Below are 54,865 nucleotides of genomic sequence, written 5' to 3'. Positions count from 1 at the left end.
AGCCGGAACCATGAGGTGAAGGCTGATTATTGTGGTTCCGGTGTCCTGAGCTGCCCTCAGCACACCTCACAGCGGCGGCCCGAAGGGGCCGAAGCGTGGATTATCTACCACGGCCTGAGCATGAGACGAAGGCCGGTGTCCTGGACACTTGCCAGTCCACCGGGTTGACAACCTTCATACGCAGAATGTCAATCAGCCAGATTGACCTTCAGCATGAGTTCTACAGGCCGGTGCTCACGCACCTTCATGTAAGTATCCACGATGGTGGAAGTATCTTCCTGGCCTAGGATTCTTCCTATCTCCTTCGGAGTTGCACCGGCTTCAGCGAGCCGGGTAATCAGGTAGTTTCTGCCGTAGTGGGGTGTGATAGTTTTATCCACGCCCGCAAGCTTCCTTGCCCGGTGGAAGATGGAGCGGTACGAGGTATCAAAGACAGCGTTACCGGTTTCGGTGACCGTGGCGAAGTCATCCGGGGCCGTTGGGAACTTGCGCAGGTGCTCAGCAGCGTAGCCGACGAACTCAGGCAAGATTGGCACGGTTCGATAACCGGCCATCGTCTTTGGCGGGTGAAGTTCCATCATCATGCCACCCGCGCCGTTAGGCACGCGGGCTAACGTCCCTTCCACTTTCACGAAGACCTGAGAGCCTTCGACGGTGATGTTTCCGGTCTTGATTGCCAGAGCTTCACCAACGCGCAAGCCATGGAACAAACACAACACGGTAACCAGTTTGTACCGCGCCGGGACGTGCGCCAGGATTGCCTTCAGCTCAGCGGTTGCCGGTAGTTCCTTGCGCTTCGTCTGTGGACGCTTTGACGCTGCCCGGACAATGACAGGGTTCGACTGAATATAGCCGTATTCGACGGCGATACCGATGCAGGTGCGCAGTTTCGTGTACGCCGCATGATTCCGATACGGCGACTCTGGATAGGCCTTCGTGGTTTCTTGCCACCACACACCAACCATTGCCGGGGTGAGCTTATCCACGGGGATAGTACATAGCCTTTCGTTGCCCAGGATTCGACCAGAGACTATTTCAGCGTACTTGCGGTGTGTAGAAGTCCTAACGCTGAGCTTCACGCTGTCTAACCAGTGCTGCACCATTTCACCCACCGTAGGGATTACCTGAGCAGGTTCCACCGTGGGAGGTTCCCAGGTGCCTAGGTCAATGGCCTTGCGAACGCTGGCAAGCCACGCCAGCGCGCTTAGCCCATCTGCGAAGGTGGAAGGAGCTTTGTACCGGTTGCCGTCCGGCCCGGTGTAGCGTGCTTGGATTCTTCCACTGGCAAGCTTGCGTGTGCTGCCAAATTTCGTGCCCAATTCGTGCCCAATACTTCCCGAAAACCAACGCCGGGCTGTGTGTTGGTTGTTCGTTCGTCGTGATAGTCTTTAATAGCCCTACCAGCGAAGACGTTGCAAAACGACAAAAGCCAGAACGTAAAAATACGTCCTGACCTGCCTATTTGTGCGCCCGGAGGGATTCGAACCCCCAACCTTCTGATCCGTAGAGAGAAGGTAATGGACCTTCACCTGGGCTAATGACGACTGTGTTTGCACGATGTTTGCAGTCGATCCTTGCCTATTCAGAGTTTTGAAAAATTGCGAGATTTTGCAGGCTTTCGACACTCGACGGCGTTAGGTCCGCCACTCCCGGTTATGATAACAAACACATCGCAACCGGGTTGACCCCACAACCCGGTGGTGTATAGTTATAGGTGTAAGGCAGAGAGTCACAGTGAAAAGGAAAAGAAAAATGACCACCTACACCACCAAGAACGAAGCAGTCCTCCGCGAAATCATCGAACCGCTCGGCGAATACGCCAACGAGCATGACGTGGACACCATCGCAGACAAACTCATCATCGCCGGCGACAATGGCTTCCGCCTCAACCAGGACGCCGACTTCTGGGGAGTAGTCGCCAACAACCCCCTCTAAGAAGCAGCCCGGAAGGTCGTAGCAGGGGTTCGACTCCCCCGCCGGGCACCAAGACCACTACCAGAAAGGACACCCACCATGACCACCATCGATAACCTCACCGAAACCCTGCACTACATGCTCGACATGGACGAGGACGCCGCCGAAGATGCACTCCGCACCTACATCACCCAAATCGAGGAGCTGGAAGGCCGCGACATCGACGAGGACGAAATCAGCGAGGACGATGCCGACTTTCTTATCGGCGCCGTGAAATCAGCCCGCGCCGCCGGAGACCTAGGAGCACGCCAACTCGCCGCCGTCGAGGAAGCCGCCACCGCATACCAAGACGCCGCCGACACAGCCGACGCGCTCCGCCAGGAGCGTGACAAAGCTATCCGCGCCGCCCTCGCCGCCGGTGCCAGCAAGGCCAGCGTGGCCCGCGCCGCCGGCGTCTCCCCGCAAGCGATTAGCAAGATGAGCCGCTAATGCAGGTAGGCGATAAAGATGGGCATGGCCGGTACGGCATCATCGACGAATCCCCCGACGGCCTCCTATGCCATGAGTGCGGTAAGCGATTCAAGCACCTCTCTACCCATGTCAGCCTGGGTCATAGAATCAAGGTTGCCGACTATCGCGAGCGTCACGGGCTGCATGCCCAAAAGCCCCTTGTATCCCAGCAGGTGCGTGGAAATATGCGCCGCTCATGGGAAAAGCACTCCAGTGAGCACCTTGCGGACTTGGATGCCCACCGCAACCCGATTAAAGCGGTGGAGGCGTCGCGTGAGATTAGTCGAAATCGGTCTGCGGGGGCGAAAGCGGGACGTGTGGCTGCTCTTAAATCGCGGAGGGGTAGGCCTCTCACGCAGCAGGAAATCGACGTACTGAATGCTGCCCCTGGGATACCTGAGTGGTCCGAACTTGCGCACAAAATCCTCGAGGATTCATCAGTGTCTGTGCGCTCACTAGCGGAGTCATTGGGAATGAAGCATGTGACTGCCCATCAGCGTCTTAAGCGGTATAGGCCTCCTGGGTGGGAATCGCGTGGTTCGGGGAATTTCTTCTCTGCGACAGAAGCCCCCTAAAACGCAGAAAGAGGCCCCCACCCACTAGGGGTGAGGGTCAAACTTCAAGGGCTTTCAAAAGTCGTTTTCTAGCTCGTCCGGGATAGGTAGCTCGTCAACGCTCTCCGGGTGGCGCAGCCGCCACTGGCGGATGTGATGCACGGCAACGAAGTAGCGGCTTTTCCACACCTCCAATTTGTCGCGCAGCTCCGCAATCTCAGCCCGCATCTCATTAATGGATTTGTCGCGGGCCTCGAGCTGCTCGTTCGTCCACTCGCGGATGCTTTTGGTGAATGATTCCCACTCCGGGCCACGCGTCTCCAGCTCCGCTTTCCTCTTCTGGTTCTTCTCGGTCAGGACGCTACCCATCACTGTGCCAGCGACGCCGATGACGGCGACGATGATAGTAGCCAGTGGCCCATCTACGGGCATGGCGTCACCTCCCGTCTACGATTTTCAGCTCACCGGTCTGGCCGCGTCCGTATGCGTAGAGGGTCATGGTTGCGATGCCGATGTAGCCTAGCGATGACACCCAAGCCCGTGACAGGTCATCCAATATCGTGGCGAAGATAAAGCTGAGTGCCCACATGGAATGCAGCCCAACAACGGCACCCACGGCGGCGGGCACCAGCTTGTGCCACCTGGCGCCACAGATACAGAGCACGCCCATGAGGAGCCACACCACAGCCCACGACGGAGGATTAAGCACACTCTCCATGAAATGCGTGGGCTTGCGTTCAGGATTCACCAGCAGCGGCGTGTAAGACAAGCCCCGGGCAATAGAGATACTGCCCAGAATCATCAGGCCTGCCGCATCCGACACCAACCACCGAGAGGCGCGGCGTTTAATACTCTCCCACCTCACGGTCTACTCCCCCGCACGGTGCCGGCCAACATAAACCAAGCTAGCCGTCTCAGGAGTCGACACCTTGAGCGAAGCAACAGACGTGAGTACGGAGGCCACTGTCGCGGTAGCCGCGAGGCCCAGCCCTTGCCTCCAATCCATCTCCCAGACCGCCTGGTCCACGACCAGCCAAGCTAGTAAGGTTTGAGCGAATGTTTTCGCGGCGCGCTCAAACAAGTCGAGCCAAAACTGCTTACTTCTCATTGTCCTCCCCCGGCATCTTGCAGACCTCATGTGACTCATCATGGGATTCAACGGCTTCAGCAAGCTCGTCAAGAGCCTCCTGCGTCTGAGAGGCCTTCCCTCGATACTCCACATGCAGCTCCTCGACCTTGCGGTCGGTCTGCATGATGAACTCGGTCAACGGTGCCTTGAACTTGGAGCCCGTGACGCGGGACGGCTCCGGGGCGAAGAGCACGTTGTGAATAGCGCGGGTCTTGACGAGCAGCTCCTTCTGCTCCTCGGCGGAAAGTGACATGAGAAAATCCTCCTCTTTCTTAGGCGCCTGCACAGCAGGCTTAGTCATTTCGTCGTACCAACACTGGGCACGCTCGATGTAGTGGTCGTGATATTTATGCCCCGGCCGTAGGTGGTAGGGGCAGGCGGTACGCCCGCCTGATTCGATGCTGTGGAAACGTACATTCGCGCCGGAAACTGGGCGGCCGAGGCCGTAGAAGCGGCAGAGCGCAGCGACTAACCGTGCACCGGTCTCCAGCGTTGTTTTTCCAATGGGCCAGTCGGCAGCGGCTCCGGCCTCGTTTGAGTGCTCGATGATGAGCGATTCTTGATTAGAGACAAGGTTTGCGTTTCCCCAGGCCGTGTCTCGATCCCAGACGAGCTGGCCTACCTCGCCACTCGGGTCGATGGCGTAGTGGCCAGACGCTGGTCTACTGAGCCAGACGTTGTAGCACTCATCAGTGCCGCCGACCATGGCCATGTGGTGAATAGTGACATGCCGGATCTTTCTCCCGGCGCGCCCCGGCGTGAAATGTCGGGGTATTAATCGGACACGGTCAGGAAGGACATTTAGCCAATCTTTCACGTGTACCTCCTTCTTTATGAGCAACGCCCTCTAGCGCGGGCTAGAGGGCGTCTGGTTTAAGCCTTGGAAAAAAGGCTGTGTGCTGCATTCGGTGGCCAGTGGTTGGCTAGCTTGTGGCCAGAAATCACTTCGTAGAGTTCGCCGTTGAATTCAACGAAATTTCCCTTCTCGACCTGGATTCCGGCGATAAACGGGAATGGGTTATCCCGTCGTCCTTGAGGGATTACCTCTCCGGATTCATCGGTGACTGGAGACGGTGGTTGCACTTCGTGGGTGACGTCGCGCCAGATGTTGGTATGGACGCCTTCGGCTCCTGGTTCCCAGGTGTTGAGGTTTTCGGTTTCCGAAAGCCAGTACTTTTCGGCGTGCTTCACGACTGCGCCCTGGCGGAAGGCCTTGAGGAAGTCCGAGCCGGGGTTCTTCCACGTGGGAACCTTGCTGGGGTCTTCCTTCGCCTCTTCGAGGGTGACGTGGGCGGAGACCAAATCGGGCGCGTTTTCGGCGAGACCAGCCACGATTTCAGCACGCGCTTTCTCTTCGGCGGCGCGGGCGGGCCGTTCGCGGCGCTCGGCGGATAGCTTCGCCGATGCCTCCATGAGCCGGTCCTCGGGGATGGCCTTGAGGCCCTCCACCCAGGCGTCGAAATCAAAATCTTCCATGATTCATTTCCTTTCAGATATAAGTAAAGCCACCCCGGAGGGTGGCTAAGATTCAGGCGGGAAGTTTATAACCTGTATCGACACCGAGCCGTTGTTCATGGTCTTGGTGGTGACGCGCTCCGCGTAGATACGCAGGTACACGCCACCGTCTGCCATGCCGGTTCTGGGGTTGGAGATATGGCCCGTCCAAATCCTTTTTGTGGCCTCATAATCAGCCGGCGGCGCGGCGAGTGTCTTTGAGTAGTCAGTCCCCTGGTTCAGGGTCAGCTCCATGCTGGCGCCGTCCATGCTGGTAGCAATCACAGTGACCAGAGACAAGCCTTTCGGCAGAAACACGAAATTTCTTCCGTCATCGACACGCACCATCGGGGCCCGCGTTGCATACGCCTCCGAGCCACGTTTAAAGACGTACGTCTTCGGCAGATACAGATCCATGCTTGGGGCAGTCATCTAGACCACCCCCGCGGTGGTTAGTACTTCAGGATTGTTACGGAGTAGTCCGCGCCGTCGGTGTTGGAGAAGAACGACAGGAAGCGGGTTGTTCCTTCGGGCCGGGCCACGTTCGGCAGAACTACTGTTTGCCCATCCGCCATATTCACGCTTTGATACCGCGTTTTGTACCCAGCGGTGGTCGATAGATGCACAGAGCCGGTTCCACCACGCACCGAAACCGTGATGGATTGCACGCCGGTATACAGCGGTAAATAGTTTCCGAAGCCCGGAAACGCCACTGCGGTCCCTTTGGACACTATCGAGTAGGTGATGATTTCCGGAACGTTCACAGGGGAGGTCACCTACACCACCGCCCCGGCGGTTAGAGCTGTGGGAGTGGGTACACCTCGATAGTGCCGCGAGCCCCCGCGGATAATGGCGCGTTGTTGGTCGATTCCAGATAGACATAGTCGCCACTCTTCGAGCCGACGACCGCCGTCCCAGAACGGAACCCCCCCCCCCCGCTGGAATGTTCACAGGATAGCCCACACCAGCCAGGGTTAAGCGCACAGCTTCCGAGCCTGACCACGAGGCGGACACCCTCACCGGCCCACCAGGCAAGGATAAACGCTCGTTTGTAGCCTGCTTCGCTGGTGTAGCAACCTTCGCCATCCGGCTAGTGCCATCACCAACGACAGTCACCCCGTACGGCATGATTCCATCCAAATCTACACTAGGACTAGTCATAAATTTTTCCCTCCTATTCAGGGTTCGGGCCGTATAGCCTCACGGCAATCGGCGAAACTAGATTTGCTCAGTCAGCTTGACAGGGCGGGTATCCCCCCGGACAGGCCGAATACCTGTCACTTGATAACCGCCAATGCTGGCTGACGCGGGCAGCAGTGCACCCGCTGAATACGTTTTCCACGTCTTTCCATCATCAGGGGTTACCTGCACCGCACGGCTGGTGCGATACCCCTTCCCCCGAGGCCAATACACAATCATCGTGCCCTCATGCATGAGACCGAGGTTTACGCCGCCTTGAATTGAATCCTCATACGGCGGGACCTCCCATCCACGACCATCCTTCGGGACAAACACAAACTCCAAAGCCCGATTTGGCCACCACATATCCACAACGATGTGCACTTTATCAACGCCGTAATTCACCACCTCAGGCTCCACAATCAGCCGTCGATAGCCAGGACCGGCACCATACGCGAAGAAATCAACACGTGAATTCTTTCCCCACGCGTCTACCATGCGCCCAATAACCTGCACGCGGCCAGCCCAAATGCCCTTGAAATCTAATCGGAGTTTCCGCTGTGATTCAATCGGAGTCATCGTCATCAGCTCGTTATCAGTGACGGTGGTCATGCTGGATTTGTCAAAAAGTCGGGTGCGGTGCACCTCTCCCCAAAAGATCGCATTCTGCTGAATGAGTAGCGTGTCCTCAAAAGCGGCCTGAGCCTTTTCCAAGCTAGCCGCCGCCGACGCCGCTGCGTCCACCGACTTCTGCATGTTGCCCATGGTCTCGTCACGCGCCGCGCTCGTCTTTTTCAGGGCTTCCACGGAATCGGTGGCAGCATCGACCGCGATATTCGTCTGTTCGATGGCGTTGGCGTTTTCTTCCGAGGCTTGCGCGGCGGACATAGCGGCTTGCGCGGCCTGCGCGGCAGCCGCCGCGACGTAGCGGAGGGCCTGGGCTAGGAGGCGCTGTGATTCTTCGAGCACATCGATTTGTTCTTGAAGCTTCCGGTCGGCTTCCGCGAGTTTTTCATCGGCTTCCGCGAGCGCGGCGATGGCTTGCGCGTTCAAATCAGCGGCGCGTAGTGCTTCCGCTGCCGCCTGGGAGGCTTGCATTGCCGCCGCACCCGCCTGAGCCGCCGCCATAGCCGCATAGCGGATAGCCTCACCATGGATTTCCAGCACTTCGCCATGGGTGGCCAGGATGTCATCATGCGCGGACAGCACAGCCTGGTGTTTCGCGGCGACCTCCTTCAGCACATCCGCGAGACTCCTACCCGTACCACCCGCGTTATCCAACAAGGACTGGGCATCAGCCAGGGACTTCCGCGCCGCATCCTGCAGCGGAGACAGCTCTTCCAGAAGCGCGTTAGCCTCATTCACAAGCGACTGCGACACCATTGCGTCCTGAGCCGCCGCATTAGCCGCCCGCTGGGCCGCGACCACATGCTTCTCACCCGCAGCCACCGCCGCCGCAGCAGCCTGAGCAGCCTTAGCCGCCTCACCAGACAACCGCGCCACCTCAGCGTGCGCCGCCACCACATCATCCCGAAGCGGATCCAGCTGGTCCAAAATCTCTTCGGCCTGACGCGCAAGCTCAATCGCGAGAGAGGCGGAAGCCTGCGCCTGCGCACCCTGAGCCGCAGCCGCACCAGTGAGTTGACGCACCAGTTGCAAAATCGCGTTAGATGCATCGACAGCATCACGAGCCTCTTGGATACTGCCCTCGATGTCGAGATTCTCCACGAGCGCGGCTGTTTCATCGGCCTTTGTCTTGGCCTCGTCGGCCGTGGCTTTAGCCGAGGTCGCGGTAGATTTCGCAGTGTCTATCTCCCGCTTGTTCTTCTTCCTGTCGGCAGCAATCTGTGACTCAATCTGAGCGTTTTGCGAGCGCAGCTGCTCAGCATCAGCGGCGAGCTGGCCGCCGAGATGGACACGCGTATCGCCTGAAATATCAGCGATGCTGGTGACAAGGGAAGGGATGTCGACGCCCCAGATGCGGGCGTCGACAGTCGAGCCCGCGGCATAGTCCACTCTCGGGATGGCCTTTCCCAGGCCCGCGCCCGAGACATCAGCTTGGAAAAAGATATCGCCGTCTGAGCGCTTGATACCGGTCCGAATCTGCTGCTCGACATCGGATGCCCCTGTGTTCATGTCCATAGAGGCATCGGCACGGACGAAGCCGAAGTCGAAGCGGCCAAGGTCCCCGGAGTCGGTGCGCGCGATGTAAGCATCGGTCAGCCGGTCATCCCAGGAATCTCGCTCCAACTCGCGCTTGAGGTCCAGGGCGCGCTTCTCCTCTTCGGTAGCCCCAGGAGGATATTTAATCGGCTCGTCCAGATAGTCCGGCCGCTCCTTCTCGATACCCTCCGGAGTTGTTACCGACCACCGTCCATAGACGTAGTACGAAACCCGGCGCGTGGCAGTAAGGCTGCCTCCATCGGGTCTTAGTTTCACGTGGGACATTTATCCCTCCTTGGGTTGGTCGACGTCGATGACGATGGTGGGTTTGGTGAGGGTGTGTCCGGGGACGGCTGGGTCGCCTGGCCACCACATGCGGGCTTTGATGGTGGTGCCTGCCATGGCTGCGATGGGGGCGAGTGTTTGCCAAAGAAAGCCGTCGTCGGGTCGGATCATGACTTTGGGGCTAGGGTTGCCTGACGTCTTTGTAGACACGACGACGGGCGGGTCGTCGGTGCGGCCGATGGCTTTCCAGGTGGCGTCGAGTGATTCGACGATGGCGCGGCGGATGGTTGGCTCGGCGTCTCCGGAGAGTACGAATCCGTCTGCTTGGGCGGCGAAGTGGACGTTTTGGAGTTGGCGTTTTTCTTTCCAGCCGGCGGCGTAGTCGCGGTCTAGCTCGGCCCATTGACCTCTGAGAGAGCGGGGATAGGACCAGAGGGGGATGCCGTCGACGAGCGTGAGCATGTCGGCAGCCTGAATCTCTAGTGTGTTGGGCGCTGAGTAGGGGCCGGTGAGGGTGGCCGCGGCGATGAGGTAGGTCAGACGGACGCCGTGTTTTTCGTAGACGAGGAAGTGGACTCCGCGGAGGGCCGGCTGTAGGCGGGCTTCGCTGTCGGTGGGGCCGATGTTCTCGTCGATAAGCGCGCCGACGGCAGGGTGGATTTGGCCACGCCGCCCGAGGATGTTGAACTTCACGCGGGCTGCAGAGGTTGAGTTGTGCGTTTCAGGTATCTCGTAATCTGGTAGCGGGGCTGGTAGGTCCATGAGTGGTTCCCCGTCGGGCCCGGCTAGCCCCCACCAAGCTTTTTGGGTTTGTGAGACGTAGCGGCGGTGCTTGGTGTGGTTTTCCCAGTCGGTCAGGTTCATGTGTCACCCCCAGGGATGTGCGTAGCCGAGCCTCCACTCCAGGGTGGCTCCGGCTGGGACGGTGATTGCTCGGGTGTCTCCGACTGCGATGGGTTCCGGTAGGACTTTGCCGGCCATGGCTTTCCAGAGTTCGCGGTCTGGGGTGCCGTCGGGTCGTGTGACCATGCAAGATTCGTCATCGGAGACGTAAAGGATGCGCTCGGTTGAGGTGGATGGCAGGGTGAAATGGGCCGCGGAGGGGAGGATTACGCGGCCGCCGTTTCCTTTCCATCTCACTCGGTAGGTGAGCGGGATTTGCCCGGTGTTTTCGACGAATGCTGCGCCGGTAGATTTTTGCCAAGGTCCGAACCATGCGCCGCGCTCGGCGACGAGCTGGGCCTCAACCTCTATCTCGCTGGTGTTTTCCGGGATGATGTCGGGGTTTGGCAGCTGCTGTGCGAGTTTGACCTCGGCGGTGCGGTCGAACTGTGGGAGTCTGTCACGGCCGGCGATTAATGTGCCCTCGCGGGTGAGGCTATGGGCAGCGAGCCAGCCGAGGTAGACCTGCTCAAGGCTTGCCGAGGAGGTGCGGGCAGCATCGATAGTTGCTATCAGCGAGCCGGTCATTTCCCCGAAGCTGAGGTCGGCAGCGAAGCTGCCCGGCCGGCCGAGTGCTTCTTGAGTGGTGCGCGTGACGTTAGCTGAAAGCTTGAGTCCTCCCTGCGGGACGCCGATGGCGGCGTCCGGGGCGAAGAGGTCGTAGAGCTTTCCGGTGTGAGCGCGGAACTTCAATGTCAGCACAGTGTGTCCTCCTATCGTCCGGCCATGATGATGTCGAGGCCGCTGGGCTTGTTGTCTTGGCGTATCTGCTCGACGTCTGCCTTGACGCCGTTGAACTCTGCGAAGAGCTTGGTCAGGTAGCTCTCAAGCTGGTCGGAAGTCCACGCCTGCCCGGCAGGGATCTGGACGGTGACGTTTTGCTTGAGGAGCTGATTCGTTTCCCGCGCGGCAGCTACAAGGTCTTCCCGGCGCGCAGCGGCTACCTCAGAGGCCTTGACGAGCGCTTCGGTCTCGGCCTTACTGGAGGATTCGGCGATGCGCTTTTGGAGCTCTTGGTAGGCCTCTTCGGCGGCGAGGGCTTCGCGCTTCATTTGGAAGTCGGCTTCGGCGGCGGCTTGTTGGGCTTCGAGGCCTGCGAGTTGGGAGCCGTGCTTTCCTTCGATTGAGGCCATGGCGTCGGCGTACTCGGCGTCAATCTTGTCGAAGGCTGCCTTTTGGCGTTCGGCCATTCCGGTGATGGTGGCGTCCCAGATTTTGTTTCCGGCGTCGAGCCCTGCGGTGGCCCATTCGGCGTTTCCTGTGTGGACGGCAGCTCCGATGCCGGCGGCTCCTGCTAGTGCTGATGCTCCGGCGCCGACGCCGATGCTGACCTTGTCTCCGGTGGGCAAAGCCTTCCATGCTTCGTCGGCAGCCTTCTTGTCGTGGTTCTTCAAGATTGATGCGCCAGTCGCGGTGTCCGCGATGCCCTTGGCTCCGAGCCCGATGCCGGTAGCGATGAGCGCAGGATTCATGGTGGCCACACCGAGGGCTCCGACGGCGAGGCCGCCGAGCACGCCGAGGATTCCGCCAGCGGTCTTTTGTCCGCCTTGGACTCGTTGTTGAAGCGCGGTTTGTTGGCGATTGTTCATGCCGTTGAGCTGCGCTGATTGTTTGGCGAGCATTTCGGTGTGGGCGGTGAGGACAGCCGCGTTTTGGGCTTGGAGCACTGAAGCTTTGGCGGCGGCGATGGAGGCGACTCGAACGCGGTTTTGTGCTTCCAGCTCTCCGATAGCAGCGGTCGCACGTGCCTTTGCCAGTGCAGCTTCGGCAGCGCGGATTTCCTTGGCGTTGGTCACAACAGAGCTACCAAGAGCATCGGCAGCGTCCATGCCGAGGACGCGGAAGCGGTCAACGGCGTCTCCCAGCGCGGATACAGATGTTGCTCCCATGACGATGTGGCCCTCGCGGGCCTTGGCGAGATCAGCCTCGGCGGAGGCAACGTCGATAGCTCCATCCATGCGGGCGCGCGCGACGTCCCACTCAGCGATGCGGAGATCGCCGAGGGATTTAATCGTGGCGAGGTTGAGTGAGACTCGCTCCTGGGCGAGCTTGGAGATGGATTGCTTCGTTTCCTCGATAATTCCGCCGAAGCGTACCGCTTGGTCGACGTACTGACTCAGCGATTCAAAGGCGGAATCGAAGGCGTCTGAGAGTGAGGTGACAAGGTCGGAGACGACTGTGAGGCGTGCACCGGCGAGTGTGCGCTCTGCTGCCTCTAGGCGCTTCGCTGCTCCTTGAGCGTTTTCACGCGCGTTGGAGAGCTGCTCTTCTGCGGTCTCGACGTCCTCCATGGCGGAGACGACAGCATCGGTGTTCTCGTTGCCGGACTTCTTAAGCTCCTCGGCGGCGTCTTCGCGGGCACGCGCGAGCTTCCGCTCGGCGTCGGTAAGCTTCTTAGCCTTCGCTTCCTGCTGCTTTTGAGTGGCCTTAGCGTCCTGAGAGGTAGCTATAGATTCCTTGCGCGCCTCCTCCACAGCACGCTCGGCGTCGGCCAGCTTGCGCTGGGTCTTGGTAGACAGCGCGGCATCCTCAGACTGGGCTTTAGCCAGATTGTCGCGAGCTTCGGCGAGCTGCTTCTCGGCAATGGTGATATTGTCGAGGTCTTGAGCGTTTTGCTCGCGTGTGGCCTGCAGTCCAGCCTCCGCGTCCATGACAATTTCCGTGTTGTCGAAGAAGCGGACATTCGTGTTAGTCCAGGCAGTGAGTTGTCGTCCGGCGTCAATATATCCCTGCTCCAGCTTCTTAGCTTGAGCCTCAAGGTCTTTACCTACGGCATAGACCTTCTTTGCGGCGACGACAAACGTCGAGTTCTCTGGAAGGTCGAGGCCATGATTTCCGGTGTACTTGCCAGTACGTGCGATGTCAGCGAGGACCGGGACGAGCCGGTCAATCGAGCCGACGAGGCGAGGAATAGCAATCATCGTGCCGTGGACATCTCCCCACTGCCCGTTAGTGAGGACCGGTTCAGGCTTGCCCGACATGTTGCGAGCGAGCTTGCCGTGCTCCAGCCATCCGCCCGAGTCATACAGGGACGTGTTCTTTACGGCCTCCAAGGCCGCGCCCATGACCTTGGCGTAGCGGTCAGGAAACGCGGAGACCTGAACACCCTGAGCTACAGCCCCAGGAGCCATGCTCGGCCAGTCAGGGAACTTGCTCAGCATCGCATCGAAGAACAGCCCTGCAGACTGATACGGGTTCATGCGCTGCGCAAGCGTTCCCCATCCAGCTTGGCGCTGCTGGAAAAGTCCTACCGAATCATGATCACTTCCGACGGCATCGTGGCGGTACTGAAGCGAATCAGGAACGGCACGGTTGGCGTACATCTTGAGCGGATTGCCGGACTCCACGAAAGCGGTGCCGACACCAATCATGGCGCCGCGCTCTGGGAGGCCGTGGGCCTTGGCGCTGCGGGCAATTTCCTCGACAAAGAAGCCGTGGCCCCAACCAGAGCCGGAGCCACCATCAGAGACCTTAGATCCCTTAAGAGGATCCGTATCCGACGGAGTGACAGACGTGCGGTTTTCCGTGGTCTTACCGACCTTAAACTCGCGGCGCTTACTGACTCGGAGCGCTTTGGCGACTCCTTTATAAATGGAGTCAGCGGAACCAAAGCTGACGTCGACGTCATCGTCGTTGCTCCACTGCATGCTTCGCGACGTCTTTGTCGATGACGAGCCAGAAGACCCGCCATCTGCAACGTCGACGGAGACCTTCATGTCCGGCTTAGCCGAGGTCGCCGACAGCGGCGCGTCTGCAGCAACGTGGACGTGATTCCGGTGCTGATTCATCGTGCCCGCGCCATAGAAGCCGAAACCATCGCCTACGGACTTGCCGTTTTTGATGTTGTTTCCGAACGGGGAATGGATCAGCTCCAGGAGCTGGCTGCCATAGTTATCTGCGAAGAACTTCGCTGCAGCCTGCATCTCCGGAGTCGTGTCATACCCGTTGGAGAAGTCCACAGCTTTGCCCATACCGTGATAATCATTCGAGTTGCGCAGCGTCGAGGTGATCGTCATCATCGGGAAGTTTTTCTTCACGATGTCCGTGATGGAGCCGATAACACCGCCGCCTGCAAGCGCCTGGAGCTGCCCCGGCGCGGCCTGGTTTCGCTGTTGTTGGAGGGCGGCGCCGCCTGTAAGGCGTGGAAGCTCGCGGTAGAGGTTGGAAACGATGTCGTGGGCTGTGCCGGAGTTGAGGGCGTCTAGGGTTCGGCTAAAAAGGGCGGAGCGTCGGCCGTTGACGACCCATTCGCCGCGGTTGACGCGGACAGTGGGCATGCCGCCTTCATCAACGCCGAGGAATCCGTCGACGATGTGGGTTCCTGGTCCATAGACGGGGAGGCGTCCGCCTGCTGCGAGCTTGGGTACTCGGCCGCCATGGGCGTGCCCGGCGGTGCCTGAGACGGTGACACTTCGGCCACGAAGGGAATCCAGCAAGCTGTTTGCCCAATTGATTGCCTTCTTAAGTGGGCCTACGTCGGCATCAATGACCGGCTTTGGCTTGCGTCCGGCGAGGTTGGTCAACTTTCCGTCGGCGTCTTTGACCTTGTTGTCGAGCAGATGCTTAGCCAGGTCTGCGGTGGGGGTTGGGCTTTGTGCATCGAGGACGGCGAGGTCCCCCATGGCGATAGAGTGATTCTGCTCCAGCTCGTCGATGATCATCTGGGCCTGAGGCGTCGGCTCTTGGATATCCAAGTATTCGATGAGGTCTTGCGCTTGCTGCGCGTTCATCTCGAATACGGTGTTATCGAGAGCGAGGGAAACATCTACGTCGGTGCCGTCGATTTCCGCCATGCGGTTGACGACCTGCTCAAGATTTACGGATGCCTCTTCGGTGCTTCCTGTGACCTCGAAGGTGCCGTCAGGGAGTTCTTGGATGTCGTACCCGAGTTGGTCCAGATACTTCGCGGCGCTCTCATCGAGTATGCCAACGTTGATGGTCTTGCCCTCTTCGAGGCCGTCTAGTGAGGCCCAGACTGAGGCGAGCTGTTTGGTGGTGTCTCCGGCCCCCTCAAGGTTGAGGGCGGTGTTGATAGTGTCCGGCACCAGGCCGTAGGAGTTAATTAGCTCCTGCAGCTGGTCGTCGGTGAGCCCAAACTGTTCCTTGAGTGATTGCAGGGCTGGCTGCATGAGGTCGAATGCCTCTTGCGTGTCTGCTCCAGAGACTGCAGCCTGCTGTAGCTCATGCCGCAGGTCTGTCAGGTTATCGTGCAGCAGACGGGACGAGGCGTTAGTCGGCTCCAGCTTGCCGTCGAGTCCGAAGAGCGCATCTCCCAGAGTCTCTACGGGCAGCTGCGAGTTCACAGCGGACTCGACCATCTTGTCGACGGCGTCGGCGGTATCCATGAGGGCTTCTTCGGCCATCTTTGGCACGAGCCCCATGGACTCCATGAGCTTCTCAAGTGCTGAAAGCTTGTCTTCTCCGGAGGCCGCCGAATCAGCGAGCACATCTACAGCGGAGGCGGCTTGTGCAAAGGACGGCTCCATATTTCGGGCGGCGTCGATAGTCGCCTGCATTTTCTCGCGGGCAGCTTCGAGCTCGTCAGCTGCGGCGTTTCCGGCTTCCCCTGAACCTCGGAGGTTTGACTGGAGTTCGTTGTACTGACGCCCACCCTCGGCAACTACAGTGCCGAGGTCTTCCATTGAGATGCCGAGGTCCTCGGCGGTGTCCTTAAGTTCCTTGTAGGCCTTCTTGGTTTCCCGGGCTTCCCTGTTGGCTTCGCGTTGCTCCTTACCGGTCTGGGCTTGGCGCATGGCGGCAGTATCCACCTTTGAGATAAAGCCGTCGAGCATTTCGCCGGTGGCGATGAACTCGGTCATTGAGTTATCGACAGCCTTAGCTGCAGCCTCTAGAGCCTGGGCATTGAGCTCGCCGGTGGTTCCGGCGACTGCTGCTGCCAGCTCGCGCTGTACCTCTGCTGATTCGGCAGCGGCCTGAGCCATCTGCCGCTGGGCATCCTCGGCACGTCGATTGGCGTCAACGACGGCAAGGACGACGCCTGTTGCTGCCGCGATACCGACAGCCCATGGACCGCCGAAGTAGTCTATGACTCCACCCGCTGCGGACTTAAGCCCTGTGAATGCTCCAGCGCCAAGGCCCTTGACTGTACCCGCCATGTTGGTCACGGAGCCGACCACGCTATGGCCGGCTTGGGCGATCATGCGATCCGCGGCGTCCCAGCTATTGCCAGCGAGTAGTGCACCGGCCTTTGCTTCGGCTGCAGCCGTCTTGTGGGTTGCAGCGAGGTCCTTGAGCGGCACCGATGCTTGGGTATATGCCCGGGCCATCTGAGACATCGTCTTGTTGCCCGACGTCGCGGCCATCTGCATTGCAGCGTCAAAAGTGCCGATTTCCCTACCGGTCTCTGAGTAGTAGGTCTTGAGATCACGGATTCCCGGCCCGAGATTGACGAGCTCGTCTTTGACCTTCCCGATTCGGGACACATGCGGGCCCAGGACACCAGTGGCCTTCTCAACGATGCCCGGCAGCGTTTTGAAGCCGGCGTAGGCCCCAACGGCAGCTGTCACAAGAGCCGGGTGATCGGCCATGAAGCCCGAGAGCTTCTCGATGCCCGGAGTCAAAGCTCCGATGACACCATTAGCGCCTTCTAGCGTGGTCAAAAGCAGTTGCCAGCCACTGATACCGAGAGATGCGGAAGCCTTAGCTAGCTCGCCGCCGATCTTCCCGATTGTGGGAGCCAGTCGCGCACCAGTTGAAACAAGCTCAGAGAACACTTCTTTGGTTCCCGTTGCCAAGGATTGGATTTCCTTGGAATTAATGAATCCGGAGGTTGCCTCCTTAACACCGGATCCGAGCTCCTTTAGCTTCGGAATGGCGCTACCGCCGAGCCAGGAGTCGAACTGGTCGATGTATGGCCCGGCCTTTGTGGCCATTCCATCGATGGAGTCGGTGATTCCGGTAAATACGCCGGCGGCCTGGTTATAGAACGGACCTGCAAGTTGAGCACCAAAGCGCGAAGCCGCAGCCCACATGTTGGAGAACGAACCGCTAGTGGTCTTACCTGCTTCTTGGGCTGCACCACCAATGTGATTTCGAAGCGCAGACTCAAAGGTTTGGAAGTCGATTTCTCCGGCAGAGACCATGTCGGAGATTTCCTCCGAGGTCTTGCCCAGCTCGTCGCCCAGCATTTGAAGCACAGGAATACCGCGAGACGTCAGCTGCATCAGGTCATCGCCCTGGAGCTTTCCACGCGCCGCGACGGAGCCGAAGATCGCACCCATCTCATCCATGCTTGCCCCGGCGATGCCCGCGGTATCAGCCACAGTCGTGAGAACCTGCTCAAGCTCTTTGCCCGGCGCGATTCCGGAGGCGACGACCATAGCCGCGGTAGTGGCCGCAGCGTCGAGTCCGTAGGCCGTTCCCTTCACGGATGTGAGGGCGTTTCCCATAATGGCGGAGACGTCGTTGGCGGAGTTTCCGAGGCCGGTTAGCTTGGCTTCCGCGTTTTCAATGGCTGTCAGGCGGCCAACACCCTTGGTGATGGATGCTCCGAGGCTGGCTCCAGCGGCGGTGCCGACGGAGATCATTCCGGTTTTCATGATGCCGCGGAGTCCGCCTACGATTTTCGCGCCCATTCCTTTTCCGGAAGCGTCGGCCGTCTTTTGTGTGGCGTCGAGGGCTTTGGCGACTTCTGGGGTGATTTTGGAGACGTCGGGGGCGATTCGGATCCAGCCGGTGCCGAGCTCTGTAGCCATTGTGTTCCGCCTTTCAGTCAGCGCCCTGGTGGGCTATTCGGTGCGTTGAGCGACCCGTGCGCGTACTTCGCTCGCGGATAGTTGCGGGCGATGCGGGGTGCGCGGGGGTGGTTGAGCCGGGGGTTTTGCGGTCGGTGAGGAGTCGCGCGCGGTGGGCTTTTCTTGCCTGACTCCCCATGCAGCGACTTGGCTGCCTGCAGGTGGATTGGTCAGCCATATCCAGATATCTGCCCATGACAGGCCGCGGCCAATCATGCTGAGGCTGAGACCGCGCTGCATGAGGTCTATGGTGAGTGCAGCCGCTAGTTCTTTTTCTTCTTTGAGGAGGCGGAGGACTTGGAAGAGTCGGCTTCCCCCGTATCACCACCGCTAAGCAGTCCGGACTTATCGGACTTGACCCAGTCGTTGCCGATTTCCATGAGCTGGCGGGTAACGAGCTGGTTAATCGCGTCTTCCTCGTTTGGGTTGTAGTGCTTGAGGACTAGGCGGATTCCCTCGGTGTGGAAGATCTGCACGTTCTGCTTCTTGGTTTTGTCTTCGAGCGCCTGCAGGTCGACCTGTGGCTGGCAGTCGAAGTCGGGGATGGTTACTTCGACGAAGGTGTCGTCAGATCCTGCTGCCGGGATGGTGTAGGTCTGTACGTTGTCGGTGATGTGCTGAATTTTCAGAGACACGGTGAGCCGGTCCTTTCGGTTTGGTGTGTGGCGAGCCGGGCCGAAGTCTTAAGGCCCGCCCCGATGACGTGGGCAGGCCCGGCTCAATGGGATGGAGATTTCCCACGAACATCGGGACGAGAAGTGGTGGCAGTGATTTTTATCCCCCGCTGCCATGCCCCGGGGTCGATGGGTTTACTCGTCAGCCAGTCGTTTAGGAGGTTGCTTCAGCGTCCGTTGGGCCCTCGTTCTCGGTGGTCCCGTCCGCTTCGTCTTCGGTCGCGTTGGGGTCGTAACGGCGCTCGACGACGTTGGCGCCCTTGAGCTCCGGGTCGGTGGACTTGTAAGCGCGGATGGTCACCTCGGTGCGAGTGACGTCGGAGTGAGCGACGCGGCGCTCGCCGACAGAGACGACTTGGCCGCGCTCAATGATGTAGAGGTTGGTCTTGTCGCCATCTACGGCCTTGAGGACGTGGGAGGAAATCGGCAGCGGGTCAGAGGAGTAGTAAACCGTGCGCTCGATTCCTCCCTCGTCGATCTTCTTCTTGGTGGTCTTGGAGTCGCCGAATGTGGTCTTAACGACTGCCTCGGTGTCATCCTCCAGGAGCGTGAGCACGACTTCGACGCCGTACTCGGACTGGATGGTGCGGAAGACGTCGCCGCCCATCATGCGGATGTCGTTGTTGTTGCGGGTCGGCGTGACAGAGAAGCCGTCTTCGCCGACTGCGCCGTGGTCCTCGAAAGCCTTGTCCAGGGATTCGAGAACGGTCTTCGGCAGAGCCGTGCCCAGGGGCGCGCGGAAGTAGACGCCGCCGTCAAGTGCCGGGGTGCCTACAAAGGAGTTATTGACATTGATCATGAGGCATGTCCTTTCAGATTGTGTGAGCCGGGCCTGAAAGGAATGGCGCCCTACAGACGAAGCTTTAGAGCGCCGGTGAATTGAAATCGGGTGTGCTCAACATCCGGGGACGGATAGGGAGCCAGATTATGGTCGGTGTAGCCGCGAACGATGCCGTTTCCCCGAAGGTGTACCCAGGCGTGCTGGGCTTTTTCCGCGAGAGCTTCGGCCTCTAGTGCATCGCGGGCGTAGCACTCGATGAGGAATCGAGGGTCATTGGTCGCGATGGATCTAGGTGCTCCGCCGATTCGGCTAAGCACGATGTGCTCGGAAGGCCGAGGCTGCGGCATTTCCGTCGACACGGGGACCTCGACGGCGGCTTCTAGTGCTGCGACTGCTAGGTCTTGTGTGGTGTACGGGACGGGGATCATCCGAGCACCCGGACAAGGACGTTGTCCCGTGCCTCTCTGCGCATCGCTGAGAAGGTGTCTGCATAGACGATTCCGACGAAGCGGTGACGTCCCTGCTTATAGGAGGCGACGAATCCATCTCCTGCGGCCGAGGCTTTCTGCTCAGCGTAGGTTTGGACGATGCCTTGTGCCATGGAGCTGCGCGCGAGTTCTTCTAGACCAGCTTTATTGGACTCATATCTGGCTCTAGCCATCTTCGTCCTCCTCTTCCTTGGTCTCCCAGTGGGCTGTTATCCACCCTGCTGGTGAGTAGGCAGCGACGAGATGAGTACGGGTCCTATCTCGCCAGACGAGCAGGGAGCCGCCATCGAAGTCCAGCGTGCCGTCCGTCTGAAGCCGGTCGTAGCCCTCGGCGTGGTAGACGCGAAACAGTGGTTTTCTCATCGGTCCTTCCTTCGTGTGTTGACGACGACGAGGCCGGGGTCCCAGCCGAAAGGGGAATGCGAGTAGTTCTCTGGGTGGCCAATGACTTCGAGAGTCCCGTATCCGGGGATGTCGACGGCGTCTCCTTCGTTAAAGGTTTCTGGAGGCGCGTAAATCTCAAGGTCTACGGTCAAGCGCTCATGTCCGGCCTGCTTGGGCTCGTCTGAGCTTGGCTGAGCCCATCCTGCAACACGCACCTCAGAGGTGGTCTCCTCGGTGACAGCGTTGCCCAGCTTGTTGCGGCCGGTGATTGTGCGGCTGATTTTTCGCACTGTGTGGCGCAGCGGGAACGGTGTGGTCATGCTCTCCCCCTAGGCTCCGTGCCCCGTGGACCGTTGACCCAGGCTGTGTCCAGCGAGTGCTGCGAGTGTTCTGGGGTCATGTCGATGCCGACGTGTTTGTTTCCACCTCCGGAGAGGATGGAGCGGTGGGCAGGGGTCAGAGTCATTGCCTGGGCGATGGTCTCCGTGCCGTAGGTGACAGAGTCGGTGAATGTGCCGGCTGTCTGCGCTCGCTGGCGGACACCGTCCGGGTTGCGCATGACCTGAGAGACTAGCTGAGCTTCGACGTAGACGAGTCGGCGGCGCCAGATTCCCTCTGGGTCTTCGGTAAGACGGGACATGACCGATGGCACTTCGGCGAAGATGAGCGTTTCAGCGTCCTCAAGCCAGGCTTCGAGCACACTGTCATCTGGCAGTGCGTCATTGCCTACCCAGCGGTCACGGACATCCTGCGGAGTTGCGTAAGCCATGGCCTATCCCCTCCCTGCTAGGCAGCAACCGGTGAGCTAGCTGCCGGGGTGATTACGCCGCCCGGATAGATCTTCTTCTTGCCCTTGCCAGCGCGAGTGACCGGGATAGCGGTCTGCCAGCCGACGCGCATGACGACGCGCAGGGCCTTGGTGTCCTGCTGCATGAGGTTGAGGACGACCTTGCCCTCAGCATCAGAGATAACGCCTTCGGAGAAGAGGTCATAGGTGATGTCTTGACGGATACCGACGACCTGCTTGTCCCAGTCAAGGCCGAGCATGGTGGCCTTGTCAGGCTCCCAGGCTCCGGAGTAGACCTCGCCGAGGCCGTAGCCGTACAGGGTGGCCGGTTGGCTCTGGGACATTGCCGGTGCATAGATGGGCTGGCCAGTTTCGGTGCGAAGGCCGATCAGCTGCCAGTTAAGGCCGGGCTTGGAGGCGAAGCCGTTGATTGCAAAGCCCTGGTCTGCGACGAGTGCGCCCAGGGCAGCGACGTCGGCGCCGAGGTCGGCGTTTGTTCCGGCCTCAATGGCATTGCCTGCGGCCTTGGCGGCGGTGAAGATATCGGTTGGCCAGGAATTGGGCTTGTCTTGGCCAAAGAGCGCGGCGCCGTCAATCTTGTGGCCGATTGCCTCAGCCAGAAGCGGGCGGATCTGGGCCCAGAGAGGGACGTCAGAGTCATCGATAAGCGCGTCAGGCACTGGGACGATGACTGCGAGCTCCTCGGCGGTAATCGTCTGGTTCTTCCAGGTCGCCTTAGAGGTCTGCTTCATGCCGGTGTCACCATCGACCCAGTAGGCATCCGGCAGCTCGGCCAGTACAGGTTGCTTGGCCTTGCCCTTGGACATGGGAGTACGGCGGGCGTTAGTGAGCATGACGGAGGACTTCGGGGCCTCCTCGATGATTTCGTTGATGATCTGGTCGGGGATCATCGCGTCGGCTACGTCTGCGCGGCCGACGATGTTGTTGAAGTTAGGCATTGCCTAGTTCCTTTCTACTTGCTGAGGAAGGCCTTGCGGAGCCAGTCCTCGTCGGATTGCGGTTGGCCGCCGGCTGCTTCGCCGCGGACAACGGGCATAGGTGGGTTGGCCCCGAGCTTCTCGGTGACTGCTGCCTCAACGAGCTTGTTGATGTGCTCTTGGATGGATGAAGCGTGCTCGGCCATCTCTTCGGCATTGTCTCCGGTGATGAGGTTCTCGGGGAGTCCGGTTTCCTTAGCCACCTGCGCGCGGGCAGCTTGGATCCTCGACTCGGCTAGCTCCTTTTCAAGAGCAGCGAGCCGGTCGGAGTCTGAAGAATTAGCCTTTAGCTTCTCTTCGAGCTCAGCGCGAGCCTTGTTGCGCTCGATGCGATGAGCGGCCGACTCCTTACGTGCCTTTGCCAATGCTGCTTCAAGGTCCTCACGGGACATCTGCGGCTTGGAGTCCTGCTCCTGGCTAGTGCCCTGTTGGTCTTGTTGCGACGTATCAGGCTGGCTCGTGGTTGCCTCTGGCTCCTGGCCGTCGACGTTGGTGGCTGGGATGGATTTCGACATTATTCCTCCTGGGAAATGTGCTTTACATGAAAAATCCCCGCCACCGTCTAGGTGTGGGGAGAGCTTGCTCACCAGGACTCGAACCTGGATTACCGGGACCAAAACCCGGCGTCTTGCCATTAGACGATGAGCAAATTGCCCGGCGCGCGATGCGCTTCTGGGGCTTAGTCGGGGCGGAGTGTTTCCCCGTTGGGTCGTGTTTCGCGGATGTGTTTCTTCCAGAGTTCTGCTTGTCCTGGAGCGGGTCCGCGGTCGGTCCAGGTGACGTCGTACCACTCTTCTTGGAGTGTGCGGACGACGTCGGGGAGGTCGTCGGGGCTGTGGCTTTCGACGGCGATGCAGGTGCAGTTGTCGTGGTAGGCAGCGTCACGGGGACGGCCTAGTTGGTAGGAGTGCCCGGCATCTGCTGACGGATTCCGCCAATGCGAGGTGGGGCGGGTGGCGCTGCGACTAGAGACCGAGAGGGCGGATTCTTTGGAGGTGTAGACGCCGCCGCGGCTGGCGAGCATGAGGCAGAACCAGCAGGCTTTTGGGCCGGGGACTCTGGCGTATCGTGTGCCGGCGGCGCGGGTCGAGTTCCAGATAGTGTCGCGGGCGGGTTGCTGGATGAGACGGCCGAGGGGGCCGACTAAGGCGATCGCTATGGCGGTGAGGTCTTTTCCTCCGGCCTTGTTGACTGCCCACGCTAGTGTGCCTTTGACCTGTCCGGTTGCTGGAAGATCGGCTCTTACGGGGGCGGCGAGTTTGTTCCATAGGTCCACGGTTCGGCGCGAGTTTTCCAGGGCTAGGAGCGCGGATTCGGCGGCGGCTTGCCCGTATTGGTCTATGAGGGCCTGGTAGTAGAAGAGCAGATCTTCCTGACTCATGCGTGGGTTGGCGCGGACGATGTCGAGGAGCTGGCGGGTGGCTTTGCGGACTGCTGCAGAGAGCTGCCGTTTGTGGGCGGTCCATGCTGCATCCATGTGCTACCTCCTCCCCTACTGTGTGGCCTCGGCGGTGAGCGCGTCTACCTCGGGGTCGGGTGTTTGCGCTAGGGCTGCAAGTGCTTGTCGTCCGGCAGCACTTCGGGCGTCTGCGACGAGCTGTTGCACGGTGGCTTCGTCGTATCCGAGGAGTCGGTACGTCACTGCCGAGTTTGGCGGGAGTGCACCGACGGAGATGAGGGACATGACGGACTGCGCGGCGGCGGAGGCTGTTGGCGTCGAAGGGTCTCGCCATTGGGTTATCAGGCCCTTCATGCGGGGGTCTGGCTTATAGTCCCGGCTGTAGATTTGATGCGCGTATCCCGCGGCACGGGCCCATGCTGGCCCGTATCCCTCAGTTGCGCGGCTTGCCACGGCAATGAGGTCGGCCTCAGCGGCGTGGATAGCGTCGGCCGAGCTCGGGTTGTCGTGGACGATGCCGAGGTAGTTGAGTGGGATTGAGGTTGCGCCGGAAAATTGCCCGGCGATTGCGCGCAGTTGGTCGATATGCGGCTGCGGGCTCGATGGATTGAACTGGCCAATCTGAGGCAGCGTTCCGGAATCTTCATCTGGGCCCAGGGCGAGGAAGCGGTTCAGGTAGGTCTTGAAAGTATCCGCAAAGTCATCTGAATCCACTCCCAGGGCGTAGCGCTGGGGGAACGAGAAGAACTCGGCGGTGCCCTCCATTCGGAGCATGGTACGCACAGCCGCATCGTTAAGACCCATGACCTCGTCGGTAATCCTTGGCATGCCGAAGGTCTGCTCTAGATGTGGCCGGAAAGCCAAGCGCTCCATGGGCACGGCTCCCAGCCAATGCGGGTGCCGTTCAACGTGCCAGCTATTTCCCGCGCGAGTGATCTCCACGATGGTATCCGGCAGCCACAGCACAACCTGCTGGGTATTGCCTACCTCGTCGTTGTTAAGGGTCATCCCTGCAACAATGCGGCGGGTGCGCTTGTTGTAAAGAGCACTGGCTTCACGTGCAGAGCGCGCAGCGATAATGGCCGGCGGCTCTCCCTGGGACTCGTCGCCAGCGGAGACGGTGACAAACGCGGTGCCGTGAATCAGGGAGGCAGTGTGGGCCATGGATTGGAGCTCGGAGAGCTGGTTATCCCAAGCAATCTCCTCCAGAACACTATCGGGTTCTGACTCCCCACGGACGACGAAGCCAGTGGGATTGAGTCGGTGCTCCAGCGTGGTTACTGCCTTCGCAGGCCAGCCGAGAATCGTCTCCAACCGCCCCAGCTGTGGAGGCATGGCCATGCCGAGCTTTCCGGCAGCGCGCAGAGAGCGCTTCCCCAGGTAATACAGCGAGCGCAGATCATTAGACCGTTGGTGCGCCTTGAGCTGCTTGGCCATCAATGCCAGAGCGCGCTGCTCCTGGGCGTCCAGGCCCGGCGCGACTGCGGCGGACTTGACGAGGTCGCTCATGGTGGCCTCCTTAGTTGAGTAGTCGGGCTCCGCGGCGTTTGCCTGCGGTGGTCTTGCCCGAGTTGAGGACGGTGGTGCGCCCCATTCGGGCGCCGATCATGGTGACGGCGTAGTCGACGAGTTTGTTCGAGGAGCGGTTGATCTTGCCGAGGGAAACGCCCCATTGGTTGGGGCGGCGGCGGGCGTTGTGGACGTGCTGGCGAAGCATGGGATCGCCGTCGTGGGTAAAGCGTCCTTCTTCGATGTCGAGGGCTGTCTGCATGGCGGTTTCGGTGAAGAGCTGGTTTCGGCGTGCTGCGCCGGGTTGGCTCATTCGCATGTCGAATTTGACGCTGTGGCCTCCGGCTCCAGGTGTTGCCCAGACCTTGAGGTGTTTAGCGAAGTCCCTGTGCCACTCGTCGATAAGTGGCCCCCAGTAGAGGGCTTCGGTCTCGTCGTCGGTGGCCGGTGAGGGGTCAACGCCGAACCAGGTCACGTTGTAGTAGTCGAAGGCCTCGCGGACGACGGCATCGACGACTTCGCGAGGGGCTAGCCAGTCGTCTCCGCGTGCGCCTTTCGGGCGTTTCCACCCGCCGAGGCTGATGATGTGGCCGTCGGTGAGCCTGCAGGCCGATAGCGTTGTAGCGTCTGTGCTCTTTGAGCAGTCGAGGAACATGGCGATTTTGTCGCCTTCGTCGACGATGGTGTCGGGGGCGGCCAGGGCGTCGAACTTGCCGGGGTCGGTCCATGCTTCCTCGGCAGCGGCTAGGCCGTTGAGGTAGTAGCGGATGGTCTGAGCAGTCGAGGTGCGCGAGTCGAGTGCGGCTTCGAAAATGGATACTTGGTCAGCCCACGGGGCGTCTTTGTAGGCTTGGGCAATTCCTTGGCGGAGGTCGTCCTCATAGGCGATGTTGAGCCGCGGGTCATATTCGACGCTATCGTAAAGCATTTTTACGCGGCCACGCGCGACTTGCTCCTGCCACTCGATGAAGCTTCGCTCTGCCCAGGAGTCCATTCCTTGGCGGTGAGCGTTGGTGAACTCGCTGACGCGCGCTTGGACATCTTTCGGGGACTTGGAGACGTTTCGGTATCCAACCTCAGCGATTTTTGTACCACCTGAGGATTCCGTCATGTGGTGAGTCTCGTTCAGGATGACTGCGGTCTGGGGCTTGCCCTCGCCGGTTCGTTCTGATGCGGTGAGCAGCTCTATCTTTGAGCCGTTCGACGGGATAAGCGTTCGGGTCATGCCTGCATCAATTCGCAGTTTGCGTTTGAGCTTGTCGGAGATCATCCCGTTGGCGACCTCAAGCATTTCGCCGGCCTGCTCTAGGGAGTTCGCTCCGAGTCCGACTTTCGCGAAGCGTCGGGGTGCTCCTACAGGGTGGCCGTCCTTCCAACCGACGAGTTTTACCGGACCGCACATTTCAACGAGTGCTTCACATGCTCCTAGTGGGTCTTTGCCGGTGCCCTTTGCTCCTCGCACTACCGAGGTGGTGTAGAGCCAGCGACCACTATCGGGGTGGATGGCGTATTTCATGTGGAAGTAGCGCTTTTGTCGAAGCGTCATCCGAAAAGGCATTCCGCTCTTGTGGTCAATGAGCCAGTATTCAACCCACCGAATAATCTGCGGACCGAGGGAAGGCGGAAGCTGCGCAAGGCGGGACGGGTCTGTCTTCGGCAGCGTGGGGTCTCCTGGCCATGGAAGTGTTTCCCACGCCCCGGTCTCGGGGTCGATGGTGTAGCCGGGAAGCAGAAGCCCGGTCTCTGGGGTCAGAAGCGCTGTATCAGCCATAGAGCGCCTCCGGGTTCAGGTCGACGACGTTATCAGTGTCTGCGCCTTGGCCTTGCTCGGCTCGAATGAGCTCGATGCGGACGCGGCGGCGCGCGCCTTCAGAGGTGAGCAAGTTATCCATCATGGAGAGGATTTGCGACATCATCACTGCGCGAGGCTTCTCGCGGTGCATCTCAGCACTCATGAGGTCCGCGCATAACTGCGCGTATGCCCAGTCAGACGGCTCGTAAAAGACGTGCTGGCCGGACTTCTTCAGAGAGCGATACCAGCGTTTTGCCGCGATATGCCACTTCTTGTCCTCGGCAGGAGCCTTGACGGCGGACGCGCCTGCAATCTTTGCGACGGCGGGGCCTTCGGGCTTGTTGCGACGACGGCGCTGGTCTGAGCGTTTGGGGACGGGGCCTGGCATTGGCATCACCCCCTTTCATGCGAGTGGTCTATAGCGTCTGCGCTGCAGTCATCGCAGCGTCGAGGTCCAAGACGATAAGCTCGCCTGGCCGGAAAGTCTTTCCTGTCATTCGAATAAATCGGGCGCGGGAGTAGATCTCCACGCCTGTTCCGTCGGCAGCAACGAAGCGGCGACCTGCGCGCTCGAAGCCTGCACCGAAGATGTGAATCCCGGTGCCTGACGTCGACACCTCAGCCCATGCGCCCTCTGTGGCAGCAAGGACGGCCCGAGCGGTCGGGGTTAGTTCTCCATCTCGGAGCGCGTTGTCTAAGTCGATGCAGACCACGCCATCGCCGAGCATGAACCCGTACCCATCGCCTGCTGTCGAGCTTTGAGCTTCGGCGTACGTCGTCCACGTCGTCGGGTCTGTCGAGGATGCAGCTTTGCCATTGACCTGGATAGGTCGCTTGCCCGCTGCTCGTGTCCACCGTGAAAGCGCGGTCAGACGCTGGGGCGTGTGCGCGCCGCGCTTGCGGCGACGATATGCGCGCTGGCGGCAGGCATTAGAGCAATACCGCGGACGACGCCCGCGGGCACCGCCCAAGCCAGTTTTGGCGCCACACTCCACACATTCCATAGCTCCAATCTTAGCACTATGCGTTACGAATTACACCGCTCACCTGCACGTTCATCTTTCGCGAATCCTCAAAGCCCGTACAGCTGTCGAGCCCGGCGCGCCTTCGTTGAACGAGGCTGAGCGGCTCCCAGCCTTCGAGCGGGCACCCTGGGGGCGTTTTACGGCTTTACCTGCAAAAAGTTCGAAACCCGTACACAATCGGAGGCCCTATGAGTTCCGTGCGCGCCGACGGCCGGGGAGGGGATCCCCAGGGGGTCGGCGCTGCGCGAAGGAGGACGAGCCAGGCAGGAGTCCGGCGCGAGGGGCCGGGGGCCGCTTGCGCGAGTACCGGGCCCGGGCGCGCTGTGCCTCCTGCTGGGTCTTTGGCGCGTGGCAGGCTGCGCACGTGCCTTCGAGGTTGGCGAGCTCATCGGTGCCGCCTTCGGCGACGGGGATGATGTGGTCTATCTGGGTTGCGGTGCCAGTGCAGTTGGGTCCGCGCTTCTCGCATTGGCCACGGCATCGGCGCATGACGGCTGTCCTGAGCTTGCGAGGTACTCCGCGCAGGCGGGTGCGTTGGTTGCTCTGGAAGTTAGCCATGGAAGTGTCCTTTCCGTGGGTATGCGAAAGGCCCGGACATCAGGTTGATGTTCGGGCCCAGCGCTTTCGCGTTCATCCTATAACACCGGGTGGGCACCCTGGTATATCCCCTGGTCACTATTCTTTTTCGCGATTCTTAAAGCGTCGTCTAATCGCACGATGCGGTGGCCGTTGTCGCCGATGGTGTAGGCCAGGTGCCCGGACTCCATGTAGTGGCGTAGCGATGTCCTGGAGAGGGGGTGGCCTAATTTTTGGAGCCAGCTGGCGACAACTCGCGTCGTGCCTTCAGCGGGTGGTTCGATGGGCGTGTCCTCGGCTGGTGCAACCGTCTGCTCAACAAGCCATGCTTTGTCGATGATTTCGATTGCAGCCTGCTCAGCCCAAGGCATCGCTTCGAGGTCCGTGAGCTTGCTGCGCGTCCACGCTGCTAGCGCCTCGATACTCTTCGAGCTTGGATGTCCAACGTCCGAGGAGGCAGCTAGTTCTGTCGCCCAGAAGTGCAGGCACGCCTCAGTGTCCACCTTGAGGTCGACGATGGGAATAACGATTGGTGGCTTCGGTCCAGGGCGACCACCTGGCCCGGCGGTATCTGGTGGTGCCTGGCGCGGGAAGAGTAGGTCATCGAGCTTTGCCCCAAGGTTCTCGAGCTTTACCAGTGACCTAGATAGTCGATCTAAGAGCGCATCATCCATGTCCAGTGTTTCCTTTCAAAGTAAATCGAGGGGTGGTTAGAAGGCTTGCCCGGCCCGACCCGTCCCGGCCCGACCCGTCCCGTCCCGGGTTCCCGGGAACGTCTACCCCCCTTTCCCGGGAAAGATTCTTGGGGGCCGTGGGGTATCTGGGCATGCGAAAAGAACACGACACCGGGGGTGTTTTTCGGCGCGTAGGGGGGTAAGTTCGCGTTACGAATTATGGGGGCGGATCTATCTACCTACGGCGTCGTCGTCCTCGGCGGCGCTTGCGCACGGGTTGGGCGGGCTCTTTGGCGGAACGGTCGCCGGGTGCCGCCGGCGGCGTGGAGTCGTTCTGCGGCACACGCGACGGCTGGTTGCCGCCCGGTGCCGGAGGCCTCGGGGTGGATGTGGTCTTGTTTCTGCCCTTGCTGGTTGCAGGGCCTGTGTTTTCCTCTTTGGCAGCTCGACCAGCGAAGCCACCTTTAGGTGGTGCCGGGAGCCGCGGCGCGCTTGACGGCTGGTTGCCGCCCGGTGCCGGAGGCTGGGTTGAAGGTACAGATGCAGCCGTAGGCCCGCTGGCTTGTGCGGGGTCCGGGTGGGCCTCTACCGAGTCCGTGCTCAACGGATTCGGGATTCCCATTTGGCGGCACGTGCGTGCAGTGATGCGCCACCATTTAGACAACTTGGCCATGATGTGTTTGCCGTACACTGCCTGCTCTGGCGCGTCCAGGAGCGGGAGCTCGTCATCGGCTTCTTCGCCGAGCTCAAACCGCAGCTGATTGCATCCGCGGCAGCACACAACATAGTTGTCTGGGGTTGTATCCTCCTCGGGGTTTCGGTGGTCGAAGGTGCCACCTTCATCATTCTTGTGGTCCGCCCAGTTGACCTCGACGCCGCAGTAGCGGCACTGGTCGCCATCGCGCAGAAGCACGGGAACCTGGAGCGTTCCTTTGTTCTGGTCTCTCTTTCGCTTCGCCGCCATCTTCTTGTCGGTGGACTTGATGATGTGGACAAAGGAGTCGCGCTCAACGAGCTTGTATTTACGCTCGGAGTCAGTGGACACATCGCGGAGGACACCAATTTTTATCAGGTCCTGCAACGCTTGCTGTGCCCTCGACAGACCGACAATGTCTGCGAGCGCTCCATATCCGATCTCATAGTCCGTCCATTGCTGGGCAGAGAAGACGAACAGGGCCATCGTCAATCCTTTTAGCTCAGCTACTAAGCGGGGGTCATCACGCTCTACGGCTAGCTCGAAGGCTTTCATGAACTCTGGCGCGCCATTGAAGGTATCGCCTACGCGAATCCAACTCACTGGCTATCACTTCCCCGGACCGGGGTCGCCTGCCGTGGCAGGAGTGCTTTCATCTCGGCGTCCTTCTTTAATCGTTTCGGTCATTTCGTCGGCGGCGGCCGTACAGGCGGGATCATCTTCAACGTCGTGTCTTCCTCGCCTTCCGTGAGAATTTCGGATAACAGTCAAAGCACAGTTGTTCTCCTTGGTGCCGCTTGAATTCGGCATGGCGTGAGGTGCCGATATCGTACTGGGGCGCCAGGAGCTGACCGCAGGCTTTACAAGCGGCGATGTGCTTTTCTCCTGCCCTGCGTCGAATCACAGTCGAGTAGCGTCCAGCGACTATCCCGTCGACGGGCTGGTTCCTCTCCTCGAAGAAGCAGACCATCTCCTCACAGTCCTCTAGTAGTGGACACCGATAGCATTCAAGCTTTGCTTTTATGTGGCGGATGCTCATCTCGTTGTCGGTCTCCAGCGGGCGTCGAGATTCCCATAGGTTATGCCCATCCTCCCCGGGGCGGTGCTCCAGGGACTGACAGACTCCCATGCCGAATTCCAACCGCTGTTTCACGCGAGCCCCTTAGGCGGATTAGCCGCGACTGTCTTGGGCCCTTCGTCATCCTCGTCGCTATCGTCTCCACCGTCGTCGATAGAGTCGAGAGAGTTTTCCAGCGAGGGAGTAGTCGCCTCTGGCGCGTCCTGCTCGGTGGCCTCGATATCGGCGCAGAGCACCATCATGGCCACTCCGTCGCCTTGAATTACCGTTCGCACATTCTGGCTATCCGGCTGTGAGTTGGCCCAAAGAACCAGATGGCAGTCGAGCGCTCTGGCGACTCTTCCCAGCAAAGTCCACTGGCGCCCGTCCATCTTTGGCCGGTCTTCTGTCACGGGCTTGTTCAAAGCTTCTGCCAAGGAGTGCGGGACATCACCGAGTGCTGACTCGTATGGTGACCCGCATCGGCGCACCTTTACGGCCCGAATTCCCAAGCCCAGCCCGGATTCATCAGTGCGATGGATCCATTGTTCATGGACGAGGAGGCCGAGCCGAAGTTCATCCTCGGGGTCGTCCTTCTTCATCTTCATCGCGGCCAGGGCGCGGGCCTCAGCTCGGGTGATTTCGAAGTACTCGTCGCGCTCATAGTCGACGTCAAGGTAATACGTCGGGACCTCCACCGCGACCGCTTCCGTGTGTGAACGGGCTGCTACTACGAGCGTGTCGCCGACGACGCGGAACTGGATGACGTCGAGCGGCTCTTTGCCTGGGGCGACTGCGATAGCAGCAGCCAGCGCGCGGGCAAAAGGCTGCGCATCAACGATGATCTTTGAGGTTTCCATCATTCCTCCCTTCCATTCTGATTAGTGGCAATTGCCCTGGTGTTGGCCGGTCGATATCCGCGTTTTTAGCGAGCCATCGACGTATTTGCGCTTTTCTTGCCTCCGGAAGCTGCGCCCACCAGGCATCATGATCGTCGTCCGAGGCCATTACTGTTCACCTAGGCGTGTGCAGATGACTACGCCGTCTTCAGCCGTTCCAGTCAGCATTTCCCACGCCTCTGCATCATCAACCTGGTCGGCGCCCATCCCATCAACTCGCCACCGGTTCTTTCGCACTCGACGGGCGAATATCTCGTCTTCCAAACCGTTAGCGTGGACGATTGAGCGCGCGGGAAGCTTGATGAATTCCTCGAAGCTCACGGGGTACCCAGCAGGCTCCGAGGATGATCCCGCCGCCTGGTCCTCTTCGGCATCCGAGGCCATGTCGGGGAGCCCCTCAACTGGCCAAGCATTATCCTCAGAAAACACGGGAAACACTAGGTCCACATCCGAGACGTACACGTATGGCTGCGGAGAGATATTCAGGATTTCAGCTACATGTGCCTCATCGTCAATTCTTAGAATGATTCCCAGATAGCTTTCTCCGGTTACCCTGCAGTACATTCCCGGCATCTGCGAGTAGTACTTTTCCCCTAGCTCTTCTAGGTTTCTCGCTGGCAAAAGCGCTTCCAGCTTTCGGGAAAGATGGCGAGCATGAGTTATAGCTCGGTCTTTGTCGCTGTCGCGGATAATGCTGACGAGCTCCTGGAGCGACTTGGCCAGGACGCTAATATCCTTCGGCTCAATTAAATTAGCCATGTTTTCTCCTTGAGGATTACAGGCGTTCGTTTCCTGTAGTTCTGATTTCCTCGACTTCCTTGGATGTCCATGAAAGTAAGGAAGCGAGTCCTTGAGCTGATTCCTTATGCCCAGCTCTTTCCAGTAATTGGCTCCATTTGGCAGCGGAAGCCAGGTCAACGTATCTTTCGTGCGAGATCATCTTTTGAGGTGTTGCTGCCATTCCGTCCAGCCATGGGCTTCGCGGTATGGTGGCCATCACATCGCCGATTGCTAAATAGGTCTTGCGCCGAGATAAGGCGATGGTCATGAGGTAGCCCCGCGGCGGGTATCGGCGGCGAACGATCTTCATCAGGATTCGTCTTCGTCCGGACTAATCTCGTCGATGAGGCGATACATGTGCTCACATTCCGAGCAAAGGCGTTCTGTCGCTCCTGCAATGAGGTCCAGGAGCGGTGCCTGCAGTAGGGCAGCCATATGTTCCGCTAGATACAGCTCGTCTTTCTCCCAAGTTTCAACCATCTTGGCGAGCAAGTCCTCAACGGCATCTTCTGCAGTTTGCTGGTGTCGGGCGGCTGCTTCTGCTCCGGTGTAGGAGGCAAAGGACTGGCTACGTCTAGCTTGGCCAAACATCTTCTGCACCCTTCAGCCGGTTGCGGAGTCGTGCCTCTGCGAGCTGGATCTCGACGTTCCTGAGGTCGCGGTCAAGGTCGGCTGCCACCTCCTCCAGGATTCCCACGCGGTTCAGAGTGGGAATGATGACGAGCAGGCCGATGGCGATTCCGATCAGGCAGACAAGCGTCAAAATGAATTCCATGTTTTCGGTTCCTTAGAGTTTTTCGCGGTCACCGTTCTCGGTGCTCTGGTTCGAATAGCCGGCGTATTCGCTTAGTTGGTCGGCTCTGTTTTGTAACTCTCCGGCCATTTTTCGCAGCGTGGCCGGGGAGACGCTTACGTTTCCTCCGACGTATAGGTCTCCGTTGTCCTCTATCAACGCGACACAAATCTTTGCTTTGTGCTTCACCTTCCACAGAAGAGCGAACTTGGAGAGGAATTCAGTGAAGGTGCTCCACCTGGCGTTGTATTCTTCTCGATCCCGCTTCACTAGAAGACCATTCCCAGCAGCACGAGTAGACCGATAAGTACAGCGGGGGCGGCAATGTACCACCACAGTGGGGGCTCGTTGATGTCTTCGACGGGCTTGCGATGCTTAGCCATTACTCGTCCTCCTTCTTTGCGGCGCGCTTTGTGCGACGGTTCGTAATCTTCTTGCCTGCAGGAATTACCTGCACTCGGGCCGCGGGGATCCGCACAGACACAATTCCGGTGCCGTCTGGCTCGACGTCCACATGGACACACGCCTGCGCCGGCAGCGGCAGACTATGGCGGTCGACGAGGAGCCGACGTCCATCGGCATCGTGGGAGGTCTCATAGATGATGGACTTGACCTCTCGGTTTCGGCGCTCTAGCTTCACTTTCTTCGTGGCCTTGACGAACTTGGAGTCCTTATCTCCAGCTTCGTTAGCGGTTGACTCCTGGGCTTCGCGGCCTGCTGACAGGTCATTTGGGGTAATGGTCATTTCTTTCTCCTTAAAGTTCCGTTTTTCCGCGACCCTCTTGTAGGACGCGAGTAGCGATTGCGGCGTCGAGGATTGCTGGTTCGTCGATGCAGCTCTGGTAGTTCTCCCGGATCATCCGGATAACGTCTTCGACGGCTTCAGCTCCGAGGACAGCCATAAGACGAGCTTTAGGCGTCTCGGCGTTAACGATGTCCGGGACGCGAGCTAGCTTGAACGCCTCTAGGTCGCTGAGCAATGAAGATAAGAATGCTCGGGTGGGAAGGTCGAACGGATTGCTATCAGTACCAGTTACTGAGCGCACCTGAACCGGGTTACGGTATGGGTTTTCCCAGCTACTGATGATGCGCTCGTATTCGTGATTCACGCGCTCGCGAATCGTAAAGAAGAGCTCACTATCTGGATCGAGCAACGCGCCTAACTGCTTCGAGGCAACGTCGAAGCTCTTCCACTCTTCGTGCCCGTACTTTTTTGTAGCTTTAATGACCCATGTCTTACCGTTCACTGTGGTGACGGCATCGACCATTATTTCGTCATGGCCATCGAAGCACGTGACTTTCATTTCAACACGGGGCCTAATCACGCTGCGACCTCCTCCACATACCGGGTGAGCTCACTGGCCGGGATTAGCCACGGCGAGTTTCGGGCACTCGGATTCATCTTTTCGGCCTTGAGCTGACCGCGAAGGATCAGCTTGATCACTTGCTTTCGGGCTAGCCCCGATTGGTCAGAAAACTCCTTGACCTTTATCAGCTTCGGCAACCCAGTGGTAGCCTTTTCATTAAGAGTGCGAGGCAACGCGCTCTCCTTTCCATATGAGATTGGATTAATTAGTCCCCGGGTGTCCCTGCATCCGGGGACTCTTCTTCTTGGGCTTCGATGCACGACGCGAGATAGCCGTTAACTATGTCCGCGACTTCGTCAGCATCAGCCGCTGATTCGATTGCTCCTGAGATGTGGATTCCCTCTCCGTGGCCAAGGTCCCCGTCGAGGATGCTTTTGGCTAGCAGCAGCTGCGCCTCTTGCTTCACGCTCTGAAGGTGTTGCTCCTGGTCCTCTACGTCATAGACCGGGAATTCCACCGACCATTCCGACTCGCTCATTGATTTCCTTTCCGCTGTTCCTGCGGTATCCCCTTCCACAGGAACGGCTCTAGCTTTGGCCTCTATATCTCTTCAGGCACTAGTAAGAACTGCTCTAAAGCAGACTTCTGCGCCGCGGTGAGGTTCATGCAGTTGGACATGACCAGCGATGCGAAGGCCTCGGAAGGCACTTCACGCGCTGTCCGATATCCCTGTCCGTAAATGCCGTCAATAATCATTTCGGTGTAGCACTCGGCCTGCTCCTGCCAGCCAGGCTGGAATCCGAATTCCTTACGACAGCGCACATCGATTCCGCTGCGCATCATGTCGCGAATAGAGCGAGATTGCTTCTCCGCCCAGCTCAACTCGTCCATCTCTGTATTCCCTTCTGATATGTCTGGTCCCCGGCGCGCCTAGGCCGCGTTTATTTGGCCTGGCCCGGTTGGTTCAGCGATTCCTGTCGCATCAAATTTCTTTCCAGCTAGAACTGCGACGCGCATGATGGTGTCCCAACTAGCTGGCGCTCCCTCTCGAAGCCCCTGAACTTCGGGAATGGTCACGTTTAGCACCACTGCCATTTGCGAATCTTCGGTAAAGGCCATCTGCTCCATCAATCGGTCGATTAGCCCGTTCCGAATACGAAGTTGTTGCTTCATTTCCCTCCTCTCTTTCTGAGTGACACACTTACATATTGTCAGACCTTCTAACGAATTGCAAGCATGTTGTTTCAAATTGTCATTCGCACAGGTTGAAACACTCTTTATTGTCTGGCAAAATGCAAGATATGGATCTTAAGAAGTGGATAGAGTCGTCCTTCGGTACAACCGTCAATGGAGCTGCCGTTGCTGCTAATATCCAGCCAGCTACGCTGTTTCGTCAGGTAAAGAGCGGCAAGCTCTCAGCAGATAACGTGATTGCCCTTTGCCAAGCTCACGACAAGTCGGTGGCCAACGGGCTCGTTGAAGTGGGAATCTGCACGTGGTCTGATTTCGAGACCGTCGGAGTGGAAGATGCTTTGACTAGGGCTACTAATGCCCAGTTCGTTCAAGAAATGGAGCGTCGCCTTGAGCAGGGTCATGGCGACGAGTTCACCACGCCCGCCGAGATCGATACTTCAAAGGTTCATAATCTCAATCAGCACCGTTCGATTGGTTCCGATAGCTCGCCCGCCTTCACGGACAATCATGATGACCTAATTGAACGGATTAACTCCGGAGCTGAACCAGTTGCGGCCCAAAAGGCCACCGAGCCCCTGGAAGAGAATCAGCCCTAGCGAAAGGACTATCTCCTATGAGCCCGATCGAAGAACGTTTGAGTTCACTCCTCATTGAATCGGGCGTCGAGCTACTAGAAACAGGCAAGCTCGACGCGCGTTTCAATGCCTGTTACCACGCTGCTAGTCGCACAATCATCGTGCGCACAGGCCTAGACCCAGTAACCCGTGTGTGCGCTATCGCGCATGAACTTGGACACGTCGTAAATAGCGATAGCTGCTCATCCCCTCGTGCGGAACGGCTGGCTGATGAATGGGCAGCACGTAATCTAATTGATGGTGATCTAGTCGAAGAAGCAGCAAACTACTGTGGCGGCGCCCCAAGTGCAATTGCTGCTGAAGTTGGCGTCACTCCCCATCTCCTCGGAATCTGGATGCAGCTCTGGGAATCCGGACGGATCCCTTCCTATAGCTGCATGATTCTCTAAAGAAAGGTCTAAGTATGAGCTCTCCAAACCCTTACAACGCCCAGCAGCCTCCTATGCAACCACAACAGCAACAACCGCAAGCACCAGCGAAGGACGCACCTTCTTACCGCGGCATGAAAATTCTTTTGAGTGTGTTTGGTGCCGTAATCATCCTGACAGCTCTTATCGGCTTGGGCATGGTCTTCTTCGGTGCTGACTATGAGACTGCAGATGGCATGCTATTTTTCGTGTCTTCCCTCGTCATGACCTCGCTTTGGGGCATTTGGTCTGTCCTGATCGACATCTCGAAGGAACTAAAGAAGCGCCACTAAAACCAAAAGTCCCCTTCCCCGGAAAGTTTGGCGACCAACGGAGAAAGGGACCCGACGACAGGTGAACCACCAATCCCTTGATGATTCGCCCTGACAAGGAAGAAGTCTACCAATGGCTGTACGCGATCTCTGGTACAAGCACATCACCGAGGTTGATAGCGCTACCGGGAAGAAAAAGACGAAAAAGGTCCCGACGAAGCGGTGCGGCGTCGGCAAGCGCTGGATAGTCCAGTACCTCGACCTCGAAGGAAACCGCACCTCCGAAACCTTCGATACCTACGAGGCCGCCGAGGTCTTCGACGCCAAAGTGCGCGTCAACAAGTCCGATGGCACTCTCATATCGGCAGACAAGAAGGATGTCACCCTGGCCGAGCTCTGGGAGCCGTGGCTCGATTCGAAGGCGAACATCTCCGAGAAGTCCCGCAAGGACTACATCTCCTACTGGAATACCCACATTCAACACGCATGGGGAAACAAGAAGGTCTCTCAGATTCAAGAGCATCAAGTCGTGGCCTGGATAGCGGCACTTACGTCAACGAAGGGCGTTAAAGAGGGCCAGGAGCCGAAGCCCCTCGGAGGCTCTGCCAAACGCAAGATTGCCGGCATGTTTAAATCCATGCTCACGCGCGCAGTGAAGATGAAGATCATCCACGCCAACCCGCTCGACGGCTCCCCCTCCCCCGCCATCCCCAAGGCAGAGCGCCGATACCTCAAAATCGAGGAAGTCGATGCCCTCCTCTTCGCCGCCAAGCACCCCGCGGTGAAGATGATGCTCGAAGTCCTCCTCAAGACCGGACTGCGCCCCGGAGAGGCCAAAGGCCTCAAAGTTAAAGACCTCGACGTGACGCGGCGCCGACTGATGATCCGCCGCGACGTCGACGACCTCGGCCGCGTCGACGAAACCAAGACCCGCCAGCACCGAGACGTACCCGTATCCCGGCTCATGCTTCTCACGCTCGCCGAGGCAGCCGAAGGCCGCGACCCTGAGTCATGGCTACTGCCCGACGAGTACGGCCACGTATGGACGACCGCGCGCTGGCGAGTGATTTGGGAGAACCTCCTCATCGATGCTGGCGTCGACACCACACTTAAGACCTACGAGCTCCGGCACACCGCTGTATCCATGGCCATCGCGGCTGGTGCCGACGTCTACGTCGTCCAGCGCATGTGTGGCCACGCTTCCGCATCGACCACGCTCAAGCACTACGGGCATCTCTGGGACGAGGGCCTGGACGAAGCAGCCGAAGCCATCGAGCGGCACCTCGAAGCCGAGCGCAAGCGCGTCGAATCCGCCCAAGCCCGGCGCGCCCAGCGGGAAAGGGACGCGGGTGTGCGGCATTTGCGGGTTGTTCGGTAGGCCTTGGGCTAGATGGGGAAGGTGTCGGCGATTGGTGCGCCGCTGTATTTGATGCCGGGCTTGAGTTCGATAGCGATTGGCATTTGCGCCTGCTCGATCTGCGCTTTGACGTGGTGGATTACGGAGAACAGGTTGGCTGCTTGGACGAATGGGCGCGCCTTGCCCTTGACGTAGCTCTGGGGAACGCCCACCCAGTGGATGTTGCTCTTCCGGTATTGGTCGCGCTCAAGGGTTCGGTCGGGAGACCTCATTTGCTTGATGTCGCTAGTAATCATGACGTCGACGTCGAGCTGTTCGAGTCGCTTGATGAGCGAGACGTCATCGAGGCCGAAAGGGATGTTCGGCCCGGAACGGAGGAACTCGTCCTTCTTGAGCCAGGCCCTGAGCGTGTCGTCCATTTTGTGGTTGAGGCATTCGTCGAGAAAGAATCTCACACTGCCTCCTGGACCTGATTGTGGAACGAAAGCGCATCGCGGGCAGCCTCATCGGTAATGTTCGGGTAGAAGTCGCTAATCTCTCCTGGTTCCAACTCGCCGAGCATATAGAGCTCCGCGACGTCGCTGTAGGGTACGCGGGAGTCCTTGATGGTTGGATAGCCACCCATTCGACGGGGGTCGACCGAGAGATTAGGCATCGGGTTCCTAAAGTCTGGCACCTGCTTGTTGTACCTGTTCATGAACGGTGCGTAAATGTCCTCGAGCGAGTAGAACTCGAACTGCCCCTTGTAGCGTTCGCTCAAGTCCATGAAGCCATCCTCTGTCCAGACCTTCACCGTCTTGCCGTCGGTGGCGAAACGGTACTCAGACGGGTGATCAACCATATCGAACTCGGAGAGTGACTCGAATGCCTTTCGGATCTGCTGTAGCGATGTGTGAGCCCGCAGACGGGCGATGGTGCGAAGCGCTACCAGGTCACGGAACGAGTACTCAATGGGCCTCTCCGCACTGACCTCGGGAATGAGAAGCTCACTCCTACGCCAACCTGCCAATTGCGCAGCCGTTGCGCCCGTGAGCGTAACCGTGAGTGGGATGCTGTACCCCAAGTTGATCACCTCCTTTTATGAGCAGTGTACCGCGCGGGGCTGACATTGTTGGGTTGATTCTGTCGCGCGAAATGTGTTTGCAATCTGTTTGCAGGGTGTTTGCACCGCGTTTGCACCCACTTCGGTTTACCTGGGATTACTCGGGTCTACTTTTAGGCGACTAAAACGCGAAGAAACCCCCAGGCTATCCGGCGTTTATACCGTTTAACCTGGGGGTTTAGATGGTGCGCCCGGAGGGATTCGAACCCCCAACCTTCTGATCCGTAGTCAGATGCTCTATCCGTTGAGCTACGGGCGCAGTCCGTTGGTTCGCAGTACTTAACGCCGGAGCGTGTGTGCTCTGCTGTGCAACGAGGAATAACTATACCCACACTCCAGAGAACTAACAAATCCCGATGTCAATGCATGTTTTCAACCCAAGAAATGGGCATAGCAATTCACCCCGTGTTCACCTTAAGGAGCGGCTAGACGAGGGCGGCCACTTCGGCGTCGGAAAGCACGGCGTCGCGGAAGGACTGAAGCGTGGACTCGTGGTCGAAGTCGATGCCAATGAGCACGAGCTCGGTGCCGGGCGTGACGCCGTTGGCAGCCCACAAGGAGGCCGGCACGATCTGCAGGTTGGGACCGGCCTGCTGCCAGGCGTGGGCCACGCGCAGATCAGCATCAATCCAGCAATAACCCTTCGAACGCACTAAGCCAGTGCTAGCACGCAAGGCCTTGAGCAGACGCTCGCGGTTGAAAGGACGGTCAGCGCGGAAGACCACCGAAGAGATGCCATACTCTTCGGTTTCGGGGGTGTGCAGGTTCGTCAGCTCCTCGGCGTAGCCGTGGTAGGCCGCAGCGGTGGCGGCGTCGTAAAGGTGGGCATCGAGAACCAGCGCGGGATCGATGACCCCGTTGGTCACCGGCACGACGCGGGCGCGGGGGTTCATGGCACGCACGGTGGCGATGACGCGCTCGGTTTCGGCGGCCTCCACCAGGTCCGTCTTGGTGATGAGGATGAGATCGGCGAACTCAACTTGATCCACGAGGAGATCGGCGATGGTGCGGTCGTCGTCAGGCGTGGCCTCAATGTTCTCGGAGACCAAGCTGCGGCCGCGGCGAAGATTAGTCAGGAATGTAGAGGCATCCACGAGGGAGACCATGGTGTCGATAGGGGCGACGTCGGCAAGCGTGGTGCCGTCCCCGAACTCCCACTCGAAAGTGGCGGCAACGGGCATGGGCTCAGAGATGCCGGTGGACTCGATGACAATCTGATCGAAGCGGCCGGAACGAGCCAGCTTGCTGACGGACTCAATCAAGTCCTCGCGCAACGTGCAGCAAATGCAGCCGTTGGAGAGTTCGACGAAACGGTCCTCGCCGCGCTCAAGATGGCCCTCGCCGGCGACGAGGGCGGCGTCGATGTTGACTTCGGAAAAGTCATTGACAACAACCGCCAGCTTGCGCCCCTCACGGTTAGCAAGCAGGTGGTTGAGAAGGGTGGTCTTTCCGCTGCCTAAAAATCCGGACAGCACGGTAACGGGTGTAGCCATCCCGTAATGATAACGTTTTTCATTAATTGAGGGCTACAGGACCAACCCAAAGACCGGAACGGCAAGCAGGTAGACAGTGATGGTAATGAGCACGCAGCCAATCAGGTTGAGGCCAATACCGCCCTTGATCATGTCGCCAATCTTGACGTAACCAGAACCGTAGGCAATCGCGTTCGGTGGGGTCGCCACCGGCAGCATGAAGGCACAGGTTGCGGCCAGCGCCACTGGGATGGTGAGCAGCAGGACGTTGATGTCGCCATTCTCGGTCAGGCCGATACCCACGGCCACACCGCCCATAATCGGCAGGAAGGTCGCCGCAGTTGCGGTGTTGGAGGTGATCTCCGTCAGGAAGAGCACGAGCAGGGCCACCGAAGCGATGAGCAGGATGATGGGCAGGCTGCCCAACCCCTTGGCCATCTCACCAATCCACAGAGACAAACCGGACTTGTTGAACATCGAAGACAGGGACAGGCCACCACCGAAGAGCAGGAGCACATCCCACGGCATTTCGCTCGCAGTCTTCCAATCCAGCAGGCGCACGCCAGTCTTCGTGTCGGCCGGGATGGTAAACAGCAGCAAACCAGCGGCAATGCCCACGATTGCGTCATCGTAGTTGGATTCCTTGCTCACAAAGAAGGGAATGATCACCCAGGCCAAGGCGGCACCGAGGAAGATGATGCCCGTCATGACCTGCGGGCCGGTCCATGGGCCAAGCTTTTCAATCTCGGAATCAATGAGCTCGCGGCCGCCTGGAATCTTGTCCATCTCCGGCTTGAACACGGTAACCAGCATGAACCAGGCAATAAACAGGAAGATGAATGCCAGCGGCATGCCCACCATCATCCACTTGCCAAAGCCGAGGACGATGCCGTGAGTTTCCTTCATGTAGCCCATCAGCAGGGTGTTCGGCGGGGTGCCGATGAGCGTGCCCAGCGAGCCAATCGACGCCGAATACGCGATACCGAGCATGAGCGCAGTGGCAAACTTCTTCTGGTTAGCCATGCCACCGACGGCGTCGGCAGTCAGCGAAAGCACCGAAATACCAATCGGCAGCATGACCACTGCGGTAGCGGTGTTGGACACCCACATAGACAAGAAGCCGGTGGCCAGCATGAAGCCGAGGATCAGCTGCTTAGGCGAGGTACCTACAACCTTGACCACGAACAGCGCCATGCGGCGGTGCAAGTTCCAGCGCTGCAGCGCCAACGCGATGAGGAAGCCACCCATGAACAAGAAAATCGTAGACGAGGCATAGGGCGCACCCACATCCTTGATGCTGCCCACACCGGCCAGCGGGAAGATAACCAGCGGCAAAAGCGCGGTGGCGGCCAGTGGGATAGCCTCCGTCATCCACCACACGCCCATGAGAATGGTCACGGCCGCTACGGCGCGCAGCGCGCTCTGGGTGTATTCGGTGTCTTCCTTAGCGCCGGGTGATTCCAGCACCGTTTCTACGGCGTTGCTGGGAAAGAGAAACCACACAAGAGCGGCCAAAACGAGACCGAGGATGAGGCCAATGGCCATGCGGCGCCATTCGCGCGTATCGACGCCGCGGTCGTCCTCGCCCTCCGTGTGCGAAGTTGAGACGTGAGTTTGCGGGGTAGTCATCTGCCCCCTCCTTTTCCTGGTTAACCAGCCCCCATTCAGCTGAGAGAGTTATTGAAATCACTGAATGGGCCTACACGTTCAGGCTATCGAGACCACAGACAGCCAACAAACACTTTCGCCCCATTACCCCCACTCAAGCCGAAGATTCACCCCTGTTAGCAAAATCTTTTGCAGATTAGCTGCAAAGAATGCTCACCAATGTGTGGGCATTCCTTACTCAATTCCCCGCCTCCGTAGATCCCCAGACCTCGATCCCGCAACCTGCAGGTGGGCGTCGCCAAGCGCTTGCCGACGCCCCACCACCCACCAGGGAGTTGCGGGATCGAGGTCTGGGGGTTTGCGGTTGTGGAAGTCTAAGCCGAGCTACCACAGCGCGAGGAAAGCAACCGCGCCGAGAAGCATCGTCCCCAGCGCAACGGCGGCAAGCGCCGGGGCCCCGGGCAGGGCGGGTGATTCGGCCCGGGCGAGGATCTCATCGGCGTCGCGAAGCTTGGCGGTAGCCAACCACAACACCACAGCCACCACTACTCCAACAATCACGGCGGCCCATGGCGCAACGGAACGAACGACGAGCAAACCCGCGATGAGGCCGGCGAGACCCGTGCGCTGCCAGGCTAAGCGGGTGCGCTCGGGTTGGAGGCCGGGATCAAAAAGCTCGCTCACGCTAGCAGCTCGCCCACCAGAATCATCAGACCGATGATGATCACCACGCCAACAATCAGCGCCAACGCCGGGCTAGCCGGGAGCGGGCGCCCCTGGCGCATCGCGCGCTCGGAGGCACCCCAGTGAAACCACGCCACCGCCGGCAGCACGATGGCCACGATCAACATGATGACGGAGACGACACGAGTCAGCGTGGAATTCAGAGGCAGCTCGAAAGTCTCCAGCGCCACACCACCGGCAATAAAGGCCAATGACGTGCGGATCCACGCCAGAAAGGTGCGCTCATTAGCCATGCTGAAGCGCGGGTCGGGTTCCTCCCCTGTTCCATACACCGAGCGCGGGAAACGTGCCTTCCTCATAGGCGCTACTGTAGCGCCCCGCTCCTCACTCCACAGCGCGAGGCGCCGCCTAGGACTGCGAGAAGGCCTCCAGATCCGCGGGGCTACCGGCGACGACGATGAGGTCGCGGTGGGTGAGCTCGGTGCCGTCGACAAGCGGGCGCCATTGGCCGGGCCCCTCACAGCGTGAGATGAGCTGAACGTTGTGCTCTTCCCACACCTGGTGCAGGTTGAGCGGGCCCTTGCTTATCGACGCCGGCGGGGTCATCGCCGTCACGCCATAGTCGGTGGCGATCTCCGCAAAATCCTCGAAGCGCCCGCCCAACAGGTGCGCCACGCGGCGGCCCGTATCGCGCTCCGGGCGGATCACGTGGTGCACTCCCAGTTGGCGCAGGATACGGGCGTGCGCATCCGAATCGGCCTTGGCCCAGATATCGCTCACCCCGAGTTCCACGAGGTTGGAGGCCGTAAGGATGGAATCCTCCAGATCCGAACCGATGGCCACGACCACGCGCTCTACTTCATCAACGCCCAGCTGGCGGAGGGCCTCGGCGTCGGTCGTATCCGCGGTCACGGCCTCGGTGAGGTACGCAGCGTGTTCGCGCACGTGCTTCTCCTCGGCATCGATTCCGAGGACCTCCACTCCATGCTCCATCAGCTCGCGGGCCAGGGAAGAACCGAACCGCCCCATGCCAATGACAACAACCGGCGGAATATTGATGGAAGACTTTTCACGCCGCAGGGCGCTGAACATGTTAGCCAATGAACGGCCTTTCTTCGGGGAAGCGGTAGCGCAGGCTGATGGTCCGGGCGGCCAGTGCCGCCACGAAAGTGGTGGGGCCTACGCGGCCAACGTACATGATGAGGCACAGCATGAGCTGTGATGGTGCGGACAAACTTGCGGTAATACCCGTGGACAAACCCACGGTGGCGAAGGCGGACATGACTTCGAAAGTGACCTGGTCCGCGGTGAACTCAGGGTCCCAGATGCGCAGCGTCGCCACACCTACGGCAACGACGATCATTCCGGCGGCAGTCAGCGCGAGGGCCTGACGGAAGGTGGACAGCGGCAGGCGACGGTGCCCGATGGAGGTGTCTTCCCTGCCCAAGAATTCAGAAATCATCGCCGCGCCCAGAACGCATGCGGTAGTCACCTTGATGCCACCCGCCGTACCGGCGGAGCCGCCGCCGATGAACATCAAGATGTCCGTAACCATCAGCGTCAACGGGTGCGCTTCCCCGTAGTCGATGGCGTTGAAACCGGCCGTTCGGGGCGAAGCGCTCATGAAGAAGGCGTTGATCAGCTTCTGGTCCAACGGCATCCCATGCAGCACACCGGAACCCTCGGAGAGGAAGAAGACCACGGTGCCACCCAGCAACAAGAACGCGGTGGCGCCCAGCGTCATCCGGGCGGTCATGGACATGCGGTGAATGCGGGGCGTGCCGCCGCGCCAGCGCGTTAGCCGTGCACGGGCCCGTCGCACGAACTCCGCCAACATGGGATAGCCCAGACCACCGACAATCAGGGCGAAGGCGAGAGGAATCAGAATCCAGCCATCGGCGGCGAAGGAAATGACGCTGTCTGAATAGGTACTAAACCCAGCGTTATTGAAGGCCGAAATGGCGTGGAAGATACCTTCCCACACCGCGCGCCCTGGTGCCACGCCGTGTTCGGTGGCTAGGCGCACACCGATGAACACGGCAACTGTGGCCTCACAGATCAGAGTCATCATCAGGGTGAGCAGCAGGGCATGTCGAATGCCTCCGGAAGCCACAGCACGACCTTCCGCCGCCATGGTCCGGCGGGCTTTGAAGCTGATGCGACCGGTCAACAACATGCCTGATAGCGATGCCAGGCTCATAATGCCGAGGCCGCCCAGCTGGATGAGCGCGATGATGACCGCTTGGCCGAAGGGCGTCCAATAGGTGCCGGTGTCCTCCACCACGAGACCCGTCAAAGAGACCGCCGAGGTAGCCGTAAACAGCGCCGGCAGGAACGGTGTCCACTGCGGAACGTTGGCGGAAATCGGCAGCATCAGCAGCAGCGTTCCCACGAGGATGAGCAGGATAAAGCCCACGGCGGTGAGCCGAGCCGGGCCCAGGAAATGACCGCGTTTCACAGCGCTTCAGCTTACTGCCATTTACCTCCGATGGACACTCCCCTCAGCCTTGAATATTGCGATTTTATTATGTGAATCATCACAATCGATAACCCCGAAGGCACCGCGAAGTAACCGCTACATCAGCTTGGTCTTGTCCAAGGTCTCCACCCAGCCGTTGGTGAACTTCTCCAGCGGCTTGTGGAAGACCACGCCCAGAATGAGCATCGGTACGGCAAAGAGCAAGAGGGCGAACAGGGAGAGCCAGTAATCACCGTGGTAAGTTCCGGCGATGGCCGCGCGGAAGGCGCGAATGGTGTAGGTTGCCGGCAGCCACGGGCTAATGTTCTGGAACCAGTCCGGGAGCACCTGCAAGGGGTAGGCACCGCCCGACGAGGACACCTGAATCACCAGCATCAGCACCGCCAAGGCTTTGCCTGCGTTAGCGAAGGAGACCACGAAGGTGTAGCAAATCAGCATAAAGATGAGCGAGCTAACCCAGCCCGCTAACAGCATGAGAATCGGGTGCGTAGGCTCGATGCCCACGAAGAAGATGAGGCCCAAGATGAGCATAGTCGACTGCATGAGACCAACCGCGGCAAACATTCCAAAGCGGCCGAAGAAGCGCTGCATCGGCGAGTACTTGTCCTTGTCCACCACGTCGGTGCGCACGCTCACCGCAGTCAGCAGCGCGCCGACCCACAGGGCCAGCGCCGTGTACATGGGTGTCATGCCGGCGCCGAAGCTCTTAACCGGGTAGACCGCTTGCCTGTCGACGTCCACCGGCGCCGCAATCGCACGCGCCAAGGCATCCGGATCGGAACCGATGAGGTCCGCCAACTTCTTCAGGTCACCAGATGCCGCAGCGGAGTCGATATCCTTCCGCAGGTCGCCGAACTTGTTGGCCTTATCCTGCAGGCCAGAGGCGAGCTTCTGTACCGCATCCCGAGCATCCGTCAGGGAAGAGGAATCAATGGTGACGGGAGTCTTCGCGGTATCCAGATCCGCGCTCACCTGGCCCAGGGAGTCCTGCAGCGCACGCAGGGATTCGCGCAGACCAGAGGTGGAGATTCCCTCCACTGCCTTCTTGGCATTGTCGATGCTGGAGAGATCCGGCTTCGTGGGTTCGGGAGCATTCGCGGCCGCAGTGAGGCGCGCGTGGAGAGTGCGCTGCGCGTCGATGGCCTCCTCGATACGGCTGAGCGACTTCTCTTTATCCCCGGCAGGAATTGGCAGGGCCTCAATGTGGCCGTGCAGGTTCTGATACTGGGCAATGGTGCCTTCTACCTGGCCGGCCAAGGTGTTGAGCGCGGCGACGCGGTCGGCGCGGGAGGCGGAGGCGTCGTCGTAAAGCGCATCAATGCGTTGGCGCACCACATCATAACTAGCGCTGGTGGCATCGAGCGATTGCTGCAGCGCATCCGTGGAAACGTTGAGCGAGGAGGACTGAATCTCCGGCAGCTCCAGGTCCGCCGAGTCCGCAATGCGCTGGGCGCTTTCCATGAGCGGAACCGCGGTATCCACGAGGCCAGCGAGGGAACGCGCGGTACGGGCGGCCATATCGAGCTGGGTCTGCACGCCATCCGCGCGCGCCTGCATCCGGTCCAACACAGCCTTGGTATCACCCTGGCTCAAGAAGTCCGAGAGTGAGGTGACCAGATCGAAGGAGACGTCACCGACCGTCGTGGTGAAAGCTTCGGCAACCTGGGCCGACACACCCTCCGCGCCTTGACCGGTGATCTTCGGCGCCAGCGCGTTCTTCTTCTCATTCATATAGAAGGACAAATCCGCGGGCTGGGAACCATCCGTGTAGAAGTTCATCATGTCGGTACTGAAGTCTTCCGGGAGCACGATGGCTGCGTAATACTCACCGGACTTGGTACCTTCAATCGCCTCATCGGAGGTGGTCACAACCCAATCCAGCTGCTCGTTCGCTCGCAGCTCATTGAGCACCTGGTTGCCCACGTTGATGGGTACCGGCAGCAGATCGCTCTCATAGCCGGTGTCCTTGCTGGCCACCGCCACTTTGAGCTGGCTGGTGTTGTCGAAGGGATCCCAGCTGGCCAGCACGTTAAACCACGTGAACAGCATCGGAATGACGACGAGACCCACGAGCATCACCGCGCTCATCACGTTGCGGCATGCGGTGCGGATATCGTTGAGGAAAAGATCGAGTGTTCCACGCATTAGTTATCCCCCTCCGTGGACTCCGCGCCGGCGCGAGCCGGATGCTTGATGTCATCTTCATCCAACGTCACGAGCTCCGCGGACTGTTTCAAGCTGATGCGCAGGTATTCCAGGGTGACCGCGGCGACAATGATGAGGAAGCACCACGCCGTCCAAATACCCAGGAGCAGCGGCTTCTGGTCGGGCAAGAGGCCGGAGACGACGATGAGGATGACCACGCCGATAACGCCCGCGATGGCCACCATCTTGAGCCAATAGCCCCAGTTATGAGCGCGGCGGTCCAAATCCTTCTTCAGGCCGCTGCGGCTATCCAGCGCCTGGATGACGTCCGCGATGCGGTAGCCCGAGCCGACAACCTGCACATTTTCATAGTCGAAGAGCTCAGTGTCCCGCAGCTCACGGTTGAAGATGACGTTGAAGTGCGCCAGCGCCTTGCGCAACAGCAGGCCGAAGACAAAGAACAGAATGAACATAAAGGCGAGCACGCCCATGTTCTTGAAATAGTGGTTGCCGTAGAAGCCACCGATGGTTTCGCGCATGGCGTCGATACCGTACGTGAATGGAAGCAGCGGGTAGATGCTGTGGAAGAAGCTGGGCAGCAGCTCAATCGGGTACAGACCCGACGCACCTGGAATCTGGATGATGGCAAAAACCACGCAGAGGCCGCGGCCGAGGTGACCCAGAGACGTCGACAACCCATAGATAATGCTCAAGTAGGCCAATCCCACGAGCACGCCCGTCAGGACGAAGGCCGGTGCATTCACGGTCTGCACGCCGATGAGCAGATCACCCACGGTCACCGTGACGGCCTGGATGATGACCATCAGGGCCATGAGGAGGAAGCGGCCCAAGTAGGCCTGGCCCACCGTGATGCGGTCGAAGCCCTCCTTATCGACCTCAACCCGGAAGATCACCATGAGGACGAAGGCACCAATCCACAGAGAGAGGTTAGTAAACAGCGCCGCCATGGCGGAGCCGTAGCTGTCCACCGGGTACACGGTTTCGGTCTTCAGCTCGATGGGCTCCGCAAAGAATTTACCGATTTCTTCCGCGTCCAGCCCGGTGACATTTTGAACGACTTTGGAGTTCATCGCGGCACGCAGCGAGCCTACATCGCCCTGCATAGCGCGCAGGCTGTCCTGCAGGGCCAGGAGGTTGGTATCGAAATCGGACAAGGTGTCCTTCGTGGCGCGCAGCTGCTGGGCCACGCCGTCCAGGAGACCATTGGCCTCCTGCATGGTTCCCTTCTGTGCTTCCAGGGTGGAGCTCAAAGCGCTCGCCGTGGAGCTCAGATTGCTCATGGCACGGTTGATTTCGGGCACAGCGGTGGTCACGGTATCGCGCAGCGTCTGCGACGTGGCCTTGGTATCTGCCGCTGCTTGGTTGATGGCCTCCGCGCTAGCCTGCACGTTGTCCGCCGCGGCCTGGGTATCCTTGCTCAGCGCATTGAGGTTCCCCACCAATTGGCGGTTGGATTCATTGCCCTCATCGAGGCGCTGGATGGCGTCATCGATTTCCTTGGCCACCTGCGGTGAAAGCGTTGCGGAATCGCGCAGGGCTTTAAGCTGCGCAATCGATTCTGCGCTCGCATCAATGGCGGTGTTGGCCCGCTGCGTGGCGTAATCGAAGCGGTCACCGGCCTGGTTAAGGCCAGCGGTGACATCCGCGATGGATTCCTGCGCCTGGGCAGTACCGTCCGCCACCGCGCTTGCACCACTGACGAAGGCACCGGTGGTTTTATCGGTGAAGTCACCGATGCCCCCTTGGGCCTGCTCGACGAGGGAGGAGACCTCGGCGAGGGCTGTTTGGGCGTCGCCCAGCGCGGTGCTCACATCAGCCACCGTGGACTTGGCGCCCAACGTGGAATCAGCAGCGGCATCAAGCTTTCCCTGGATCCGCGCGAGGTTCTCACGGTTGCCGTCAATCTCCTGCGCGGTCTCCCCGAACGCGGAGCTCGTGTTATTCATCGCGCGCGTGACTTTTCGCTCGAAGTCAGTACCGGTGTCCTTGACGTTCTCCGCCGCGACGGTGGCCACCTGCTCCTTGAAGGCCGCCGTGATCTGCTTGTCCAGACCTTTGGCACCGGTATCCGTGATCTTCACGGCGATGGCGTTGTTCTTCTCGTTGACGCGGTAAACCAGCTGGGGCTGCGTGAACTTCCCGTCGAGCATGCTCACGAGGTTCTCGCTGAAGTCCTCAGGAATCGTCACCGAGGCATACACGTCTCCCTCTAAAAGGGCTTTCTCGGCTTCGTCGCGCTCAAGGAATTGCCAGCCTAGCTGGTCATTCTTCTTGAGCTTCTCAATGACCTCGCTGCCGACATCTATCTTCCCCGTCAGCTCGTTGTTTGCACCCTTATCCTCGTTGACCACGGCCACCTTGATGTTGTTGGTATGGCCGTAAGGGTCACGAAAAGCCGCGATGTTCACCCATGAATACAACGCGGGGGTGATGATGAGTCCGATGAGGATGATCCACGCCCTGGGGACGCGGCCAAGCCTGGCTACATCCCTGATAAAAATCTTCCAACTTTGGCGCACTGAAGGGAGTATACCCGTTGCACCTCCCTGTCTCTAACCAGCCAAAATACATAAAGTAATTTAAATAATTAACAAATAAACTTTAACATGGTTTGCCGGATCAAACCCCTGGCTTGAACATATGGCGATGAAAACTAGACTTCAAGTAGTTGAACTTTTGGTATGGAGATGCCTATGCGTAAGACCTTAATCAGCCTCACCGGCCCCGCCTTCGTTGCTGCAGTGGCTTACGTCGACCCCGGCAACGTAGCCGCCAACATCAGCGCCGGCTCCCACTACGGCTACCTCCTGGTGTGGGTACTCGTCGTGGCCAACCTCATGGCCATGTTCATCCAGTACCACTCCGCCAAACTGGGCCTAGTCACCCACCGCTCCCTGCCGGAAATCATGGGCGAGCGTCTCTCCCGCCGCGCGCGCCTAGGCATGTGGGCCCAGGCCGAGCTCATCGCCGCGGCCACCGACCTCGCCGAAGTCATCGGCGGCGCCATTGCCCTGCAACTCCTCTTCAACCTCCCCCTGTTCGCGGGCGCGCTCATCATCGGCGCGGTCTCCATCATTCTCCTCATCTTCCAGAAGAAGAACCAGTGGTTCGAGGGGCTTGTCATCGGCCTGCTCCTGGTCATCTGCATCGGCTTCCTTGCCGGCCTCGCCATCGCCCCGCCCGACCCCGCCGACGTGGCCGGCGGCCTCATCCCCCGCCTAGAGGGCAAGGACAGCATCCTGCTGGCCGCCTCCATGTTGGGCGCCACCGTCATGCCGCACGCCATTTACCTACACTCCTCCCTGACCAAGCAGCGCTACCCCGACCTGGAAATCCCCCACGTGCTGGCCGGCACCCGCGCGGACATCGCCGTGGCGCTGTCCATCGCCGGGCTCGTCAACGTGGGCCTGCTGGTCCTGGCGGGCTCGGCCCTCTACGGCGTGGACGGCACAGAGACCATCTCCGGGGCCCACACGGCGATTGCCAGCCACCTCGGCCCGCTGGCCGGCGTTCTCTTCGCCATCGGCCTGCTGGCCAGCGGCCTCGCCTCGACGTCAGTGGGCGCCTACGCCGGCTCCGAAATCATGGACGGCCTGCTTCACATCAAGGTCCCCCTACTAGTCCGCCGCCTGGTCACGCTCATCCCGGCGCTGGTCATCATCGGCTGCGGGGTCGACCCCACTATGGCACTGGTGGTCAGCCAGGCACTTCTTTCCCTGGGCATCCCCTTCGCCATCATCCCGCTTTTCCGCTATGCCGGCTCCCGGGACGTCATGGGTGAGTTCGCCGCGAAACCCTGGTCTATGGCCGTGGGCTGGACGCTTGCCGCGCTGGTCATCGCACTCAATCTCGCCCTCGTGCTCCTGCCGCTGCTCTAGGCCGCCTACAATCAGCAGCCATGATTGAAGTAGCAGCCGTCGTCATCCGCAACCCACAAGGCCACGTGCTTACCGTGCGCAAGAAGTCCTCCACCAAGTACCAACTGCCCGGCGGCAAGCCCGAGGCGGGCGAGGCGCTTGTCGACGCCGCCCTACGCGAAGTCGCCGAAGAAGTAGGCCTCACCCTCGACGCCGAGAGCCTCAACAAACTCGGCACCTTCGACGCTCCCGCCGCCAACGAACCGGGCGAGGTCGTCGTCGGCACCATCTTCACCTGCACCCGCACCGTCACCACCGACGAACCCCACGCCGCCGCCGAAATCGGGGACACCGCCTGGGTCAACCCAACAGCACCCGACCGCGAGCTTGCGCACCTGTTGCGTGACCGCGTCTTCCCCGCGCTGGCTGGGTAGGTACGTTTTCGTAAATTGCATCTCGAAGCCACAGGCCGCATCGCCTGTTTCTACGCATCTGTAGCAGCGCACCTCCGCGCCCATTTTCTCGGCTCATCAACATAAGACAGAGGCAGGTCCGCTGAAATACCCACCCCTACTCAGGCATTTACTTCTTCCCGCTGGGAAGAAACACAAGGACAATGACCAAAACTGCTAGAGCAATCGTGACAGCATACGGCCATTGAACATAAACGGAAAGCGTCATCAGAATAACGCCAATAGTGGCCAAGATTTTTTTCCACATAAATTATTCTCCCTAACCGGTAGATTCTCTTTGACTGCTCTCCAGACAGTTCAGCAACGTCCATATGGCGAAATTCCAAGCACGCTACCCTAAAACCTTCGCCATTTAGTGCAACGATAGTTTTCAAAAACCAACCCGCTGAGGAAGTGCTTTAACTGGAGCGAGAACTGATACTGCCGCAATCAGCACTACCAGAGGCGCACATTTCTTGGGGCAATACATGCCCTTATCCCTTTCGCGAGAAGATGGCCGAGAACTCGGACACCCCCTAGAGTTACATGTGGTAGACAAATTTGGAAGCAAAAAATGGAAACCGTAGACGAACGTATACACTTCCCCAAAAATCCTTGCGAGAGCCCGCAAGAGGGCGTATCTTGCCGCAATTCGCCCTGCTGACATTTAGCCTCCTTTAGGCTTCGGCCTACCTGCTGCTTCTGTCATTGTCGGCACCATCTTCACCTGCACACGCACCGTCACCACCGACGAGCCCCACGCCGCCGCCGAAATCGGCGACACCGCCTGGGTCAACCCAGCTGCACCCGACCGCGAACTTGCGCATCTGTTGCGCGACCGCGTCTTCCCCGCGCTGGCCTAGCGCCAACTGTCAACACTTCGGCGTCATTGACCCCGAAGCCATCAAGAGCTACCCTTTTGAACATGTTCACTGAACACGTTCACCCATCGCGTTCGGCCGCCAAAGCTGGCACCGACAGCAAGGTCCTGGCCACCGCCTACGAACTCTTCCTCACTCAGGGCTACGCCACCACCAGCATCCGGACTATCGCATCCGAAGCTGGCGTTAGCGTGGGAACCGTCATGGGAGTCGGCGACAAACAAACGCTGCTCATCCGCACCATTGGCCAACACATTTCAGAACTCCACGATGACATCCGGGGACAATCCGATAGCCTTCTCGATGTCCTGAGACCTTTCCTCCAGATGTTTACCGGCCACGAAGAGCTCTCCCGCGCCTTTGGCGCAGCACTCATCCAACAAGGCAATCAAGGCGAAGCGCTCACCGCACTCAAAACGCTCCTGACCGATGAAATCACCCTGCGACTCGGCACCAGGCTCAGCAGCGCCGATGCGGCCGAGTACGCCGACCTGCTGTACAACGTCTACCTCGGCTTACTCATCGGCTGGGCCGCCGGAATCTACGACACCGAGCACCTCACATCCCAAGCCGCCTCATCGATCGAACGCCTCAACACCGCATTCGGAGTAACCCAATGATCCTAGAATCTTCCCCAGCCTGGCCCTCCCTTCTACTAGCAGCCATTCTGCTTGGCGACGCCGCCCTCTCCCTCAAACCAGTCCCCTTCATCGAAGCCTGCCTCAGCGGCGTCAAACTCCCCAAGGACTGGTGGTGGGCGCTCATTGTCATCAAGTGCCTCGCCGCCGTAGGACTCATTGCCGGCCTCTGGTTCCCCGGCGTAGGAATCACAGCCATGATTGGAGTCATCGCCTATTTCTGCGCGGCCGCAGCAGCCCATGTCCGCGCCCACTTCCTCGGTAGCGCATTCTGGATCAACTGCTTAGGCATGCTCGCATTCTCCATCGGAGTACCGATCCTGACGCTCGCACTGACTTAAGACACCAGTCAACCATTCACGGCTTCCAGAAGGAAGATGCATCATCGCACCTATTGATTGATGACTTGATGCTTTCTACCCTAAAGGGAAAGTCCGTATCGTCGTTAAGGCTTGCAGCGATGCGTTTAGCACCATAAAGCCCGTGCTCATCATCGAAGATGGTCTTGATTCGTGCACCAATAAGAGCATCAGAACACATCTTTAACCTGCGTTCTTGGCGGGTGTTGACCCATTTGTAAAACGAGGAGCGATTGAGCTTTAACACGTGGCACATCCGCTTGACCGAGTATTCGGTTCGGTAGTCGTAGACAAACTGGAAGCGGATTACCAGCGTGTCTCTTCGGCAAAATACTTCGCGGCCTTACGCAGGATGTCACGTTCTTCGCGCAGCTTAGAGACCTCTTTTTCTAGCTGGCGGATCCGTTCAGAATCAGTCGTCGCCTGGGCGTTGTCACGCAGGGTCTTCGTGCGGGCGCGTTTGCCGGTGCCGTACTGCTTAAGCCAGGAATAAAGTGAGGAGCGATTGACTCCAAGCTCTGCTGAAGCCGCGTGAAGTGAGAGGTCCTCATTGTTTTCGTAGAGGGCCACAGCATCACGTTTGAACTGTTCGGAGTACCTAGGCATGGTGGTAGATTACCTTTCTTCCCAACCCAACCGGGCTGGATATCAGGTGTCTACCAAACAGGGGTCAGGTCCGTTGAAGCAGCGAAATCAAGCAATCAATAAACCGACAAGCCCTCGACTAAAGCGGCTCTTCCGGTTTCGGGGTGCGTAGCGGG

At 59.5% G+C, this 54,865-nt stretch carries 60 protein-coding genes, 3 tRNA genes and 1 pseudogene; 11 read left to right on the top strand and 53 right to left on the bottom strand.

Going from position 1 to position 54,865, the window contains the following annotated elements:
• Nucleotides 1–188 precede the first annotated feature (188 nt).
• Nucleotides 189–986, bottom strand: a complete 798-nt coding sequence (locus tag HMPREF2978_RS04790) for a tyrosine-type recombinase/integrase (RefSeq protein WP_168166440.1) — start codon at nt 984–986, stop codon at nt 189–191.
• A gap of 481 nt (nt 987–1,467) precedes the next feature.
• Nucleotides 1,468–1,535, bottom strand: a tRNA-OTHER gene (locus HMPREF2978_RS13210).
• Between the two features lie 217 nt (nt 1,536–1,752).
• Between HMPREF2978_RS13210 and HMPREF2978_RS04785 the strand changes: the two genes are divergently transcribed.
• The 3 genes from HMPREF2978_RS04785 to HMPREF2978_RS13555 all read left to right on the top strand — a co-directional run bounded on the left by HMPREF2978_RS04785 (nt 1,753) and on the right by HMPREF2978_RS13555 (nt 2,999).
• On the top strand, nt 1,753–1,935 hold the full coding sequence (locus HMPREF2978_RS04785) for a hypothetical protein (protein WP_070744382.1): 183 nt from the start codon (nt 1,753–1,755) through the stop codon (nt 1,933–1,935).
• A gap of 78 nt (nt 1,936–2,013) precedes the next feature.
• Nucleotides 2,014–2,403: a hypothetical protein gene (locus HMPREF2978_RS04780; RefSeq protein WP_070744380.1), complete on the top strand. Its 390-nt coding sequence runs from the start codon at nt 2,014–2,016 to the stop codon at nt 2,401–2,403.
• Nucleotides 2,403–2,999 carry a MucR family transcriptional regulator gene (locus HMPREF2978_RS13555; RefSeq protein WP_070744378.1) on the top strand — a complete coding sequence of 199 codons (597 nt, stop codon included), beginning with the start codon at nt 2,403–2,405 and terminating at the stop codon, nt 2,997–2,999. The genes HMPREF2978_RS04780 and HMPREF2978_RS13555 overlap by 1 nt, the downstream gene beginning before the upstream one ends.
• Before the next feature lie 54 nt (nt 3,000–3,053).
• Here the strand turns inward: HMPREF2978_RS13555 and HMPREF2978_RS04770 are convergent, their stop codons facing one another.
• The 39 genes from HMPREF2978_RS04770 to HMPREF2978_RS04585 all read right to left on the bottom strand — a co-directional run bounded on the left by HMPREF2978_RS04770 (nt 3,054) and on the right by HMPREF2978_RS04585 (nt 35,714).
• Nucleotides 3,054–3,410, bottom strand: a complete 357-nt coding sequence (locus HMPREF2978_RS04770) for a hypothetical protein (RefSeq protein WP_070744375.1) — start codon at nt 3,408–3,410, stop codon at nt 3,054–3,056.
• 4 nt (nt 3,411–3,414) lie between these two features.
• On the bottom strand, nt 3,415–3,843 hold the full coding sequence (locus tag HMPREF2978_RS04765) for a hypothetical protein (protein ID WP_070744373.1): 429 nt from the start codon (nt 3,841–3,843) through the stop codon (nt 3,415–3,417).
• Nucleotides 3,844–3,846: 3 nt separating this feature from the next.
• Nucleotides 3,847–4,086: a holin gene (locus HMPREF2978_RS04760; RefSeq protein ID WP_070744371.1), complete on the bottom strand. Its 240-nt coding sequence runs from the start codon at nt 4,084–4,086 to the stop codon at nt 3,847–3,849.
• Nucleotides 4,076–4,924, bottom strand: coding sequence for a peptidoglycan recognition protein family protein (locus tag HMPREF2978_RS04755; protein ID WP_070744369.1), 849 nt, complete (start codon nt 4,922–4,924; stop codon nt 4,076–4,078). The genes HMPREF2978_RS04760 and HMPREF2978_RS04755 overlap by 11 nt, the downstream gene beginning before the upstream one ends.
• 56 nt (nt 4,925–4,980) lie before the next feature.
• Entirely contained in the window at nt 4,981–5,583 is a 603-nt protein-coding gene (locus tag HMPREF2978_RS04750; protein ID WP_070744367.1) for a hypothetical protein, read from the bottom strand.
• Nucleotides 5,584–5,628: 45 nt separating this feature from the next.
• Nucleotides 5,629–6,018, bottom strand: a complete 390-nt coding sequence (locus HMPREF2978_RS04745; protein WP_210398336.1) for a hypothetical protein — start codon at nt 6,016–6,018, stop codon at nt 5,629–5,631.
• A gap of 35 nt (nt 6,019–6,053) precedes the next feature.
• Complete coding sequence (locus tag HMPREF2978_RS04740) at nt 6,054–6,365, bottom strand: hypothetical protein (RefSeq protein ID WP_070744363.1); 312 nt, start codon at nt 6,363–6,365, stop codon at nt 6,054–6,056.
• Nucleotides 6,366–6,819: 454 nt separating this feature from the next.
• Nucleotides 6,820–9,228 carry a hypothetical protein gene (locus tag HMPREF2978_RS04735; RefSeq protein WP_070744361.1) on the bottom strand — a complete coding sequence of 803 codons (2,409 nt, stop codon included), beginning with the start codon at nt 9,226–9,228 and terminating at the stop codon, nt 6,820–6,822.
• The gene (locus HMPREF2978_RS04730; protein ID WP_070744359.1) at nt 9,229–10,092 is read right to left on the bottom strand and encodes a hypothetical protein; all 864 of its coding nucleotides are present in this window, start codon (nt 10,090–10,092) and stop codon (nt 9,229–9,231) included. It lies immediately after the preceding gene.
• A 3-nt stretch (nt 10,093–10,095) separates the two neighbouring features.
• Nucleotides 10,096–10,872, bottom strand: a complete 777-nt coding sequence (locus tag HMPREF2978_RS04725; protein WP_070744357.1) for a hypothetical protein — start codon at nt 10,870–10,872, stop codon at nt 10,096–10,098.
• 11 nt (nt 10,873–10,883) lie between these two features.
• Nucleotides 10,884–17,885: a tape measure protein gene (locus HMPREF2978_RS04720; protein WP_070744355.1), complete on the bottom strand. Its 7,002-nt coding sequence runs from the start codon at nt 17,883–17,885 to the stop codon at nt 10,884–10,886.
• Nucleotides 17,886–18,187: 302 nt separating this feature from the next.
• The gene (locus HMPREF2978_RS04715; protein ID WP_070744353.1) at nt 18,188–18,559 is read right to left on the bottom strand and encodes a hypothetical protein; all 372 of its coding nucleotides are present in this window, start codon (nt 18,557–18,559) and stop codon (nt 18,188–18,190) included.
• A gap of 193 nt (nt 18,560–18,752) precedes the next feature.
• Nucleotides 18,753–19,397, bottom strand: coding sequence for a phage tail tube protein (locus HMPREF2978_RS04710; RefSeq protein WP_070744352.1), 645 nt, complete (start codon nt 19,395–19,397; stop codon nt 18,753–18,755).
• 50 nt (nt 19,398–19,447) lie between these two features.
• On the bottom strand, nt 19,448–19,807 hold the full coding sequence (locus tag HMPREF2978_RS13010) for a hypothetical protein (protein WP_143342271.1): 360 nt from the start codon (nt 19,805–19,807) through the stop codon (nt 19,448–19,450).
• The gene (locus HMPREF2978_RS04705) at nt 19,804–20,040 is read right to left on the bottom strand and encodes a hypothetical protein (protein ID WP_070744349.1); all 237 of its coding nucleotides are present in this window, start codon (nt 20,038–20,040) and stop codon (nt 19,804–19,806) included. Before HMPREF2978_RS04705 ends, HMPREF2978_RS13010 begins: the two co-directional genes overlap by 4 nt.
• Nucleotides 20,033–20,230, bottom strand: coding sequence for a hypothetical protein (locus tag HMPREF2978_RS04700; RefSeq protein WP_070744347.1), 198 nt, complete (start codon nt 20,228–20,230; stop codon nt 20,033–20,035). The genes HMPREF2978_RS04705 and HMPREF2978_RS04700 overlap by 8 nt, the downstream gene beginning before the upstream one ends.
• A complete protein-coding gene (locus HMPREF2978_RS04695; RefSeq protein WP_246818724.1) occupies nt 20,227–20,571 on the bottom strand; it encodes a hypothetical protein in 345 nt (114 codons plus the stop codon). The genes HMPREF2978_RS04700 and HMPREF2978_RS04695 overlap by 4 nt, the downstream gene beginning before the upstream one ends.
• Nucleotides 20,568–21,020: a hypothetical protein gene (locus tag HMPREF2978_RS04690; protein WP_070744345.1), complete on the bottom strand. Its 453-nt coding sequence runs from the start codon at nt 21,018–21,020 to the stop codon at nt 20,568–20,570. The genes HMPREF2978_RS04695 and HMPREF2978_RS04690 overlap by 4 nt, the downstream gene beginning before the upstream one ends.
• Nucleotides 21,021–21,037: 17 nt before the next feature.
• Nucleotides 21,038–21,997: a phage major capsid protein gene (locus HMPREF2978_RS04685; RefSeq protein ID WP_070744338.1), complete on the bottom strand. Its 960-nt coding sequence runs from the start codon at nt 21,995–21,997 to the stop codon at nt 21,038–21,040.
• A gap of 14 nt (nt 21,998–22,011) precedes the next feature.
• Nucleotides 22,012–22,551, bottom strand: a complete 540-nt coding sequence (locus HMPREF2978_RS04680) for a hypothetical protein (RefSeq protein WP_070744336.1) — start codon at nt 22,549–22,551, stop codon at nt 22,012–22,014.
• 63 nt (nt 22,552–22,614) lie between these two features.
• Nucleotides 22,615–22,685: transfer RNA gene (locus HMPREF2978_RS13205), tRNA-Gln, on the bottom strand.
• A 30-nt stretch (nt 22,686–22,715) separates the two neighbouring features.
• Nucleotides 22,716–23,513: a VG15 protein gene (locus HMPREF2978_RS04675; protein WP_070744334.1), complete on the bottom strand. Its 798-nt coding sequence runs from the start codon at nt 23,511–23,513 to the stop codon at nt 22,716–22,718.
• A gap of 15 nt (nt 23,514–23,528) precedes the next feature.
• The gene (locus HMPREF2978_RS04670; RefSeq protein ID WP_070744332.1) at nt 23,529–24,944 is read right to left on the bottom strand and encodes a phage portal protein; all 1,416 of its coding nucleotides are present in this window, start codon (nt 24,942–24,944) and stop codon (nt 23,529–23,531) included.
• Nucleotides 24,945–24,954: 10 nt separating this feature from the next.
• Nucleotides 24,955–26,715: a terminase gene (locus HMPREF2978_RS04665; protein ID WP_070744330.1), complete on the bottom strand. Its 1,761-nt coding sequence runs from the start codon at nt 26,713–26,715 to the stop codon at nt 24,955–24,957.
• On the bottom strand, nt 26,708–27,124 hold the full coding sequence (locus tag HMPREF2978_RS04660; RefSeq protein WP_083316493.1) for a phage terminase small subunit: 417 nt from the start codon (nt 27,122–27,124) through the stop codon (nt 26,708–26,710). The genes HMPREF2978_RS04665 and HMPREF2978_RS04660 overlap by 8 nt, the downstream gene beginning before the upstream one ends.
• A gap of 28 nt (nt 27,125–27,152) precedes the next feature.
• Nucleotides 27,153–27,740 (bottom strand): hypothetical protein, encoded by a 588-nt coding sequence (locus tag HMPREF2978_RS04655; protein WP_070744326.1) that lies wholly within the window; start codon nt 27,738–27,740, stop codon nt 27,153–27,155.
• Between the two features lie 207 nt (nt 27,741–27,947).
• Complete coding sequence (locus HMPREF2978_RS12785) at nt 27,948–28,319, bottom strand: HNH endonuclease (protein ID WP_083316492.1); 372 nt, start codon at nt 28,317–28,319, stop codon at nt 27,948–27,950.
• Between the two features lie 77 nt (nt 28,320–28,396).
• Nucleotides 28,397–29,011: a hypothetical protein gene (locus HMPREF2978_RS04650; RefSeq protein ID WP_070744324.1), complete on the bottom strand. Its 615-nt coding sequence runs from the start codon at nt 29,009–29,011 to the stop codon at nt 28,397–28,399.
• A gap of 235 nt (nt 29,012–29,246) precedes the next feature.
• Nucleotides 29,247–30,308, bottom strand: a complete 1,062-nt coding sequence (locus tag HMPREF2978_RS04645) for an HNH endonuclease (protein ID WP_070744322.1) — start codon at nt 30,306–30,308, stop codon at nt 29,247–29,249.
• Nucleotides 30,309–30,854: 546 nt separating this feature from the next.
• Nucleotides 30,855–31,625, bottom strand: coding sequence for a hypothetical protein (locus HMPREF2978_RS04635; protein ID WP_070744318.1), 771 nt, complete (start codon nt 31,623–31,625; stop codon nt 30,855–30,857).
• Nucleotides 31,626–31,769: 144 nt separating this feature from the next.
• Nucleotides 31,770–32,420, bottom strand: coding sequence for a hypothetical protein (locus tag HMPREF2978_RS04630; protein ID WP_070744316.1), 651 nt, complete (start codon nt 32,418–32,420; stop codon nt 31,770–31,772).
• A 16-nt stretch (nt 32,421–32,436) separates the two neighbouring features.
• The gene (locus HMPREF2978_RS13005) at nt 32,437–32,709 is read right to left on the bottom strand and encodes a hypothetical protein (RefSeq protein WP_143342270.1); all 273 of its coding nucleotides are present in this window, start codon (nt 32,707–32,709) and stop codon (nt 32,437–32,439) included.
• Between the two features lie 41 nt (nt 32,710–32,750).
• Nucleotides 32,751–33,032, bottom strand: coding sequence for a hypothetical protein (locus HMPREF2978_RS04625; protein WP_070744314.1), 282 nt, complete (start codon nt 33,030–33,032; stop codon nt 32,751–32,753).
• Nucleotides 33,016–33,216: a hypothetical protein gene (locus tag HMPREF2978_RS04620; RefSeq protein WP_070744312.1), complete on the bottom strand. Its 201-nt coding sequence runs from the start codon at nt 33,214–33,216 to the stop codon at nt 33,016–33,018. Before HMPREF2978_RS04620 ends, HMPREF2978_RS04625 begins: the two co-directional genes overlap by 17 nt.
• A gap of 400 nt (nt 33,217–33,616) precedes the next feature.
• Nucleotides 33,617–33,979 carry a hypothetical protein gene (locus tag HMPREF2978_RS04610; RefSeq protein WP_070744309.1) on the bottom strand — a complete coding sequence of 121 codons (363 nt, stop codon included), beginning with the start codon at nt 33,977–33,979 and terminating at the stop codon, nt 33,617–33,619.
• Nucleotides 33,980–33,989: 10 nt separating this feature from the next.
• Complete coding sequence (locus HMPREF2978_RS04605) at nt 33,990–34,559, bottom strand: hypothetical protein (protein ID WP_070744308.1); 570 nt, start codon at nt 34,557–34,559, stop codon at nt 33,990–33,992.
• 247 nt (nt 34,560–34,806) lie between these two features.
• Nucleotides 34,807–35,079: a hypothetical protein gene (locus HMPREF2978_RS04595; protein ID WP_070744304.1), complete on the bottom strand. Its 273-nt coding sequence runs from the start codon at nt 35,077–35,079 to the stop codon at nt 34,807–34,809.
• Nucleotides 35,080–35,141: 62 nt separating this feature from the next.
• Nucleotides 35,142–35,432: a hypothetical protein gene (locus tag HMPREF2978_RS04590; protein WP_070744302.1), complete on the bottom strand. Its 291-nt coding sequence runs from the start codon at nt 35,430–35,432 to the stop codon at nt 35,142–35,144.
• A 39-nt stretch (nt 35,433–35,471) separates the two neighbouring features.
• Nucleotides 35,472–35,714: a hypothetical protein gene (locus HMPREF2978_RS04585; protein ID WP_070744300.1), complete on the bottom strand. Its 243-nt coding sequence runs from the start codon at nt 35,712–35,714 to the stop codon at nt 35,472–35,474.
• Between the two features lie 128 nt (nt 35,715–35,842).
• Here HMPREF2978_RS04585 and HMPREF2978_RS04580 point away from each other — a divergent pair, with 128 nt between their 5' ends.
• The 4 genes from HMPREF2978_RS04580 to HMPREF2978_RS12775 all read left to right on the top strand — a co-directional run bounded on the left by HMPREF2978_RS04580 (nt 35,843) and on the right by HMPREF2978_RS12775 (nt 38,427).
• Complete coding sequence (locus HMPREF2978_RS04580) at nt 35,843–36,331, top strand: hypothetical protein (RefSeq protein ID WP_070744297.1); 489 nt, start codon at nt 35,843–35,845, stop codon at nt 36,329–36,331.
• 17 nt (nt 36,332–36,348) lie between these two features.
• Nucleotides 36,349–36,759, top strand: coding sequence for an ImmA/IrrE family metallo-endopeptidase (locus HMPREF2978_RS12780; RefSeq protein WP_083316491.1), 411 nt, complete (start codon nt 36,349–36,351; stop codon nt 36,757–36,759).
• 14 nt (nt 36,760–36,773) lie between these two features.
• Nucleotides 36,774–37,070 carry a hypothetical protein gene (locus HMPREF2978_RS04575; protein WP_143342269.1) on the top strand — a complete coding sequence of 99 codons (297 nt, stop codon included), beginning with the start codon at nt 36,774–36,776 and terminating at the stop codon, nt 37,068–37,070.
• 112 nt (nt 37,071–37,182) lie between these two features.
• Nucleotides 37,183–38,427, top strand: coding sequence for a tyrosine-type recombinase/integrase (locus HMPREF2978_RS12775; RefSeq protein WP_083316490.1), 1,245 nt, complete (start codon nt 37,183–37,185; stop codon nt 38,425–38,427).
• An 8-nt stretch (nt 38,428–38,435) separates the two neighbouring features.
• Here HMPREF2978_RS12775 and HMPREF2978_RS04565 read toward each other — a convergent pair whose 3' ends face one another.
• The 11 genes from HMPREF2978_RS04565 to HMPREF2978_RS04515 all read right to left on the bottom strand — a co-directional run bounded on the left by HMPREF2978_RS04565 (nt 38,436) and on the right by HMPREF2978_RS04515 (nt 50,436).
• The gene (locus HMPREF2978_RS04565) at nt 38,436–38,861 is read right to left on the bottom strand and encodes a hypothetical protein (protein ID WP_070744293.1); all 426 of its coding nucleotides are present in this window, start codon (nt 38,859–38,861) and stop codon (nt 38,436–38,438) included.
• Nucleotides 38,858–39,469 (bottom strand): DUF433 domain-containing protein, encoded by a 612-nt coding sequence (locus tag HMPREF2978_RS04560; protein WP_070744462.1) that lies wholly within the window; start codon nt 39,467–39,469, stop codon nt 38,858–38,860. The genes HMPREF2978_RS04565 and HMPREF2978_RS04560 overlap by 4 nt, the downstream gene beginning before the upstream one ends.
• Before the next feature lie 222 nt (nt 39,470–39,691).
• Nucleotides 39,692–39,767: transfer RNA gene (locus HMPREF2978_RS04555), tRNA-Arg, on the bottom strand.
• A gap of 166 nt (nt 39,768–39,933) precedes the next feature.
• Nucleotides 39,934–41,001 carry a GTP-binding protein gene (locus tag HMPREF2978_RS04550; protein ID WP_070744291.1) on the bottom strand — a complete coding sequence of 356 codons (1,068 nt, stop codon included), beginning with the start codon at nt 40,999–41,001 and terminating at the stop codon, nt 39,934–39,936.
• 33 nt (nt 41,002–41,034) lie between these two features.
• Nucleotides 41,035–42,609, bottom strand: coding sequence for an SLC13 family permease (locus HMPREF2978_RS04545; RefSeq protein ID WP_070744288.1), 1,575 nt, complete (start codon nt 42,607–42,609; stop codon nt 41,035–41,037).
• Nucleotides 42,610–42,972: 363 nt separating this feature from the next.
• A complete protein-coding gene (locus tag HMPREF2978_RS04540) occupies nt 42,973–43,272 on the bottom strand; it encodes a DUF202 domain-containing protein (protein ID WP_049157758.1) in 300 nt (99 codons plus the stop codon).
• Nucleotides 43,269–43,631 (bottom strand): YidH family protein, encoded by a 363-nt coding sequence (locus HMPREF2978_RS04535; protein ID WP_070702442.1) that lies wholly within the window; start codon nt 43,629–43,631, stop codon nt 43,269–43,271. The genes HMPREF2978_RS04540 and HMPREF2978_RS04535 overlap by 4 nt, the downstream gene beginning before the upstream one ends.
• Before the next feature lie 49 nt (nt 43,632–43,680).
• Nucleotides 43,681–44,364 (bottom strand): potassium channel family protein, encoded by a 684-nt coding sequence (locus HMPREF2978_RS04530; protein WP_039673153.1) that lies wholly within the window; start codon nt 44,362–44,364, stop codon nt 43,681–43,683.
• A 1-nt stretch (nt 44,365) separates the two neighbouring features.
• Nucleotides 44,366–45,730: a TrkH family potassium uptake protein gene (locus HMPREF2978_RS04525; RefSeq protein ID WP_070744286.1), complete on the bottom strand. Its 1,365-nt coding sequence runs from the start codon at nt 45,728–45,730 to the stop codon at nt 44,366–44,368.
• 117 nt (nt 45,731–45,847) lie between these two features.
• A complete protein-coding gene (locus tag HMPREF2978_RS04520; RefSeq protein ID WP_070744284.1) occupies nt 45,848–47,896 on the bottom strand; it encodes a YhgE/Pip domain-containing protein in 2,049 nt (682 codons plus the stop codon).
• Nucleotides 47,896–50,436 carry a YhgE/Pip domain-containing protein gene (locus tag HMPREF2978_RS04515; protein WP_070744282.1) on the bottom strand — a complete coding sequence of 847 codons (2,541 nt, stop codon included), beginning with the start codon at nt 50,434–50,436 and terminating at the stop codon, nt 47,896–47,898. The genes HMPREF2978_RS04520 and HMPREF2978_RS04515 overlap by 1 nt, the downstream gene beginning before the upstream one ends.
• Before the next feature lie 174 nt (nt 50,437–50,610).
• On the opposite strand from HMPREF2978_RS04515, the gene HMPREF2978_RS04510 reads away from it, so the two are divergent.
• The 4 genes from HMPREF2978_RS04510 (at nt 50,611) to HMPREF2978_RS04495 (ending at nt 54,086) form a co-directional block, all read left to right on the top strand.
• A complete protein-coding gene (locus HMPREF2978_RS04510) occupies nt 50,611–51,795 on the top strand; it encodes an Nramp family divalent metal transporter (RefSeq protein WP_011272788.1) in 1,185 nt (394 codons plus the stop codon).
• 20 nt (nt 51,796–51,815) lie between these two features.
• Nucleotides 51,816–52,208: an NUDIX hydrolase gene (locus HMPREF2978_RS04505; protein ID WP_070546121.1), complete on the top strand. Its 393-nt coding sequence runs from the start codon at nt 51,816–51,818 to the stop codon at nt 52,206–52,208.
• A gap of 943 nt (nt 52,209–53,151) precedes the next feature.
• Entirely contained in the window at nt 53,152–53,727 is a 576-nt protein-coding gene (locus HMPREF2978_RS04500) for a TetR/AcrR family transcriptional regulator (protein ID WP_070546119.1), read from the top strand.
• Complete coding sequence (locus tag HMPREF2978_RS04495; protein WP_049157746.1) at nt 53,724–54,086, top strand: DoxX family protein; 363 nt, start codon at nt 53,724–53,726, stop codon at nt 54,084–54,086. Before HMPREF2978_RS04500 ends, HMPREF2978_RS04495 begins: the two co-directional genes overlap by 4 nt.
• A 106-nt stretch (nt 54,087–54,192) precedes the next feature.
• Here the strand turns inward: HMPREF2978_RS04495 and HMPREF2978_RS13440 are convergent.
• Nucleotides 54,193–54,710, bottom strand: a pseudogene (locus HMPREF2978_RS13440) (transposase); the annotation flags it as partial.
• Nucleotides 54,711–54,865 lie beyond the last annotated feature (155 nt).

Source organism: Corynebacterium sp. HMSC074C01 (assembly GCF_001814605.1).
Taxonomy (GTDB): Bacteria; Actinomycetota; Actinomycetes; order Mycobacteriales; family Mycobacteriaceae; genus Corynebacterium.
The sequence above is the reverse complement of the archived record's forward strand: the minus strand, read 5'-3'. Positions and strand labels throughout refer to the sequence as shown.

What these genes read in the sequence shown, in the direction of transcription:
- HMPREF2978_RS04785 (WP_070744382.1), top strand. Translation starts at nt 1,753, where the DNA reads ATGACCACCTACACCACCAAGAACGAAGCAGTCCTCCGCGAAATCATC.
- HMPREF2978_RS04780 (WP_070744380.1), top strand. Translation starts at nt 2,014, where the DNA reads ATGACCACCATCGATAACCTCACCGAAACCCTGCACTACATGCTCGAC.
- HMPREF2978_RS13555 (WP_070744378.1), top strand. Translation starts at nt 2,403, where the DNA reads ATGCAGGTAGGCGATAAAGATGGGCATGGCCGGTACGGCATCATCGAC.
- HMPREF2978_RS04770 (WP_070744375.1), bottom strand. Translation starts at nt 3,410, where the DNA reads ATGCCCGTAGATGGGCCACTGGCTACTATCATCGTCGCCGTCATCGGC.
- HMPREF2978_RS04760 (WP_070744371.1), bottom strand. Translation starts at nt 4,086, where the DNA reads ATGAGAAGTAAGCAGTTTTGGCTCGACTTGTTTGAGCGCGCCGCGAAA.
- HMPREF2978_RS04750 (WP_070744367.1), bottom strand. Translation starts at nt 5,583, where the DNA reads ATGGAAGATTTTGATTTCGACGCCTGGGTGGAGGGCCTCAAGGCCATC.
- HMPREF2978_RS04745 (WP_210398336.1), bottom strand. Translation starts at nt 6,018, where the DNA reads ATGGATCTGTATCTGCCGAAGACGTACGTCTTTAAACGTGGCTCGGAG.
- HMPREF2978_RS04735 (WP_070744361.1), bottom strand. Translation starts at nt 9,228, where the DNA reads ATGTCCCACGTGAAACTAAGACCCGATGGAGGCAGCCTTACTGCCACG.
- HMPREF2978_RS04730 (WP_070744359.1), bottom strand. Translation starts at nt 10,092, where the DNA reads ATGAACCTGACCGACTGGGAAAACCACACCAAGCACCGCCGCTACGTC.
- HMPREF2978_RS04720 (WP_070744355.1), bottom strand. Translation starts at nt 17,885, where the DNA reads ATGGCTACAGAGCTCGGCACCGGCTGGATCCGAATCGCCCCCGACGTC.
- HMPREF2978_RS04710 (WP_070744352.1), bottom strand. Translation starts at nt 19,397, where the DNA reads ATGATCAATGTCAATAACTCCTTTGTAGGCACCCCGGCACTTGACGGC.
- HMPREF2978_RS13010 (WP_143342271.1), bottom strand. Translation starts at nt 19,807, where the DNA reads ATGATCCCCGTCCCGTACACCACACAAGACCTAGCAGTCGCAGCACTA.
- HMPREF2978_RS04705 (WP_070744349.1), bottom strand. Translation starts at nt 20,040, where the DNA reads ATGGCTAGAGCCAGATATGAGTCCAATAAAGCTGGTCTAGAAGAACTC.
- HMPREF2978_RS04700 (WP_070744347.1), bottom strand. Translation starts at nt 20,230, where the DNA reads ATGAGAAAACCACTGTTTCGCGTCTACCACGCCGAGGGCTACGACCGG.
- HMPREF2978_RS04695 (WP_246818724.1), bottom strand. Translation starts at nt 20,571, where the DNA reads ATGACCACACCGTTCCCGCTGCGCCACACAGTGCGAAAAATCAGCCGC.
- HMPREF2978_RS04690 (WP_070744345.1), bottom strand. Translation starts at nt 21,020, where the DNA reads ATGGCTTACGCAACTCCGCAGGATGTCCGTGACCGCTGGGTAGGCAAT.
- HMPREF2978_RS04685 (WP_070744338.1), bottom strand. Translation starts at nt 21,997, where the DNA reads ATGCCTAACTTCAACAACATCGTCGGCCGCGCAGACGTAGCCGACGCG.
- HMPREF2978_RS04680 (WP_070744336.1), bottom strand. Translation starts at nt 22,551, where the DNA reads ATGTCGAAATCCATCCCAGCCACCAACGTCGACGGCCAGGAGCCAGAG.
- HMPREF2978_RS04675 (WP_070744334.1), bottom strand. Translation starts at nt 23,513, where the DNA reads ATGGATGCAGCATGGACCGCCCACAAACGGCAGCTCTCTGCAGCAGTC.
- HMPREF2978_RS04670 (WP_070744332.1), bottom strand. Translation starts at nt 24,944, where the DNA reads ATGAGCGACCTCGTCAAGTCCGCCGCAGTCGCGCCGGGCCTGGACGCC.
- HMPREF2978_RS04665 (WP_070744330.1), bottom strand. Translation starts at nt 26,715, where the DNA reads ATGGCTGATACAGCGCTTCTGACCCCAGAGACCGGGCTTCTGCTTCCC.
- HMPREF2978_RS04660 (WP_083316493.1), bottom strand. Translation starts at nt 27,124, where the DNA reads ATGCCAGGCCCCGTCCCCAAACGCTCAGACCAGCGCCGTCGTCGCAAC.
- HMPREF2978_RS04655 (WP_070744326.1), bottom strand. Translation starts at nt 27,740, where the DNA reads ATGGAATGTGTGGAGTGTGGCGCCAAAACTGGCTTGGGCGGTGCCCGC.
- HMPREF2978_RS12785 (WP_083316492.1), bottom strand. Translation starts at nt 28,319, where the DNA reads ATGGCTAACTTCCAGAGCAACCAACGCACCCGCCTGCGCGGAGTACCT.
- HMPREF2978_RS04650 (WP_070744324.1), bottom strand. Translation starts at nt 29,011, where the DNA reads ATGGATGATGCGCTCTTAGATCGACTATCTAGGTCACTGGTAAAGCTC.
- HMPREF2978_RS04635 (WP_070744318.1), bottom strand. Translation starts at nt 31,625, where the DNA reads ATGATGGAAACCTCAAAGATCATCGTTGATGCGCAGCCTTTTGCCCGC.
- HMPREF2978_RS04630 (WP_070744316.1), bottom strand. Translation starts at nt 32,420, where the DNA reads ATGGCTAATTTAATTGAGCCGAAGGATATTAGCGTCCTGGCCAAGTCG.
- HMPREF2978_RS13005 (WP_143342270.1), bottom strand. Translation starts at nt 32,709, where the DNA reads ATGACCATCGCCTTATCTCGGCGCAAGACCTATTTAGCAATCGGCGAT.
- HMPREF2978_RS04625 (WP_070744314.1), bottom strand. Translation starts at nt 33,032, where the DNA reads ATGTTTGGCCAAGCTAGACGTAGCCAGTCCTTTGCCTCCTACACCGGA.
- HMPREF2978_RS04620 (WP_070744312.1), bottom strand. Translation starts at nt 33,216, where the DNA reads ATGGAATTCATTTTGACGCTTGTCTGCCTGATCGGAATCGCCATCGGC.
- HMPREF2978_RS04610 (WP_070744309.1), bottom strand. Translation starts at nt 33,979, where the DNA reads ATGACCATTACCCCAAATGACCTGTCAGCAGGCCGCGAAGCCCAGGAG.
- HMPREF2978_RS04595 (WP_070744304.1), bottom strand. Translation starts at nt 35,079, where the DNA reads ATGAGCGAGTCGGAATGGTCGGTGGAATTCCCGGTCTATGACGTAGAG.
- HMPREF2978_RS04590 (WP_070744302.1), bottom strand. Translation starts at nt 35,432, where the DNA reads ATGGACGAGTTGAGCTGGGCGGAGAAGCAATCTCGCTCTATTCGCGAC.
- HMPREF2978_RS04585 (WP_070744300.1), bottom strand. Translation starts at nt 35,714, where the DNA reads ATGAAGCAACAACTTCGTATTCGGAACGGGCTAATCGACCGATTGATG.
- HMPREF2978_RS04580 (WP_070744297.1), top strand. Translation starts at nt 35,843, where the DNA reads ATGGATCTTAAGAAGTGGATAGAGTCGTCCTTCGGTACAACCGTCAAT.
- HMPREF2978_RS12780 (WP_083316491.1), top strand. Translation starts at nt 36,349, where the DNA reads ATGAGCCCGATCGAAGAACGTTTGAGTTCACTCCTCATTGAATCGGGC.
- HMPREF2978_RS04575 (WP_143342269.1), top strand. Translation starts at nt 36,774, where the DNA reads ATGAGCTCTCCAAACCCTTACAACGCCCAGCAGCCTCCTATGCAACCA.
- HMPREF2978_RS12775 (WP_083316490.1), top strand. Translation starts at nt 37,183, where the DNA reads ATGGCTGTACGCGATCTCTGGTACAAGCACATCACCGAGGTTGATAGC.
- HMPREF2978_RS04550 (WP_070744291.1), bottom strand. Translation starts at nt 41,001, where the DNA reads ATGGCTACACCCGTTACCGTGCTGTCCGGATTTTTAGGCAGCGGAAAG.
- HMPREF2978_RS04545 (WP_070744288.1), bottom strand. Translation starts at nt 42,609, where the DNA reads ATGACTACCCCGCAAACTCACGTCTCAACTTCGCACACGGAGGGCGAG.
- HMPREF2978_RS04535 (WP_070702442.1), bottom strand. Translation starts at nt 43,631, where the DNA reads ATGAGGAAGGCACGTTTCCCGCGCTCGGTGTATGGAACAGGGGAGGAA.
- HMPREF2978_RS04530 (WP_039673153.1), bottom strand. Translation starts at nt 44,364, where the DNA reads ATGTTCAGCGCCCTGCGGCGTGAAAAGTCTTCCATCAATATTCCGCCG.
- HMPREF2978_RS04520 (WP_070744284.1), bottom strand. Translation starts at nt 47,896, where the DNA reads ATGCGTGGAACACTCGATCTTTTCCTCAACGATATCCGCACCGCATGC.
- HMPREF2978_RS04510 (WP_011272788.1), top strand. Translation starts at nt 50,611, where the DNA reads ATGCGTAAGACCTTAATCAGCCTCACCGGCCCCGCCTTCGTTGCTGCA.
- HMPREF2978_RS04505 (WP_070546121.1), top strand. Translation starts at nt 51,816, where the DNA reads ATGATTGAAGTAGCAGCCGTCGTCATCCGCAACCCACAAGGCCACGTG.
- HMPREF2978_RS04500 (WP_070546119.1), top strand. Translation starts at nt 53,152, where the DNA reads ATGTTCACTGAACACGTTCACCCATCGCGTTCGGCCGCCAAAGCTGGC.
- HMPREF2978_RS04495 (WP_049157746.1), top strand. Translation starts at nt 53,724, where the DNA reads ATGATCCTAGAATCTTCCCCAGCCTGGCCCTCCCTTCTACTAGCAGCC.